The sequence below is a fragment of the Priestia sp. 40 genome (genome assembly GCF_049368575.1).
Lineage (GTDB): Bacteria > Bacillota > Bacilli > Bacillales > Bacillaceae_H > Priestia > Priestia zanthoxyli.
Map to the genome: position 1 here is coordinate 284704 of NZ_JBMPZA010000026.1, position 55212 is coordinate 339915.

The 55212-nt window shown below is 38.4% G+C and carries 65 protein-coding genes and 1 pseudogene; 23 read left to right on the forward strand and 43 right to left on the reverse strand.

Translation table 11 applies throughout. The annotated features are described in order from the left end of the window. Positions 1-208 precede the first annotated feature (208 nt). From ACO1DI_RS27705 to ACO1DI_RS27720, 4 genes are all read right to left on the reverse strand, one after another. Positions 209-625, reverse strand: a complete 417-nt coding sequence (locus tag ACO1DI_RS27705) for a hypothetical protein (protein ID WP_014459388.1) — start codon at positions 623-625, stop codon at positions 209-211. A 161-nt stretch (positions 626-786) separates the two neighbouring features. Beyond that, on the reverse strand, positions 787-951 hold the full coding sequence (locus ACO1DI_RS27710; RefSeq protein ID WP_181903735.1) for a hypothetical protein: 165 nt from the start codon (positions 949-951) through the stop codon (positions 787-789). Positions 952-963: 12 nt separating this feature from the next. Then, on the reverse strand, positions 964-1545 hold the full coding sequence (gene clpP / locus ACO1DI_RS27715) for an ATP-dependent Clp endopeptidase proteolytic subunit ClpP (protein WP_115655170.1): 582 nt from the start codon (positions 1543-1545) through the stop codon (positions 964-966). 427 nt (positions 1546-1972) lie between these two features. After that, positions 1973-2395, reverse strand: a complete 423-nt coding sequence (locus ACO1DI_RS27720; protein WP_243556542.1) for a MerR family transcriptional regulator — start codon at positions 2393-2395, stop codon at positions 1973-1975. A 204-nt stretch (positions 2396-2599) separates the two neighbouring features. Between ACO1DI_RS27720 and ACO1DI_RS27725 the strand changes: the two genes are divergently transcribed. Further along, positions 2600-3043 carry an HIT family protein gene (locus tag ACO1DI_RS27725; RefSeq protein WP_182420939.1) on the forward strand — a complete coding sequence of 148 codons (444 nt, stop codon included), beginning with the start codon at positions 2600-2602 and terminating at the stop codon, positions 3041-3043. A 31-nt stretch (positions 3044-3074) separates the two neighbouring features. Here the strand turns inward: ACO1DI_RS27725 and aspA are convergent, their stop codons facing one another. Both aspA and ACO1DI_RS27735 read right to left on the reverse strand, forming a co-directional pair. Continuing rightward, a complete protein-coding gene (gene aspA / locus ACO1DI_RS27730) occupies positions 3075-4505 on the reverse strand; it encodes an aspartate ammonia-lyase (RefSeq protein WP_014459383.1) in 1431 nt (476 codons plus the stop codon). 20 nt (positions 4506-4525) lie between these two features. Further along, a complete protein-coding gene (locus tag ACO1DI_RS27735; RefSeq protein ID WP_047750529.1) occupies positions 4526-5509 on the reverse strand; it encodes an asparaginase in 984 nt (327 codons plus the stop codon). A gap of 267 nt (positions 5510-5776) precedes the next feature. Here ACO1DI_RS27735 and ACO1DI_RS27740 point away from each other — a divergent pair, with 267 nt between their 5' ends. Continuing rightward, a complete protein-coding gene (locus tag ACO1DI_RS27740; RefSeq protein ID WP_014459381.1) occupies positions 5777-6133 on the forward strand; it encodes a helix-turn-helix domain-containing protein in 357 nt (118 codons plus the stop codon). Positions 6134-6156: 23 nt separating this feature from the next. On the opposite strand, the gene ACO1DI_RS27745 is transcribed toward ACO1DI_RS27740, so the two are convergent. The 3 genes from ACO1DI_RS27745 to ACO1DI_RS27755 all read right to left on the reverse strand — a co-directional run bounded on the left by ACO1DI_RS27745 (position 6157) and on the right by ACO1DI_RS27755 (position 8627). Further along, complete coding sequence (locus ACO1DI_RS27745; protein ID WP_014459380.1) at positions 6157-6549, reverse strand: hypothetical protein; 393 nt, start codon at positions 6547-6549, stop codon at positions 6157-6159. Between the two features lie 130 nt (positions 6550-6679). Continuing rightward, the gene (locus tag ACO1DI_RS27750) at positions 6680-6850 is read right to left on the reverse strand and encodes a hypothetical protein (RefSeq protein WP_013057775.1); all 171 of its coding nucleotides are present in this window, start codon (positions 6848-6850) and stop codon (positions 6680-6682) included. 286 nt (positions 6851-7136) lie between these two features. Continuing rightward, positions 7137-8627, reverse strand: coding sequence for an MFS transporter (locus tag ACO1DI_RS27755; protein WP_047750527.1), 1491 nt, complete (start codon positions 8625-8627; stop codon positions 7137-7139). Between the two features lie 297 nt (positions 8628-8924). Here ACO1DI_RS27755 and ACO1DI_RS27760 point away from each other — a divergent pair, with 297 nt between their 5' ends. From ACO1DI_RS27760 to ACO1DI_RS27780, 5 genes are all read left to right on the forward strand, one after another. Continuing rightward, a complete protein-coding gene (locus ACO1DI_RS27760; protein ID WP_013083854.1) occupies positions 8925-9239 on the forward strand; it encodes an ArsR/SmtB family transcription factor in 315 nt (104 codons plus the stop codon). Between the two features lie 70 nt (positions 9240-9309). Next, complete coding sequence (locus tag ACO1DI_RS27765) at positions 9310-9738, forward strand: DMT family transporter (RefSeq protein WP_014459378.1); 429 nt, start codon at positions 9310-9312, stop codon at positions 9736-9738. 12 nt (positions 9739-9750) lie between these two features. Next, entirely contained in the window at positions 9751-10203 is a 453-nt protein-coding gene (locus ACO1DI_RS27770; protein ID WP_013057779.1) for a DMT family transporter, read from the forward strand. 238 nt (positions 10204-10441) lie between these two features. Next, positions 10442-10897 carry a hypothetical protein gene (locus tag ACO1DI_RS27775; protein WP_014459377.1) on the forward strand — a complete coding sequence of 152 codons (456 nt, stop codon included), beginning with the start codon at positions 10442-10444 and terminating at the stop codon, positions 10895-10897. A 392-nt stretch (positions 10898-11289) separates the two neighbouring features. After that, complete coding sequence (locus ACO1DI_RS27780; protein WP_042992049.1) at positions 11290-12912, forward strand: APC family permease; 1623 nt, start codon at positions 11290-11292, stop codon at positions 12910-12912. A 30-nt stretch (positions 12913-12942) separates the two neighbouring features. On the opposite strand, the gene ACO1DI_RS27785 is transcribed toward ACO1DI_RS27780, so the two are convergent. The 6 genes from ACO1DI_RS27785 to ACO1DI_RS27810 form a co-directional block, all read right to left on the reverse strand. After that, the gene (locus tag ACO1DI_RS27785) at positions 12943-13362 is read right to left on the reverse strand and encodes an Rrf2 family transcriptional regulator (protein ID WP_013057782.1); all 420 of its coding nucleotides are present in this window, start codon (positions 13360-13362) and stop codon (positions 12943-12945) included. A 99-nt stretch (positions 13363-13461) separates the two neighbouring features. Beyond that, on the reverse strand, positions 13462-14106 hold the full coding sequence (locus tag ACO1DI_RS27790; RefSeq protein WP_014459375.1) for a hypothetical protein: 645 nt from the start codon (positions 14104-14106) through the stop codon (positions 13462-13464). 224 nt (positions 14107-14330) lie between these two features. Continuing rightward, complete coding sequence (locus ACO1DI_RS27795; protein WP_243556540.1) at positions 14331-14696, reverse strand: hypothetical protein; 366 nt, start codon at positions 14694-14696, stop codon at positions 14331-14333. Beyond that, entirely contained in the window at positions 14693-14998 is a 306-nt protein-coding gene (locus ACO1DI_RS27800; protein ID WP_013057785.1) for an antibiotic biosynthesis monooxygenase family protein, read from the reverse strand. Before ACO1DI_RS27800 ends, ACO1DI_RS27795 begins: the two co-directional genes overlap by 4 nt. A gap of 164 nt (positions 14999-15162) precedes the next feature. Next, a complete protein-coding gene (locus ACO1DI_RS27805; protein ID WP_014459372.1) occupies positions 15163-16395 on the reverse strand; it encodes an NAD(P)-dependent malic enzyme in 1233 nt (410 codons plus the stop codon). Positions 16396-16665: 270 nt separating this feature from the next. Beyond that, positions 16666-17460, reverse strand: coding sequence for an aminoglycoside N(3)-acetyltransferase (locus tag ACO1DI_RS27810; RefSeq protein WP_243556538.1), 795 nt, complete (start codon positions 17458-17460; stop codon positions 16666-16668). Positions 17461-17777: 317 nt separating this feature from the next. On the opposite strand from ACO1DI_RS27810, the gene ACO1DI_RS27815 reads away from it, so the two are divergent. Continuing rightward, on the forward strand, positions 17778-18782 hold the full coding sequence (locus ACO1DI_RS27815) for a DUF3231 family protein (protein ID WP_195696556.1): 1005 nt from the start codon (positions 17778-17780) through the stop codon (positions 18780-18782). Between the two features lie 236 nt (positions 18783-19018). After that, entirely contained in the window at positions 19019-19549 is a 531-nt protein-coding gene (locus tag ACO1DI_RS27820) for a GNAT family N-acetyltransferase (RefSeq protein WP_374733871.1), read from the forward strand. A gap of 40 nt (positions 19550-19589) precedes the next feature. Here the strand turns inward: ACO1DI_RS27820 and ACO1DI_RS27825 are convergent, their stop codons facing one another. Next, positions 19590-20339, reverse strand: a complete 750-nt coding sequence (locus tag ACO1DI_RS27825) for an SDR family NAD(P)-dependent oxidoreductase (RefSeq protein ID WP_014459368.1) — start codon at positions 20337-20339, stop codon at positions 19590-19592. Positions 20340-20538: 199 nt separating this feature from the next. Here ACO1DI_RS27825 and ACO1DI_RS27830 point away from each other — a divergent pair, with 199 nt between their 5' ends. Beyond that, the gene (locus ACO1DI_RS27830) at positions 20539-20805 is read left to right on the forward strand and encodes a hypothetical protein (RefSeq protein ID WP_098113282.1); all 267 of its coding nucleotides are present in this window, start codon (positions 20539-20541) and stop codon (positions 20803-20805) included. Positions 20806-20853: 48 nt separating this feature from the next. Here the strand turns inward: ACO1DI_RS27830 and cysI are convergent, their stop codons facing one another. Beyond that, positions 20854-22575: an assimilatory sulfite reductase (NADPH) hemoprotein subunit gene (cysI, locus tag ACO1DI_RS27835; protein ID WP_423145783.1), complete on the reverse strand. Its 1722-nt coding sequence runs from the start codon at positions 22573-22575 to the stop codon at positions 20854-20856. Between the two features lie 22 nt (positions 22576-22597). Then, positions 22598-24406: an assimilatory sulfite reductase (NADPH) flavoprotein subunit gene (locus ACO1DI_RS27840; protein ID WP_423145784.1), complete on the reverse strand. Its 1809-nt coding sequence runs from the start codon at positions 24404-24406 to the stop codon at positions 22598-22600. A gap of 617 nt (positions 24407-25023) precedes the next feature. Here ACO1DI_RS27840 and ACO1DI_RS27845 point away from each other — a divergent pair. Beyond that, the gene (locus ACO1DI_RS27845) at positions 25024-25206 is read left to right on the forward strand and encodes a YolD-like family protein (protein WP_013083869.1); all 183 of its coding nucleotides are present in this window, start codon (positions 25024-25026) and stop codon (positions 25204-25206) included. Positions 25207-25231: 25 nt separating this feature from the next. After that, positions 25232-25384 carry a hypothetical protein gene (locus ACO1DI_RS27850; protein WP_013057796.1) on the forward strand — a complete coding sequence of 51 codons (153 nt, stop codon included), beginning with the start codon at positions 25232-25234 and terminating at the stop codon, positions 25382-25384. A gap of 34 nt (positions 25385-25418) precedes the next feature. Here the strand turns inward: ACO1DI_RS27850 and ACO1DI_RS27855 are convergent, their stop codons facing one another. Both ACO1DI_RS27855 and ACO1DI_RS27860 read right to left on the reverse strand, forming a co-directional pair. Beyond that, complete coding sequence (locus tag ACO1DI_RS27855; protein ID WP_098113281.1) at positions 25419-27026, reverse strand: MDR family MFS transporter; 1608 nt, start codon at positions 27024-27026, stop codon at positions 25419-25421. 22 nt (positions 27027-27048) lie between these two features. Beyond that, a complete protein-coding gene (locus ACO1DI_RS27860) occupies positions 27049-27501 on the reverse strand; it encodes a MarR family winged helix-turn-helix transcriptional regulator (protein WP_014459363.1) in 453 nt (150 codons plus the stop codon). Between the two features lie 158 nt (positions 27502-27659). Here ACO1DI_RS27860 and ACO1DI_RS27865 point away from each other — a divergent pair, with 158 nt between their 5' ends. After that, positions 27660-28409: a MerR family transcriptional regulator gene (locus ACO1DI_RS27865; protein WP_014459362.1), complete on the forward strand. Its 750-nt coding sequence runs from the start codon at positions 27660-27662 to the stop codon at positions 28407-28409. 153 nt (positions 28410-28562) lie between these two features. On the opposite strand, the gene ACO1DI_RS27870 is transcribed toward ACO1DI_RS27865, so the two are convergent. From ACO1DI_RS27870 to ACO1DI_RS27885, 4 genes are all read right to left on the reverse strand, one after another. Further along, positions 28563-29096 carry a GNAT family N-acetyltransferase gene (locus ACO1DI_RS27870; RefSeq protein WP_014459361.1) on the reverse strand — a complete coding sequence of 178 codons (534 nt, stop codon included), beginning with the start codon at positions 29094-29096 and terminating at the stop codon, positions 28563-28565. Between the two features lie 44 nt (positions 29097-29140). Further along, complete coding sequence (locus tag ACO1DI_RS27875; RefSeq protein ID WP_014459360.1) at positions 29141-29512, reverse strand: hypothetical protein; 372 nt, start codon at positions 29510-29512, stop codon at positions 29141-29143. A gap of 42 nt (positions 29513-29554) precedes the next feature. Beyond that, positions 29555-29746, reverse strand: coding sequence for a hypothetical protein (locus ACO1DI_RS27880; RefSeq protein ID WP_014459359.1), 192 nt, complete (start codon positions 29744-29746; stop codon positions 29555-29557). A gap of 84 nt (positions 29747-29830) precedes the next feature. Further along, the gene (locus tag ACO1DI_RS27885; RefSeq protein ID WP_243549507.1) at positions 29831-30103 is read right to left on the reverse strand and encodes a hypothetical protein; all 273 of its coding nucleotides are present in this window, start codon (positions 30101-30103) and stop codon (positions 29831-29833) included. A 220-nt stretch (positions 30104-30323) separates the two neighbouring features. Between ACO1DI_RS27885 and ACO1DI_RS27890 the strand changes: the two genes are divergently transcribed. Next, on the forward strand, positions 30324-30557 hold the full coding sequence (locus tag ACO1DI_RS27890) for a hypothetical protein (protein ID WP_014459357.1): 234 nt from the start codon (positions 30324-30326) through the stop codon (positions 30555-30557). 15 nt (positions 30558-30572) lie between these two features. Continuing rightward, positions 30573-31682 carry a GerAB/ArcD/ProY family transporter gene (locus tag ACO1DI_RS27895; protein WP_423145785.1) on the forward strand — a complete coding sequence of 370 codons (1110 nt, stop codon included), beginning with the start codon at positions 30573-30575 and terminating at the stop codon, positions 31680-31682. Between the two features lie 148 nt (positions 31683-31830). Here ACO1DI_RS27895 and ACO1DI_RS27900 read toward each other — a convergent pair whose 3' ends face one another. Then, positions 31831-32547 carry a CPBP family intramembrane glutamic endopeptidase gene (locus ACO1DI_RS27900; protein ID WP_140451389.1) on the reverse strand — a complete coding sequence of 239 codons (717 nt, stop codon included), beginning with the start codon at positions 32545-32547 and terminating at the stop codon, positions 31831-31833. Between the two features lie 219 nt (positions 32548-32766). On the opposite strand from ACO1DI_RS27900, the gene ACO1DI_RS27905 reads away from it, so the two are divergent. Beyond that, positions 32767-33954, forward strand: coding sequence for a macrolide family glycosyltransferase (locus ACO1DI_RS27905; protein ID WP_014459354.1), 1188 nt, complete (start codon positions 32767-32769; stop codon positions 33952-33954). A gap of 295 nt (positions 33955-34249) precedes the next feature. Here the strand turns inward: ACO1DI_RS27905 and ACO1DI_RS27910 are convergent, their stop codons facing one another. Further along, on the reverse strand, positions 34250-34567 hold the full coding sequence (locus ACO1DI_RS27910) for a hypothetical protein (protein WP_014459353.1): 318 nt from the start codon (positions 34565-34567) through the stop codon (positions 34250-34252). A 206-nt stretch (positions 34568-34773) separates the two neighbouring features. Here ACO1DI_RS27910 and ACO1DI_RS27915 point away from each other — a divergent pair, with 206 nt between their 5' ends. Both ACO1DI_RS27915 and ACO1DI_RS27920 read left to right on the forward strand, forming a co-directional pair. Beyond that, positions 34774-34893, forward strand: coding sequence for a DUF4023 domain-containing protein (locus ACO1DI_RS27915; RefSeq protein WP_014459352.1), 120 nt, complete (start codon positions 34774-34776; stop codon positions 34891-34893). A gap of 173 nt (positions 34894-35066) precedes the next feature. Beyond that, a pseudogene (locus ACO1DI_RS27920) lies at positions 35067-36107 on the forward strand (alkene reductase); the annotation flags it as partial. Between the two features lie 135 nt (positions 36108-36242). Here ACO1DI_RS27920 and ACO1DI_RS27925 read toward each other — a convergent pair. The 4 genes from ACO1DI_RS27925 to ACO1DI_RS27940 all read right to left on the reverse strand — a co-directional run bounded on the left by ACO1DI_RS27925 (position 36243) and on the right by ACO1DI_RS27940 (position 41430). Next, entirely contained in the window at positions 36243-36965 is a 723-nt protein-coding gene (locus ACO1DI_RS27925; protein ID WP_423145786.1) for a GDSL-type esterase/lipase family protein, read from the reverse strand. A 245-nt stretch (positions 36966-37210) separates the two neighbouring features. Then, on the reverse strand, positions 37211-40249 hold the full coding sequence (locus tag ACO1DI_RS27930) for an efflux RND transporter permease subunit (RefSeq protein WP_014459349.1): 3039 nt from the start codon (positions 40247-40249) through the stop codon (positions 37211-37213). Between the two features lie 122 nt (positions 40250-40371). Further along, positions 40372-40821, reverse strand: a complete 450-nt coding sequence (locus ACO1DI_RS27935) for a DUF6188 family protein (RefSeq protein ID WP_014459347.1) — start codon at positions 40819-40821, stop codon at positions 40372-40374. 33 nt (positions 40822-40854) lie between these two features. After that, a complete protein-coding gene (locus tag ACO1DI_RS27940; protein ID WP_014459346.1) occupies positions 40855-41430 on the reverse strand; it encodes a TetR/AcrR family transcriptional regulator in 576 nt (191 codons plus the stop codon). A 259-nt stretch (positions 41431-41689) separates the two neighbouring features. On the opposite strand from ACO1DI_RS27940, the gene ACO1DI_RS27945 reads away from it, so the two are divergent. After that, positions 41690-41983: a DUF3817 domain-containing protein gene (locus ACO1DI_RS27945; RefSeq protein WP_013083888.1), complete on the forward strand. Its 294-nt coding sequence runs from the start codon at positions 41690-41692 to the stop codon at positions 41981-41983. A 47-nt stretch (positions 41984-42030) separates the two neighbouring features. On the opposite strand, the gene ACO1DI_RS27950 is transcribed toward ACO1DI_RS27945, so the two are convergent. Further along, positions 42031-42405 carry a DUF7674 family protein gene (locus tag ACO1DI_RS27950; RefSeq protein WP_014459345.1) on the reverse strand — a complete coding sequence of 125 codons (375 nt, stop codon included), beginning with the start codon at positions 42403-42405 and terminating at the stop codon, positions 42031-42033. Between the two features lie 75 nt (positions 42406-42480). Further along, the gene (hutI, locus tag ACO1DI_RS27955; protein ID WP_423145787.1) at positions 42481-43758 is read right to left on the reverse strand and encodes an imidazolonepropionase; all 1278 of its coding nucleotides are present in this window, start codon (positions 43756-43758) and stop codon (positions 42481-42483) included. 413 nt (positions 43759-44171) lie between these two features. Here hutI and ACO1DI_RS27960 point away from each other — a divergent pair, with 413 nt between their 5' ends. Further along, positions 44172-44435 (forward strand): hypothetical protein, encoded by a 264-nt coding sequence (locus ACO1DI_RS27960; RefSeq protein WP_013057818.1) that lies wholly within the window; start codon positions 44172-44174, stop codon positions 44433-44435. A gap of 34 nt (positions 44436-44469) precedes the next feature. Here ACO1DI_RS27960 and ACO1DI_RS27965 read toward each other — a convergent pair whose 3' ends face one another. From ACO1DI_RS27965 to ACO1DI_RS27975, 3 genes are all read right to left on the reverse strand, one after another. Beyond that, positions 44470-45297 (reverse strand): LCP family protein, encoded by an 828-nt coding sequence (locus ACO1DI_RS27965; protein ID WP_182420947.1) that lies wholly within the window; start codon positions 45295-45297, stop codon positions 44470-44472. Positions 45298-45430: 133 nt separating this feature from the next. Beyond that, positions 45431-45973: a GNAT family N-acetyltransferase gene (locus tag ACO1DI_RS27970; protein ID WP_029714405.1), complete on the reverse strand. Its 543-nt coding sequence runs from the start codon at positions 45971-45973 to the stop codon at positions 45431-45433. A gap of 101 nt (positions 45974-46074) precedes the next feature. After that, complete coding sequence (locus ACO1DI_RS27975) at positions 46075-46488, reverse strand: hypothetical protein (protein ID WP_115654318.1); 414 nt, start codon at positions 46486-46488, stop codon at positions 46075-46077. Positions 46489-46669: 181 nt separating this feature from the next. Here ACO1DI_RS27975 and ACO1DI_RS27980 point away from each other — a divergent pair, with 181 nt between their 5' ends. Together ACO1DI_RS27980 and ACO1DI_RS27985 are read left to right on the forward strand one after the other, a co-directional pair. Beyond that, complete coding sequence (locus tag ACO1DI_RS27980; RefSeq protein WP_182420949.1) at positions 46670-47449, forward strand: undecaprenyl-diphosphate phosphatase; 780 nt, start codon at positions 46670-46672, stop codon at positions 47447-47449. A 1-nt stretch (position 47450) separates the two neighbouring features. After that, a complete protein-coding gene (locus ACO1DI_RS27985) occupies positions 47451-47795 on the forward strand; it encodes a hypothetical protein (protein WP_226701359.1) in 345 nt (114 codons plus the stop codon). 29 nt (positions 47796-47824) lie between these two features. On the opposite strand, the gene qoxD is transcribed toward ACO1DI_RS27985, so the two are convergent. The 8 genes from qoxD to ACO1DI_RS28025 form a co-directional block, all read right to left on the reverse strand. After that, positions 47825-48133, reverse strand: coding sequence for a cytochrome aa3 quinol oxidase subunit IV (gene qoxD / locus ACO1DI_RS27990; RefSeq protein ID WP_013057824.1), 309 nt, complete (start codon positions 48131-48133; stop codon positions 47825-47827). A gap of 3 nt (positions 48134-48136) precedes the next feature. Next, entirely contained in the window at positions 48137-48745 is a 609-nt protein-coding gene (gene qoxC / locus ACO1DI_RS27995; protein ID WP_013057825.1) for a cytochrome aa3 quinol oxidase subunit III, read from the reverse strand. Then, positions 48745-50688, reverse strand: coding sequence for a cytochrome aa3 quinol oxidase subunit I (gene qoxB / locus ACO1DI_RS28000; RefSeq protein ID WP_013057826.1), 1944 nt, complete (start codon positions 50686-50688; stop codon positions 48745-48747). The genes qoxC and qoxB overlap by 1 nt, the downstream gene beginning before the upstream one ends. Positions 50689-50734: 46 nt before the next feature. Then, positions 50735-51688, reverse strand: a complete 954-nt coding sequence (gene qoxA / locus ACO1DI_RS28005) for a cytochrome aa3 quinol oxidase subunit II (RefSeq protein WP_014459338.1) — start codon at positions 51686-51688, stop codon at positions 50735-50737. Between the two features lie 566 nt (positions 51689-52254). Beyond that, on the reverse strand, positions 52255-52833 hold the full coding sequence (locus ACO1DI_RS28010; protein WP_013057828.1) for a hypothetical protein: 579 nt from the start codon (positions 52831-52833) through the stop codon (positions 52255-52257). 307 nt (positions 52834-53140) lie between these two features. After that, the gene (locus tag ACO1DI_RS28015) at positions 53141-53488 is read right to left on the reverse strand and encodes a rhodanese-like domain-containing protein (protein ID WP_423145788.1); all 348 of its coding nucleotides are present in this window, start codon (positions 53486-53488) and stop codon (positions 53141-53143) included. 478 nt (positions 53489-53966) lie between these two features. Further along, positions 53967-54119 carry a hypothetical protein gene (locus ACO1DI_RS28020; protein WP_181903736.1) on the reverse strand — a complete coding sequence of 51 codons (153 nt, stop codon included), beginning with the start codon at positions 54117-54119 and terminating at the stop codon, positions 53967-53969. Positions 54120-54199: 80 nt separating this feature from the next. Next, positions 54200-54439, reverse strand: coding sequence for a hypothetical protein (locus ACO1DI_RS28025; protein WP_014459335.1), 240 nt, complete (start codon positions 54437-54439; stop codon positions 54200-54202). A gap of 175 nt (positions 54440-54614) precedes the next feature. On the opposite strand from ACO1DI_RS28025, the gene ACO1DI_RS28030 reads away from it, so the two are divergent. Then, the gene (locus ACO1DI_RS28030) at positions 54615-55043 is read left to right on the forward strand and encodes a PAS domain-containing protein (RefSeq protein ID WP_226555275.1); all 429 of its coding nucleotides are present in this window, start codon (positions 54615-54617) and stop codon (positions 55041-55043) included. The last annotated feature ends 169 nt before the right edge of the window (positions 55044-55212 follow it).

The following is a 55212-nucleotide window of genomic DNA, read 5'->3' on the forward strand; positions in this document are numbered from 1 at the left end:
ACGTACCTGTAAGTGTAATTCTTTATTGCTACATTTAAAAATTGCTGCTTGTCACCTCTCACATTTAATGCTTCTACACCTTCATATCAAGCGCGTTAATAATGAGCAGCTTTGTGCCTTCGAGATCCTCAAGCATATCGGTGAAGATAGCTTCAATATGAACGGGTGCAGTTTTAGCTTTTATTGGACATTGTTTTATAGCTGCTTTCTATTTCGGCTCTACTAATTCAATAAATGATCTTGCTTGTTTGCCCTTTAACTGTGCGTAGTGTGTATCTGTAGCTAATTCAACGGTTTCGTTTCCAACGTTTACCCACATCCGATAAGATTGTACCTTTATATCCTTTTTTGTTTCTACCGGTTCAAAGTGAAGAATGTAGTTAGGTTTTCGAATCATTTCAGCTTTTTCTTCTCTCCATGATACATCTTTTAACCACTGCTGCACTTTCTGCACTTGACTTTGGTCTTTCATTTTAACTGCATGGCCATATTGATTATCGGCTATGTATTTTTCGATTACGAGCTTTTGTTCAACAGTACCGCTTGAAGCACTGCTTTGCTGACATCCTGTTATCACCCAACAAATAGCAATGAGAACAACTAATCCAGACCACACTTTTTTCATTTACATCTACCTTTCTTTTTGTAATTGAAATGAGATGTTCTTGCTGAATGATGCTACCAGCTGCTCGTTTTTAAATCTCTTTTTGCATTCTCTTTTCTTCATATAAATCCCTGCTTCATTTACCTAAAAAAACTGAATCCCCGAAAGGATCCAGTTTTTCGTTACGATTCGACATCTTCTATGACATGAACAGCGCGAATAGCAGCGTTTACTTTTGTATGTTGAATGCGCTCTTTTGCTCCCTGTATAGTCATTGCTTCTACTTCTTGATAAAAAATCACGTTTCCCCATTCATATTCTACTGAATAACGATTTGACTTTTCCATACGGTATCCTCCTTATTGATGAACTAAAATTTGGTCAATCAAGCCATATTTTTTTGCTTCATCCGCTGTAAAGAATGTATCTCGATCAGTGTCTTTTTTAATCGTTGAAAGCGATTGTCCCGTTCGTTCAGCCAGCAGTTCATCCAGGTGGTCTTTTAACCGCAAAATACGCTTTGCTCGAATTTCAATTTCAGCTGCTTGTCCTTTTGCTCCACCTAGCGGCTGATGAATCATTACTTCACTATTAGGAAGAGCAAAGCGTTTCCCTTTTTTTCCTCCCGCTAGTAGAACCGAACCCATGGATGCCGCTAGCCCTATACACAATGTGCTTACATCTGCACGTATAAGCTGCATCGTATCAAAAATAGCCATGCCCGCTGTAATGGATCCTCCCGGTGAATTAATATAAATGCTAATATCTTTTTCTGGGTTTTCTGCATCTAAAAATAAAAGCTGAGCGATAATGCTAGTAGCTACTTCATCCGTAACTTCACCTGTGAGCATAATCACTCGGTCGAGTAACAGCCTTGAATAAATATCATAGGAACGCTCTCCCTTGCTTGTTTGTTCCACTACATATGGAATTAAGTTCATATGACCGCCTCTTTCCCCTGAATTAGCACGAGCAAATTTTTTCACTTTTGCACTGATTTCATGATTTAAAAATGAATCCCCTATCAAATCTTCATCCGTAAATTTAATCATTAGAGAATGCCTTTCTTGCCGCATATGCAAGCTTTCATCGCGATAAGTCACAGCAACTGCAATCTCCGCCTGTGGATATAAAACGGTCTCTTCCGTGTAGAGCTCTATTAATAGAGGTTCATCGTCAATATGCTTTACTTCAATTTGCCCTTGTTTGTTTTCCCGGTATCCATTTAAGTTTGTCATTTTAAACAGACCTTCGGGCAGCTGAATATCAAATGTGATGTTTGTTACTTGTACTTGGAGATGTTCAAATGTAATACAAAGGTGATTCATTCCTTCTTCTTTTTCCATCACTGATTTTGCCAAGGCCAATTTAATCATGCGATGAATGATCCTTTAAAATTTGAGTAACGGACTCAATTACTTTTTGCCGTACGTCCGCTGATAAATTTCGGTTCATAGCTACAAACACATCTTCATTGACTTGATGCATCTCTTGGTTTTGAATTTGTTTGCTTTGATAAAGAGGAAGCTGCGCACCGATGTTTTTTACTTCTTCATCACTCATTGAATGCAGCATTTCTTGAATGGAAGCTAATGACTCCCCTGCTTTTGATAATGTTAAAACGGCTCGAAAGTAGTGAACATGCTGATCTGTATAGACGCGTTTATTCCCCACTAGCACTAGCGGAGGAACGATTTCTATTTGCGTGTAATACCGGACCGTACGCAGGTTCAAGTCCGCACCTTCACTATTTAATAACTCCGTAATTTGCTTGCCTGTATACGTGTTCAAACAACCCCTCCTTATTAGTTACAGTTAACTGTTACAATGTCATTATACTGTAAATATCTTGTTTTTACAATTAAAACCATGGTAAATTTTAGATAAAACAACGAAATATATATAAAGAACGAAACAAAGAGCCCAGGTCATATATCCGGGCTCTCTTCACTAACCGAAAAAACAACTGTGTATACTTAAAAAAGGAGAGAACATATGATGGGGAATCCAAGTGTAGATTGCTTAGGATGTCGATTAGCAAATAACCAGGAGAAATCGCATGTGATATTTGAAGATTCGTTTGTGACGTGCCTATTAGACCACAAGCCGTTTAACGAAGGACATCTTTTAATTCTTCCCAAAGCACATATAGTGGAAATCGACGAATTCGATACTGAACACATACTCGCCGTAATGAATGCAGCGAAGCTAATGACAAAAGCAGTGAAGACACTCTTTGTTCCAAACGGAATTACTCTCTCTCAAAACGGGGGAATGTTTAACGAGCTAACTCATTTTCACATGCACATCGTTCCACGCTACCAAGAGGAGTGTTTCGGAGATTTTTATACGCAAATTCCCGAATCGGCTGAAAAAGATGACGCCTTGGCTGCAACAGCGCAGAAAATGCGCCGCGTCATTCAGCAAATGTCTTTATAAAAAAACGGCTTCCTTATGGAAGCCGCTCTATTTACTGACGATCAAACAATGAACTTCCTGCAATACCAGGGTTCGTCATTTCAAATGGATTTAAAATGAGATCTAATTCCTCTTCTGTTAACACATCGTATTGAAGGCAAAGCTCACGAATTGGTTTTCCTGTTAAAATCGCTTCACGCGCAATACGCGATACGACTTCATAGCCTAAGTGAGGGTTAACAGCTGTAATAATTCCTACGCTTTTTTCTACATATTCTTTCATGCGCGTTTCGTTTGCTTCAATTCCTGCTAAACAGTGATCTGTAAAGCTTCTGAAACCGTTGTTCATGATGCTGATTGATTGAAGCAAGTTAAATACAAGCACAGGTTCCATGACGTTAAGCTCCATCTGACCTGCTTCTGAAGCAAGAGAGATCGTTTGGTCATTTCCCATTACTTGGAACGCAATTTGGTTGATTAATTCAGCCATAACCGGGTTTACTTTTCCTGGCATGATTGAAGAACCAGGCTGACGAGCAGGAAGGCTAATTTCTCCTAGGCCTGCACGAGGTCCAGAGGCCATTAAACGCAGGTCATTTGCAATTTTGGACATATTTGTCATACAGATTTTAAGCGCTGCAGATACTTCTGTATAAGCATCTGTATTTTGAGTAGCGTCCACTAAATGCTCTGCATGCACAAGCGGCAGACCGCTGATATCGGCTAAGTGTTTGACTACATTTTCAATATAGCGAGGATCTGCATTTAAGCCTGTTCCAACAGCTGTCGCCCCCATATTTACTTCATGCAAGTGGTCACGCGTTGCGCTGATACGCTTAATGTCGCGCGCTAGCACGCGGCTGTATGCTTCAAACTCTTGACCAAGACGAACGGGTACAGCATCTTGAAGATGCGTACGGCCCATTTTAATTACATGATCAAATTCTTGCGCTTTTCGCTTAAACACATCATGCATATCGTTCATTGTAACAAGAAGTTTATTTAATAAGTTGAGCGTTGAAATATGAATAGCCGTTGGAAATACATCATTTGTTGACTGAGACATATTAACATGGCTGTTAGGACTTAATTTACCGTATTCGCCTTTATTGTCTCCCATAATTTCAAGGGCACGGTTTGCAATAACTTCATTAGCATTCATATTCATTGACGTTCCTGCTCCCCCTTGGATAGGGTCCACAATAAAGTATTCATGCCACTGACCTGCTAAGATTTCATCAGCTGCTTGCACAATCGCATTTCCAATACCTTCATACAAGCGTTTTGTATCCATATTTGCAAGCGCTGCCGCTTTTTTTACAATAGCAAGCGCTTTAATCATTTCTTCATGTACTTTATAACCCGTAATCGGGAAATTTTCTACGGCACGTGCGGTTTGTACACCGTAGTATACGTCTGCTGGGATTTGTTTTTCTCCTAGAAAATCAGCTTCTGTACGATATCCTGCTGTTTCTTGTTTCATAGCTGTACCTGCTTTCTTTTTTAATTAATATCTTCTGCAATTGACGTTTCCATCATCTTTTTCACTTGGTGAGGATCTTTGGTTTGTCCGAGTACCCACATTAATTTAGGAACAATGGCTTCTGTGTTCATATTTTTTGAGCGAACGACGCTGTCATGATTAATCATTCGGCCTACTTCGTAAATGCCCATGTCTTCTCCTTCTTCAAGACACTGAGTCGTAATGACAACGGATACACCGTGGTGTGTTAACTCAACAAGCTTGGCTAAAATATTGCGAACTTGAAATGGAATACCTCCACTTCCATAGCTTTCAACAACGACGCCTTGATATACATCCTTTAATCCGTCGAAAAATTCGGGTTTAATTCCCGGAAACAGTTTAACAACTGCTACATCCGTACAAAGAGATGTATTAACCGTTAATTCTTCTTTACTAGAATGAATAGGTTTTGTGTATTCCACCGCATTATCATGGATAGACGCAACATATGGATAGTTAATGCTTTCAAATGCATCGTAGCTTTTTGTACGAAGTTTAATAGCTCTTGTTCCTTGAATCACACGGCCGTCAAAGACCACATAGACTCCGCCTGTATCTTCACATGCAAAGCGAATTGCATCTGCAATATTGCGCTTCGCGTCCGTTTTACTAAATGAAATAGGAATTTGAGATCCTGTAATCGCAATTGGCTTTTTAGAATGCTGAAGCATGTAAGAAAGAGCTGCCGATGTGTAAGCCATTGTATCTGTTCCGTGAGTAATAACAAAACCATCGTATTCATTATAATGCTCTTCAATCGCTTTTGCCATCTCTATCCAACATTCAGGCTGCATATTTGTACTATCAAGGTTCATAAGAGATTTGCTGTCAATTTGACAATGTTCATTTAAATCAGGTATGTAGCTTAATAATTGATCTGGCTCCATTCCAGGAACAAGTCCATTTTCACCTTCAAGTGAAGCGACCGTTCCGCCAGTTGATAACAATAATAGTTTTTTCAAAACCGACATCCCCTTTGCTTAATTTCTGTAAAAAGACCTGACAATCTATCAAATAAATTATATTCATTTCGCGTACTTCACCTGTAATTATAGTAACCCAAATTCAATAAATCAAGAGAAAAATTATTCGTTTCGCGTACACTTTTCTCTGCAGCAATGATATAATGAATAAAAATGTAAATTAGCTCACGGTTTGATTGTAGAGATCTGCGCGTGAGCTGAATGCCTCGGTTTTTTACATACTATACATATAAAGGAGCGTCACGAATGTTAAGCAGATTAGCTCAACTCAGGAAAGAAAAAAAATGGTCTCTTCAATATACAGCCGACCAGCTTGAAATTGCTAAAAGCACCTACGCAGGATATGAATCTGGCTATCGTCGTCCTTCTCTTGAAGCGCTTGTTACAATCGCGGAACTATTTAATACATCAACAGACTATTTACTTGGTAAAGAAAAGGAACCCCGTTCTCCTTCAGATGCCCCCATCGAATTAACATCGCCTCAAACTCATAGAATTACGGTCGACGGTGCGGAACTGTCTCAAGAAGAAATTCAGCAGCTGACGGCTTTTATTCGTGCTAAAAGGCAAATTGAAAAAGAAACGACACTTTCTTCAAATTAAAGAAGATTAGAAGCAGGGTGCTTCTAATCTTCTAGCTGCTGTTTTAAATAGGCTACTACTTCTTTTTTAATTTCTTCCTCCGTTTCTTCCATCAGCTCTCCGGTTATCTTGCTGCCTGGGAGCCTCCTCGAAGAACGAATACCCAAAAACGTGCGTACACAATGCCAGATAGGAATAAAAAGAACATCTAAAAACTCATCTTTTTCCAAAATACCTACTTGAATAGTGGCATGATAACCAGGTTGAAAAGGATTTTCCCCTTCACGGATCACACTTATAGAAAGCTGCAAGCCTTTCTTTTCAAAAGCTTGTTTATATTGTTCATATATGGATATGAGAAGTTCTTTTATAGAGCTTTCAACTGTATGTATATGTTTTTCTAACTGCGGCGTAAACTGTTTTGCTGTGTATTCCATCTATCTCCCTCTTCCTACGGTTCCCTTTATGTTTGTGGCTTTCATTTTATTGTATCATAAGAAAACCGCCCGTCTGTCTAGCAGAAAACCCCGCTTTTCTATAAAAAAGCGGGGTTCGATGTATAATAGCTTACATTGCTTTATCTTGCTTAGAAGATGATTTTAATTTTTTATTTTTAGTTGGATCTGGCTCATTAGAAGACATGATAATATTTCCTTCGCCGTTGCACACTTTGCACTTTATAAATCCAAATTTCTTACCAGCTCCTTGGCATTGTGGACAAACATATCGAATTGGCATAAACTGTACCTTCCTTTTTTCTAATTTATACCTGCGCCTTGAAAGCGCCTGTGGCTAGTTTATAGTTTCATTATAAATTGTACAATCCACCCTATCAAGACGTGCCAAATTGCACATCTTTAGTGGTAATAAATCCTTTCTTTCTAAAATTCACCTAAAAAATGAGTCGATAGACAGGAGAATTTCTTTTCTTATCAAAAGGCAATACGTCAGAGGAAGTTTCTTATTGGATATAATTAGCGAATATTCACGCTGAAAATTTTACACTTTTTCGTGAAGTTCGAGGTTAAACAACCGTTTTATCTCGAATTTCTTTTGGAATGGTCACGTCTTTCCAAAGCTGTTCGTATTTATAACCCGTTAAACTTTCACAAACCGCTTTTGCTTCAGGAGCAACGTCCTTCGCCTGACCTCCTTGTTTTCTTCTTTGAATTTCAGCTAACAAAATTTTGTGATTTTTCGGGCTTATTTTAAACCATATGGTTGCTGTAATGCCAAGTAAAATCAAAATAGCAGGTACAATCATGAATAGCTTTTGTAAACCGGCTAGTGTAGACGCTGACTGCTCGGCGTTTGGCACATAGCCAATATTCTTTAATGCAACGCCTACGAGAAAGATAGCAAGCGCTTGAGACGATTTTCGAATAAATGACATCAGCCCTGCATACACGCCTTCTCTTCTTTTTGTCGTAATCATCTCATCTACATCTGATACAAACGGCAGTACATTCCATGGAATCATAATCGCTCCCGAGTGACCGCTTCCTAAGAAAAACGCCGCTAAGTAAATAAGAATTAAAGAACTATCCGTGGTTAGAAAACTGAATAAAATAATGCCTGTTCCCCAGATAATCATACTGAAGTTATAGGTTAATTTATTACCTAACTTAATAGCTATGTACGTAACAAGAGGAATAAATAGCACTTGTGTAATTTGCACAAAGCTCAAGGTATCTGCATAGATAGCTTCGCGTAGCATGTAATAAGCAATAAAATAAAAGAAAAGAGCATTAAATACATCCATGGCAATGTAAGATGCTAAATACATGGCAAGATACACGTTAAACGACTTGTTTTTAAAGGCACTTCCAAAACTGATAAAAAGCTGCTTAAATTCTAACCAAAATCCGTTTTTCTTTTTTCGCTCCACTATTTCTCCGCTATCCCATGTTCCTTTATAGACAAAGATCCATGGAAGAGCAAAAAGAAGACCAAAGATAATTCCCATGATTAAATACCCTTGTCCACCTGGAAACGCGTCAATGATTCGTTTTGGGAAGAAAGCGCCTAAAAATGAAGCGCCTTGTGAAAAGACCATGCGTATTCCCGTCATTTTCGAACGAATACTATAATCTGTAGTCATTTCTGCTGCTAGCGTATTGTAAGGAACCATGACCATACCAAACGCCGTATTAAATAAAAGATAGGCTAAGATAAAATAGGTGTATTTGAACATATGCGAGCCTTCAATAGGAATCCACAGCATACTGAATGTGATGGCAACTGGAATGATTCCAAAGAGAAAAAAGACTCTTCTTCGTCCTTTTTTTGTCTGAAGATGATCAGATATGTACCCAATGGTTGGATCTAACAAAGCATCCCACACTTTTCCAAGGGCTACAATCGTTCCTGCTTCTACAGGAGAAAGCCCGACTACATCCGTTAAAAACACCATAAATAATGTGCCGATAATAAAAAAGGATCCTCCCCCAAACAAATCTCCAAATCCATACGCTACCATATTACGAAAGCGCACTTGTTTTGTTTTCCCTTGCATATGCAGCCCTCCCCCCTTAAGTAAATGAACTAGCTTCTTTTGTTATTCACTTTTTTCTATTTTACTAAACTATCTCTTGAAAAATAAGGAATATGTCATCTGTTCTACTCACAAAAATAAGTTGCTTTCTACTTATATAAATAGAAAAGCATCTGGATAAAACGTTTTTTTTTATACGGTATTATAAGTTGACTTTTTGTTCACAGCTGTTATAATTCAACCCATTGCTAGTTATTTAGCTATAAAATGCAAACTTGAACATTTGACATCTGAGCTGTGACGAATAAAATAATAAGTATGAAACCTATTGATATCTTTAAAGCATTATCTAATGAAACTCGATTAAATATATTAGAGTGGTTAAAAGAACCTGAAAAGCATTTTAAAGACAAACAAGCACATTTGCCTAAGGAGGTCAGCAGCAGAGGCGGTGTTTGCGTGGGAGATATTCAAGAAAAAGCTCAGCTGTCTCAGTCAACAGTATCCAGCTATCTTTCCATGATGCAAAAAGCAGGTTTGTTAGAGTCAATTCGGCACGGTCAGTGGACATACTATCGCCGAAATGAAGAAACGCTTCAAGAGCTTTCTTCATTCTTACGAAAAAAACTTTAACGAGTTTTTTTCACTTATTATATCTATTTTTCTAGATATACAAATATAAAGAAATGTTGGAGTGATAAACGTGAAGTTTTTGGTTTATTTGGTTGCGGTTCTAGGCGGCGCTGCCTTAAGTATGGAAGGCGCTATTGCCGGAGAACTTGGAAAAACAGTTGGAAAGCTTGAAAGCAGTTATTATATTTTTATCATGGGAACACTCATTTTAGGCCTGACAACTTTGTTTGCTGGAAAGGGTGACTTACCTTACGTCTTAAAAGCGCCTAAGTGGAATTTAACCGGGGGATTATTAGGTACGGTTTATTTAACGATTCTAGTGATTAGTATCCCCTTTATCGGCATTGGTATTTCAATGGTGGCTGTTATTGTGGGCCAAATGATTACAAGTATGATTATTGAGCATTTTGGTTGGCTTGGCAGCAGCAAAATTAAAATCAACAAAGAACGCGTAATGGCTATTGTATGTATGGGAATTGCGCTTGTACTTATTTTCTAGGAGGATTTTACGATGAGTTTATTAATGGTGATACTTACGTTAATAGGAGGATTAACGCTAAGCGCTCAGTCTTCTATTAACGGTACACTAAGTAAAAAAACAGGTACGTTTGAAACAGCTTTTTTAACCTTTGCGACAGGTGCCATGATCTTAACAATTGTCGTTGTTTTCTTTGGTCAAGGAAACATTCTTTCTGTTTTTGATGTCCCGAAATGGCAGCTTACTTGTGCGTTATTCGGAGCATCTTATTTATTTCTAACCGTGTTAGCAGTTCCTAAAATTGGCGTAACAGCAGCTAACATCTCAACTGTTATCGGTCAGTTATTTGCAAGTATGATTATCGACCATTTTGGCTGGTTTGGAAGCAAGGAAGTCCCCTTTGATCTATCCCGCTGGATTGGTGTAGCATTTATGCTGTTAGCTCTTTATTTTATCTTTAAAGGCAATAAGAAAACAGCAGCATAAGATGTTCATGAAAATAGCCAAGTGTCCTTATGTAAAGGCGCACTTGGCTATTTTTTGTCCATAAACGCGTTCGAATTTTCAATCAATTATTTAGAACATATTTTATTTAAACTAAATTGATTTTTAATAAGGTAAATTCCACAAAAAATTGTGCATACCTTCCTGCTTTTGTTCAAAAGATAAAGAGGCAGATCTAGAAAATCAGCTACATAAACGAACAGGTAAGGTGGGTTTTTTCGTGGGAAAATTTTTATTTTTAGCAGCCTTTGTCTTTTTTTGTTTTACGCTTTCCATTTCCGCAGAAGAAAATATACCAGAAGAAAATATAGAATCACATGTAAGTCAGCCTGTTGTAAAAGATTTTATTTATCAATCTCTTGAACCTTGGGTACATCAAGATATTACTTCTCATTATGAGAAGGTTTACGGTAAACAGCATAAAAAAGTAAAAGTTCGTCCGATTAAAAAAGATGATATCGGGATACAAATGGGTGAAATACAGCCCGGTAAAGGCGGTAAGTTCACTCATATTGTGCGGGTGAAAATCTTAAACTTAAAAGTAAAGCCCGAGGGAGAAGATGAATTTTTTGCAACGGATACGCTTATTTATAAAGTGAATATCAACGAACTTTCTGCTGAAAATGATGTAGAAAACGTCGTAAAACTACTCGAGTATAAACATCAAGAAAGATAAAATTCCAACTCTCCCCCTTTTGAAGGTATTTATTCCTCTATTCAAAGGGGGCTTTATTATGAAGCGTGTTTTCTCTTCACAATTTCAGGGAATATAATTACCACTTATCCCCTAATTTTTTCATATTGCTAGTGCATAAGGTATGAAGTTGATAACTTTTTGTCGGATTGTATCTATTTCTGTAGGGTTTCCTGTAGGATAAAAAAGAAAGTAAAGCGCTTTAATTACCTTGGCAGAAAGGTTGAGGATAGCTGTTCTATATAAATGGAAATCAATAGGTATCAAGAACTTCATGTAACGACAAAAGTTGACAACCAAAGATTTCAGAATAATAATAATAAAGCAACAACATTTAATTGAAAGACTTATTTTATATGAAAGGTGTTAGTCAGATGAACAATTTACATCGAAGAATGGGAACATTCGCGTTAACCATGACGGGACTTGGATCGATTATTGGTTCCGGCTGGTTATTTGGAGCGTGGCGAGCAGCTCAAATTGCAGGTCCAGCTGCTATTTTATCATGGGTCATTGGAATGGTCGTTATTTTATTTATTGCACTTTCTTACAGTGAATTAGGATCCATGTTTCCCGAAGCTGGCGGGATGGTCAAGTATACGCAGTACTCGCACGGTTCGTTTATTGGTTTTATTGCTGCTTGGGCAAACTGGATTGCGATTGTATCCGTTATTCCAGTCGAAGCAGTAGCTTCTGTACAATATATGAGTTCGTGGCCTTGGGAATGGGCTAAGTGGACAAGTGATCTCGTAGAAAAAGGAACGCTAACTGGCGAAGGATTAGCTATCGCTACTGTGCTATTAGTTGTTTACTTTTTACTGAATTATTGGACAGTTGGATTATTTTCTAAAGCCAACTCATTAATTACCATTTTTAAAATTGTTATACCTGGATTAACCATTGGTGCACTTTTATTTGTAGGCTTTCACGGCGAGAATTTCACTTCTGGAAGCAGCATTGCACCAAACGGCTGGGCAAGTGTGCTAACAGCTGTTGCTACGTCCGGGATTGTATTCGCTTTTAACGGTTTTCAAAGCCCCATTAATATGGCCGGGGAAGCAAAGAATCCTGGTAGATCTATTCCAATTGCAGTTGTAGGCTCCATTTTAGTGGCTACAGTCATCTATTTGCTTCTTCAAATTGCTTTTATCGGAGCAGTAAATCCTTCTGATATTGCAAAGGGATGGAGTCATTTAAACTTTAACTCTCCATTTGCTGATTTAGCGATTGCGCTTAACATTAACTGGCTTGTAATTGTATTGTATGCAGATGCGTTTGTTTCACCATCTGGAACAGGTATTACGTATACAGCTACTACTGCTCGAATGATTTATGGTATGGAACAAAACAAATATTTGCCGAGCGTTTTAGGACGCCTTCATCCGATTTATGGTGTTCCGCGTCAAGCCATGTTTTTTAACTTAGCTGTTGCTCTTATCTTTTTGTTTTTATTTCGGGGCTGGGGCGTACTTGCTGAAATTATTTCAGTCGCTACGCTTATCTCTTACATTACAGGTCCTGTTACGGTTATGACGCTAAGAAGGACTGGCAGCGATTTATATCGTCCCCTTCGTTTAAAAGGATTAAGCATCATTGCGCCGCTCGGATTTATTTTTGCATCCTTAACGCTGTATTGGGCGCGCTGGCCGCTAACTGGACAAGTTTTGTTTATTATTTTAATCGGCCTGCCTATTTATTTTTATTATCAAGCAAAAGCTAAATGGAAAGGTTTTGGCCGGAACTTCAAAGGCGGCGTATGGATGGTTGTATACTTACTTTGTATGATGACTATTTCCTGGCTTGGAAGCGAAAAGTTTGGCGGTCTTAATGTCATTAAATATGGATGGGATATGGGAATTATTGTTGTTGTTTCTCTTCTCTTCTACGCATGGGCTTTAAAAAGCGGCTTCAAAACGGAGTATTTAGAAAATGGAAGAAAAGTAAATGACGGTTTAAAAGCAGCAGTGAATGAAACAGCAGCTTCTAAAGAGTCATAACAAAAGCACCTTGCTCATGCAAGGTGCTTTTTAGTGAGCAGTTCTAACTTTTTTCAGCACGTCTTCGATCGTAATTTGATCTAAATGCCTGATTACGCTTTGCTCACTCTCTGTAAAAATGTCGTCCATCACTGTTTGAATGTTTGATTTCACAATACAGTCAGCGTCAGGGTCACCGCTGCACCAGTGAGGCTTCAGCGTTCCTGTCGATATAACTCGGTAAATCAATCCAAGACTTATTTCAGCAGGACTGCAGCCTAAAGTATAACCGCCGCCTAGCCCTTCTTTTGTCCGAACCAAGTTGTTTTTTCTGAGTGTACTCATTATTTTCCGAACCCGTGCAGGATTGGTACAGATGTTATAAGCAATCGATTCACTGCTTGCTCGGTGATCTGGTAAATTTGCTAGGAACACTAAGCTGTGCACGGCAATGGTAAATTCACTGTTCATCTTCCATAAACCACCTTTTTTCTTTCTCTACTGTAACGTTAAGTGACACAGTTGGAAAAGTCAAGAGAGCAAGGAGGGAAAGAAGAACTGTAGCTTTATTTATTCACGGTCTTCTTTTTCTATACTTTCTACTTCATTAGCTGAGTTGATTTCAAGGTATACGATCTTTTCTTTTAAACTACCTTTTTCTTCTTTTTCAAAGTCTGTGCTTTTTTGATACGTTTTTTTGCCGTTTGGAACTTTTACCGTTATATGTTTGTTACTTTCTTCTATAAAAACACCTACAATTTTACGTTCGTCTCCATCTTTTTCATACACGCCATTTTTATCTGCTTTTGCTTTTGGAGTTAATTCAATACTAGTTGCTTCTTGTTTAGCTGCGTCAATTTCAGCTTCTACTTCTTTATTAATCATATCTTTTAGCTGTGAGCCTTCCACTTCCATCCCAGAGCTTTTTGGTACTTTAACGAGTTGATCATCGATATTCAGCGTCATTTCTTTTTCAGCGTCTTTTTTTAACGTACCGATCAAGTCAAAATCTTCATCTTTCCCCTTTTTAATGTTTGGGTCGCTCGAATACTGCTGTAGCTTGGTCAATTCTTGACGGTCTTCAATTGGCTTTTCTTCTGCACTATGATTATCGGATTTTGTCTTATTCGCCGGTTCACCTGAACAAGCTGCCGCACTTCCAATCATACACATCGTAATTAAGGACAGCATTCCCTTTAAGAGCTGTTTTTGCATATGTATTCTCCTTTTTCTTTTTTATTTCCACCTTTATACATATGTAAAACAAAAAAAGTGAGACATGACTACATCAATCTAATCCAAAGCCAACAAATTGGATACATGAAACAAACCTACGTTCACTCTCTCAATAAAAAATCCGAACGAGTTTGATTCTTAATCAAGAATCAAACTCGTTCGGATTTCCCTTCCACTAGACTACTTTTGTCTCAGCCTCTTTTTTAAAGATGCTGTTGCTTCAGTATATGATTTGCTTCTTCTAAATAAGTGACATACGCTTGTACTTGTTTATCACCATAATTATCTAGTTCAAACAGCGCTTCTTGTATAAAATTAAAATTATCAATAATATGCTGTGTTTTCATGCCTCGGCTTGTGAGTAAATTGTTTAACCATAAGGCATAGTCCGTAAAAATTTGCAGGTTGTCTAACTTATATGTTGTCTCAAGATACTTCATATGGTAGTGATTATCTTCATGACATCTTTCTTTGCCGCGCTCTCCGAATTTTTCGAGCAAAGAAGGTTCTAACTCGTAGATTTTCTCCGTTACTCTTTCGACGATCTCATTAACGGGAAGTGAGCTCATCGTGCCACCACTTTGTACTGAGAAACTTTTGGGATGACGGCTGCCAGTTCTTGATCAGGGTACTTTTTCTCTAAATCATGAATACGCTTGAAATCTTCGCTTCGTACCCAGCTTAAATAATTCTCTTTTGTATCAAATGTAAGCTGAACGGTGAGCTCCCCTGCTCGCTTATCGTTTTGAAGAAGTAGAAAATCTACAAATCCTGGAGCCTCGTCGACTGATTTTGAACGATTTTTATAAATTCCAATCACTTCTTCAGCTTTTTCATCCGGTACATTAAATGTTGAAAATACGGTGTACATCTTTGTTCCTCCCTTTATGATACAAAACCTGGGTTCTTTTCTCTTTATTGTACATCATATAGGAGATGAAATGGTGTTACGTTTAGATTTCACTGCGGTTACAGCAAGTCTTTAACATAAAAAGCCCTTTGAAACAGCATTTCAAAGGGCTTTTTTATTCGTTATTAGTTTTCGATTTTTGTTAATTGTTCTGTATGTGTTTTTACACGTGCTGGATCAATTGTAATACGGGCAACGCCTGAATCCATTGCCGCTTTTGCTACAGACTCTGCTACAGCTGGCGCTACGCGAGGATCAAATGGTCCAGGAATAACGTAGTCTGCGTTTAGCTCTTCTTCTGTAATAAGCGCTGCAATTGCTTCAACAGCAGCTTTTTTCATTTCTTCATTGATATGAGTAGCGCGAACGTCTAACGCACCGCGGAAAATTCCAGGGAATGCAAGAACATTATTTACTTGGTTAGGGAAGTCTGAACGACCTGTTCCAATAACAGCAGCTCCTGCTTCTTTTGCAGCGTCCGGCTTGATTTCTGGATTAGGGTTTGCCATCGCAAAGATAATTGCATCTTCATTCATTGATTTAACCATCTCTTGAGATAATGCATCTGCTGCAGATACGCCGATAAATACATCTGCGCCTTTAATTACATCGCTTAGCGTACCGCTTTCTTTGTTTACATTCGTATAAGAAGCCACTTCCGCTTTTACTTTATTCATACCTTGAGGGCGTCCTTCATAAATAGCACCTCTTGTATCACACATAATCATGTCACGTACGCCGTAAGAATAAAGAAGCTTTGTAATGGCAATGCCGGCAGCTCCTGCTCCGTTTAAGACGATTTTTAAGTCTTCCATTGATTTGTTAACAATTTTCAGTGCATTTACAAGTCCTGCTACCGTTACGATTGCTGTACCGTGCTGATCATCATGGAATACAGGAATATCTACTTCTTTTTTCAAGCGCTCTTCAATTTCAAAGCACTGTGGAGCTGCGATATCTTCTAAGTTAATGCCTCCGAATGTGTGAGCCATTAATTTCACAGTTTCAACAATTTTATCTGTATCTGTTGTATCAAGTGCAATTGGGAATGCGTCTACGCCTGCAAAGCTTTTAAATAAAATTGCTTTTCCTTCCATAACAGGAAGTGAAGCTGCAGGTCCGATGTTTCCAAGGCCAAGGACAGCCGTACCATTTGTCACAACGCCGACCATGTTTCCTTTCATTGTGTAATCATACACCGTTTCTGGATGTTCATGAATTTCTTTACAAGGTTCTGCTACTCCTGGAGAGTAAGCTAAGCTTAAATCTTGAGCGTTTTGAACTTCAACTTTTGATTTAACTTCTAACTTACCTTGTTTTTCTTGATGCATATGTAGTGCTTGATCACGTAGTGACATAATTGTATTCTCTCCTTTTTTTCTATACATTTAAATTTTTTAATGAATTTATTTAACACTTGCTTTTCATCTTCATAATTGTAAGACAACCTGACCGGATAAATTCACTGACAAGTGCCATTATGAAACAAGGAATATAAAAAGTAAACTATCTTGCTTAAACCACTGCTGCGCTTTGTTAATATAAAGTCTAGACGCGGCGGCGCCTCATGTTTGTCTCACTTTAAGTTGTCTGATATACAGACAACTTAGAAAACATACAACCGCTTACTATAGCGCTTTCAAATACGTTTCAGCAAAATCGACGGCTTTAGGCATTGAAAAGAAGTATGTACGTGCTGAACCGATTTTTTCAGCTTTTATTCCTTTTGCTTCAATAAACGCTTCACCTATCTCTTTAAACAGCTCTTCTCGAAACTCTAATTCTTTATACGTCCTCCATACTCGCTTTCCTGAATCCATAACTGGAGATCCTTTTTGAATCACGTTTCGATATGGAATCCGATATTCTGCTAGATGAAAAGAAGTATTATTCTCAAACCCGACACCTAATAATAAAACAAAGGCATGTTTTTTGTAAAGCCTTTCAAGAGGAGAATTTTCGCCTAAACTAAATTCAAGGGGATGATCTCTTAAGATGTCTTCGCTGTCCTTTCCCCAAGCGACGAATGAATACATTGGATGGCTGCTTCTTCTTACGTCAGGGTATGTTCGAAACGTTTCTACGATTTGTCCCATACCGCTTGTCGGTGTATGCACTGGATCATATGCAGGCATCGTTTCCCGAATATTTTCCCACCACTCTTTTGGCACAGCCGGATTGCCCCATTCTGATGGATCCGAAAGATCGACCGACTGTGATGGCATAACAATAGTTCCTTCCTCTGTCACTGTCTCCATTAAAGCTTGAACAACGGCTACTGAACTTCCGTTTACCCACCCTAATGAAGATAGCGAAGAATGCACCATGATAGTCATCCCTTTTGTTATGCCTAACCTCCGTAAATCTTCTTTTAATGTATCTTTTGTTCTAGGATGATCTGTTGCTTGAACAATGTGCTTCATCGTAAGCTCCTTACTTATAGTGCTGCTAGAATGTGTTGCTGAACTCTAGCAATATATGTAAAACTTATGTTTCCATAATAGTAAGAATAACATCAATTGTCAAATTATTTAAAGTAATAGAAAAAATTAGTTTTATTCATATCAGTTATCATACAACTGACTTGTTGGTAAGTTTTATTTCCTTCAACTATCTTACTATAATAACGGTTAATGAAGCTTTTCAATAAATTAAAAAGAAGAATATTCCTATAAATAAAAGAAATACTAATGAAGCTATACATATTTACTTATCACTATTTTCAGGAGGAATGTGTACAATGAGCACATCAAAACTTCCGCCGCTCACGTCCTCGGAGCTTGCTAACTTATGGATGACTTATCAAGAAAAAACGATGATTTTGAGGTTTCTAGAATATTTTCTGGAAGATAAACAAGATTACAAAGAACTTTTTGAGCTATATTATAGCCGATCTTTAAAAAGTGTAGCTCGAATTAAAGAAATATTTGAGAACGAAGGCGCTGTTATCCCAATTGGTTTTACGAAAGATGACGTGAACGTAGGAGTTCCTAAACTATATGACCACATGTTCGAAGTCATGTATATACGCTTAATGTCTCAAATTGAAACAGGACTGTTTGCTTTGCATTCGACCATGTCTTACCGAGAAGATGTCCGAAATTTCTTCGTAGAGGCAACAGCAGAAGCACAGGACATATACAATCAATCCACACAAGTATTGTTAGAAACGGGTGTCATCGCAAAACCCCCATACGTTTCTATGCCTAAGGAAGTCCATTTTGTCCATGAACAAAACTATATAGGCGGATTGAGCTGGTTTAGCGAAAAACGATCGCTGAATACCATTGAAGTGTCACTTATTCAACATGCTGTTGATACAAATCTTGTAGGAATGCAGCTGATGATTGGTTTTGCTCAAGTGGCCAACAACAAAGAGGCACAGCAGCATTTTGTCAGGGGTATGAAGCTTTCGAAGAAAATTGAAACAGAACTAGGTGATATTTTACGCCATAGCTACATAGAACCCCCGGCTACTCATGCCGGAAAAGCGACGAATTCAACCGTTCCTCCTTTTTCAGATAAGCTGATGATGTACAATACGAGTCTTTTGAGTACGTTCGGTCTGGGGAGTAATGCTTTAGGAGGAGCCTTTAGTTTAAGAAGTGATTTGCCATTAAAGATGCTCCAGCTTGCAAAAGACATTTACAGTTTGGCGAAAGAAGGCGGCAAAATTATGATTCAAAACGGATGGCTTGAAGAGCCTCCTCAAATTGAGGATCGCAATCAGTTAACTAAAAAATAGGTTCTTTCCTACAGAAAAGCTAGCTGCTCTACGTACAGCTAGCTCTTTTTGTTTTTTTAGTATACTGTTTTTAGTGCTAGTACGTAACGAATGTTTGCGTTATTTAGAAGCTGTTCCTGTCTTTTTCTTAGTCGTTTAGCTCATAGTTCTACTTAATTTATAACAGAAAAATAAAATAAAAGGTATTTTCTCTGAGCTGACGAAATCTTTCTATATAAAATAGAAAGGAGAAAAATATGTTTCCTATTCTTCGTACACCTCGCACTACACTGCGTGAAATAACAGAAGCGGATGCAGATACTATTTTTGACTGCTTCTCTCAGAAAGAAGTTATTAGATATTACGGGCAAGAAAAATTCACAACTATTCAAGAAGCTCTGATTCTGATTGATATTTTTGCTGAAAATTACAGAAATCAAAAAGGCATGCGCTGGGGAATTGAACGGCTCGATACGGGGGAATTAATTGGGACAGTTGGATTTAATCAGTGGAACCAAAAGCATAAGCGTGCGGAAATTGGCTATGAGCTACACCCTCAGCACTGGAGTCACGGCTATGCTTCGGAAGCTGCTTCGGCTGTTATGGCTTATGGATTTGATACCCTTGAGCTAGTGCGGATTGGAGCTGTTGTGTTTCTTGAAAACAAAGCATCACAGCACGTGCTTGAAAAGCTCGGGTTTCAAAAAGAAGGAGTGTTAAAAAACTATATGTATCAAAACGGAAAAGCTCACGATACGTTTGTTTATAGTTCCCTACCTACTACATAATAAAAAAGGATTCTTTTCTTAAAAAGAATCCTTTTTCCTTTTATTTAAATGCCGCATACCCATCATCAGCCATGATGACGCTGCCGTTTACAGCTCCCGCTTCTTCTAAGGAAAGCAAATAAACCATATCTGCAATTTGTTTTGGTGTAGTGAGCTCCCTGCTCATCGTTTTAGCTTTCATTCCTTCAATCATACCGTTGTCTTTATAGCCTTGAATAATGGGCGTATCAACAAATCCTGGCGCAACGGCGACGACGCGAATACCGTATTTAGCGAGATCTAGCGCAGCTGATTTCGTCATCATGACAACAGCTCCTTTCGTTGCGTGATAGGCATAGGTACCGGGTGAGGCTAAGAAGCTAAAAATAGATGCCGTATTGATAATAACGCCTTTTATACCTAGCTCTCTCATTTTCCTGCCCGCTGCCATAATGCCATATGTAACGCCGTGCTGATTGACATTAATAATACGGTGATATTCTTCTAAGTCTTGATCTAAAACAGATGTAGGGCGTCCGATACCTGCATTGTTAAACATCACATCAATTCGTCCAAATTTGTTCACCGTTTTCTCAATCAGTGCTTCTACTTCTTCGAACTTTGTGACGTCCGTTTTCACAAACAAAGCGCTGCCTCCAGCTTCTTCAATTTGTTGAAGCGTCTCTTTTCCTTTTTCTTCATCGTAATCAGCAATGACCACCGCGTCTCCTTTTTGCGCAAACTTTAACGCAGTCTCTTTACCGATTCCACTTGCTCCCCCTGTAATAACCGCTACTCGTTTTTGCTGCATGTTTCTCCCTCCTTGATGAAAATTCCTTTCTTTTACATTATAGCATTCTTTTTTTCTACCAGCCGTTTCTATTAATCACCTCATTGCTATGAAATTAGTCAAGTTAGGCATAGTTGAATGCCTTTTTTACTAAAAATCAGCATGTGTACAAGCAGTCTGTCATTTTTTGCATTTACTATAGGGTAAGGAGGTGATGGCTATGCATGAACACACAGGCAATGTATCTATTCCCCGTCCTCCGGATGTGGTAACAATTCTTTGGGAGCGAAATCCTTTGGATAGACAAGCTCCTCGTACTATCGTAGAAGCAACAGTGATTGGCAGCGCAAATCCTTGTGGACGCTTATTAGCTCCAGATCAGCGCTATCGTACTGCAGCACATTGTTTACTTGATAACGGCTTTGAACAAATTACCGCGGAAAGATTAGGGGTATTTGGAGTAGCTGTATTTGTTAGAGAGTACTAAAATAAAAAAGGGACTTTTCTGTAAGTTAGAAAAGTCCCTTCATACGTATTATGCGTGGAAATTTGTACCGTCTGTTACAGCTTCGATTACTCCGGCGCGGATGACAAAGTCACCAAAGTGCTCGCCTTCTTCTCTTTCTTTTGCATAGCGAGGAAGCAAGACGCGCAGTTCATTTAAAATTTCTTCTTCACTGATATTTTCACGATACATTTTGCTTAAGCGGCTGCCATCAAATGCTGCTCCAAGATACATATTGTATTTACCCGGTGCTTTACCAATAAAAGCAATTTCACCTAAAGCAGGACGTGCACAGCCGTTAGGACAGCCCGTCATACGAATCGTGATTTCTTTATCACGAAGACCGTTTTCATCTACAATTGCTTCAATTTTCTCAAGAAGAACTGGAAGATAACGCTCAGCTTCTGCCATCGCAAGCCCGCAAGTTGGAAGCGATACGCAAGCTAATGAGCTGCGGCGAAGAGCCGAATAATGCTTGCCGTCAGTTAATCCGTATTGTTCAATCAAGTCACTAATTTGCTTTTTCTTTTGAGTTGATACGTTCGCGATAATTAAATTTTGATTGGCCGTTAAACGGAAATCACCGCTATGAACTTTTGCAATTTCACGAAGACCCGTCATAAGCTTATAGTCTTCAAAGTCAGCAATACGTCCACCTTGAACAAAAAGAGTAAAGTGCCATTTTCCTTTTACACCTTTTTCCCAGCCGTAGCGGTCTCCGTTATGATCAAAGTGATAAGATTTTGCTTCGTCTAAGCTCCAGCCCAGACGGTTTGCAAGCTCTTCTTTTACCGTTTCTAATCCAAGACGATCAACCGTGTATTTAAAACGCGCGTTTTTACGCACAGAGCGGTTTCCGTAATCACGTTGAATCGTAATGACTTTTTCCGCTACTTCTAGAATTTGATCAGGTCTACAGAACCCAATCACTTTTGCAAGCTGAGGGTACGTTGCTTTATCTCCGTGCGTCATACCCATACCGCCGCCGATTGCTACGTTAAATCCAACAAGTTTCTCGTCTTCTAAAATGGCAATGAAGCCAAGGTCTTGTGAATACACGTCAATATCGTTAGACGGTGGAACAGCTACGCCAATTTTGAACTTTCTTGGCAAATAGAGCGGACCATACATTGGTTCCACTTCTTCTTCCACTTCCGGTGTGCTGATCACTCTCTCTTCATCTAGCCATAGTTCGTGGTACGCTCTTGTACGAGGCAATAAGTAATCACTTAATTTTTTTGACCATTCGAATACTTCAGCGTGTACTTCTGACTGATATGGATTCGGATTGCACATTACGTTACGGTTTACATCTCCGCAAGCTGCAATTGTGTCCAATAAAGATGCATGAATTTCTTGAATCGTTTTCTTCATGTTCCACTTTAAAATCCCGTGCATTTGGAATGCCTGACGAGTTGTCAGCTTTAACGTTCCATTTCCGTATTTTTGCGCTAAATCATCCATCACTAGCCACTGTTCTGGTGTGGAAACACCGCCTGGCGTACGAACGCGAAGCATGAATTGGTAAGCTGGCTCTAGCTTTTGTTTTTGACGTTCATTACGAAGATCTCGATCATCTTGTAAGTAGCTTCCGTGGAACTTCATCAAACGATTATCGTCTTCGGAAATACCTGAGCTGATGCGGTCTAGCATTGTTTCTCCTAATGTACCGCGTAAATAATTACTTTCTTCTTTTATGCGCTCAACGTCACTTGGAGGACCTTCGGGCGCTTTTAAAGTTTTGTTTACCATGTTGAAAATCTCCTTTCAATCCTCAGTATACATCACGCTGATAACGTTTTTGTTTCTTCATTTCCGCAAGGTAACCTTCCGCTTGTTCACGGCTCATCTTGCCTTCTGTTTCAACAATTTCAACTAGCGTGTTGTGCACGTCGCGTGCCATATTTGTCTTATCTCCGCACACATAAAAAGATGCGCCTTCTTCTAACCATTGGAATAACTCTTTACTATGTTCGAGCATACGGTTTTGTACGTATACTTTTTCTTCAGTATCGCGTGAAAACGCCACGTCCATTTTTGTCAGTACGCCATCTTTTAACCACTTTTGCCATTCTGTTTGGTAAAGGAAGTCTGTTACGAAGTGCTGATCACCAAAGAACATCCATGACTTGCCTTTTGCTCCTGTTTCTTCACGCTCTTGCATAAATGAGCGGAACGGAGCCACACCTGTACCAGGTCCTACCATAATAATAGGAGTTTCTTGATCTTGAGGAAGCTTAAAGTTTTTATTGCTTTGAAGGTATACAGGAATCGTATCGCCTGGCTGCAAGCGTTCTGAACATAGGACTGAACAAACACCTTTACGCTCGCGTCCGTGCGCTTCGTAGCGTACCGCTCCGATTGTTAGATGAACTTCATCAGGGTTTGCTGATAAGCTGCTTGCAATCGAGTAAAGGCGCGCTGGCATTTTACGTAAAATGGCTACAAACTCTTGTGCCGATACGTTCCATGGGCCGAAGTCACGAACTAAGTCAATCACATCACGGCCTTGTGTGTATGCTTTTAATTCCTCGCGATTTTCTACAAGCGCTTTTAACTTATCGTTTCCAGTGAGCTCAGCTGCTTGCTTTAAAAGCGGTTTTGTTAACACGGTAATTTCAAAATTAGAGATTAGCGCTTCTCTAAGAGGACGCGTTTCTCCTTCTTTATTAACCGTTACACTTTCACTTGCATCCCACTTGAATTCGTTAAGAAGAAGATCAACAAGCTCCGGGTCATTTTCAGGATAAATACCTAAACTGTCTCCTGGTTCAAATGTCAAACCTGAACCTTCTAAAGATAGTTCTAAGTGTCGCGTTTCTTTATTTGATCCGCGGCCATTTAAGTTTAAGTTCTCAAGCACTTCTGCTTTAAAAGGATTTGTTCTTGAATATGGTGAAGTTCCTGCAGGAGCTTCCGCTGGAACAGCTGCTGAAGCGCTGTGTCCTTTCGCTTCGCTCAATCCGTCAATAACACCTTTAAGCCATTTATTTGCGGGCTCTTCAAAATCTAAATCACAGTCAACGCGCGGATACAGTCTTTCACCGCCAAGTTCTGCTAAGCGCACATCAAATTCTTTTCCTGTTTGACAGAAAAATTCGTATGAGCTGTCTCCAAGCGACAAGACAGAAAAACGGAAATTCTCAAGCTTTGGCGCTCGACGGCCGTGAAGAAATTCATGGAAAGATAGCGCATTATCAGGCGGCTCTCCTTCTCCATGTGTACTTACGACAATCAATAAATTTTCAAGTTTCTTCAAATTATTTGGTTTGAAATCATTCATAGAAGATACAGTTACATTAAAACCTTTTGCTTCAAGCGTTTTGCCTGTATTTTCAGCAAGTCCTTGAGCATTTCCTGTTTGTGATCCGTAAAGAATCGTTACGTCTTTTGAAATCGTCTGCTCCGCTTGAGCAGGCGCTGCTGCAGAAACGTCTGGCGTTCCTTCGGCAGACGTAGATTGAGCTGCTGTTAAATAACCGCTCAACCACATTTTTTGTGCTTCTGTTAATGTCGGCAGAAGGCGATTAAGCAAATCTGCTTGTTCTTGATTAAAAGGGCTGTTTACTACCTTAAGTTGCAACACTGTCCACCTCACCAAAATATATAATTTAAATATGTATGCTTTTACGAATCATCTTCAACAACATTTAATACCTGTGTCTAATTAATCAATGATGTTTCCCTTCATACATTATTATTCCTATAGATTATATCAAATTTAATTATATAAATCATTAGAAAATTCTTATCAAATTCGTCTACCTGCATTTTATCGAAGAAGAATAAATTAGTAAAATACATATAATTGATAACTAGTATTAAGATAATTAATAATTGAATCTGTATTTACGTTTTTTATAAACGAAGTTCCTTCCATATTTGTTCATTCTACATCCTTCACACGAATATGAATATTTTGTAATTTTTAGAGAAGTTTTGTAGAAACGGTTTTCTTTCTCATCAGAATGTTACATAATAAATGTAACATTAATCCTTTTAAAAAACACTATATGTAAAAGACAGTATATTCTGAAATTTAGGACAGTTTATAGGTGAGCTAGCAACCTTTTATTCGATTGATTCATACACATTGAAGAATATAAAGGGAAGCTTGCAGTACATACAATTCCCTTTTGCTCATCTCAAATGAAAGGACTGGCTTTTAAATCAGGTAATCTTTTTAAGGAGGCTTCTTGAATGTTTTTACGAGAATTAACGAAAAGTGGGACGATAACTGTTTCTTACTATAAAGATGGAACGTTGCAAACGTGCAAAGGCCGCGTGCACAACTTAAATCTCCATCAGCAAATTCTATCCGTAAAAGACGAAAATGAAGCCGTTGTTTCCCTTTTGCTTTCTGATATTAAATCTATTCATTAGTATGTAAAATTAAGGAGGAATTACTATGTGGAAAGATAATAAGCAAGCGCTTACAGATTTTGTGTCGGAAGATAGGTTTGAACTGAACTTATATTTAACGTATTTGCTTGATCAAATTTCGTATGACACGTCTAAACAATCCCCTTTTCTTCGTAAGCCTAATGAAACAACTAGTTGATATAGAAAAAAGCGCACAAATTTGTGCGCTTTTTTTAATGTGATGGCTCTACTTCAACAATGCCTTCTTCTGGTTTTTCTTCGGCTTTTTTATTTGAAAGCTTGATCTGCCTTAAGAACAATGTACATACCGCTCCTAAAATAATAAAAGCTAAGCCCATGAAAAAGACGCTGTGCAATGCGCTCATTAGCGAGGTCTTCAAAATTGGCACAATGCTGTCTGAAAGCGCAGCTGGAATACTCTTTAGCGCCTCAGGGCTAAACAGCATCTGCAGCACACTTTCAGGATTCGTATCAATCGCTTTTTTAAACCCGTCCGCAAAAGCACTTGCTTGAGCAGGCAATGTGTTTAAATATGGAACGAGTTTGTCAGTAAGAAGCGTACCTGATTTTGCATTCATTACTGCTCCTAAAATCGTAATACCGAACGTTCCTCCAATTGAACGGAAAAATTGACTTGATGATGTAACCACACCGAGCTCTTCTTTTGAAAAGCTTTCTTGAAGAGCAAGTGTTAAAATTGGCATCACAAGACCCATTCCTAAGCCGATTATGGCCATATAAGAAGTGGCAACAAGCTTGCTAGTATGAAGGTCTAATGTTGTTAACAAGAAGAACCCTCCTGCCATAATGAGCATACCCGTTACAATTTGAGGCTTAATTCCGACTTTATAGACGAGCTGTCCTCCAATAATACTTGTTACAATCATTGAAATCATCATCGGTGTCATAATCGTACCTGATTCCGAGGCGCTGACTCCAACGATTCCTTGCATAAAGAACGGAACAAACGTAATGGCTCCGAACATGCCAATGCTCATAAAAAAGCCAATGATATTTAAAAGCGTAAACGTTCGGTTCTTAAATAAATACATCGGAAGAATCGGCTCTTTCGCTTTCGTTTCCACAATAATAAAGCTGATGATCCCAACAACAGCAAGTGTAAATAGACTAACAATTTGCCAAGAGTTCCAGTCGTAGTCTTTCCCTCCAAAGCTCAGGGCCAGAAGCAAGCTCACTACTCCGATAACCATTGTGAACATACCGGCTACATCGAATTTTACAGGTCCCGTATGTTTCTTTCCTTGAAGTCCCAGTGCAATAAAAACGGTAGCGAGTATCCCTACCGGCAAGTTGATGTAAAATACCCATTTCCAGTTCAGTGAATCAACAATCCATCCGCCAATTTGTGGACCGATGACAGAAGCAAGACCATAAATTCCTCCAAATACTCCTTGAAACTTTGCTCGTGCTTTTCCGGTAAATAAATCACCAATTACAATCATTGCCATTGGCATCATAACGCCGCCGCCAATTCCTTGTAATGCACGGAATAAAATAAGCTCTGTCATGTTATTTGCCATTCCACATAAAGCAGAAGCAACCATAAAAATAATAAGTCCTGTCACATAAATTACTCTGCGTCCTACTAAATCAGCGAGCTTCCCTGCAATCGGAACAACCGTTGTGGACGTTAATAAATAGGCTGTTGTCAGCCATGTCATCATGCTTAACCCGCCAAGGTCTCCTACGATTCTTGGCATAGCCGTTCCGACAATGGTTCCATCAAGTGCAGAAAAGAACATCGCAATAATTAAGCCAATTAATAAAAGCGTGCGCTTTGAATTTTTTTGATTTTCCATCGTGTGTCTCTCCTCTTTTTTGTTACTGCTGCTTATCTTTATAAGAAGCAGCTGATGTTGCAAGCTTTTTCGTAATAGAAGCCATCATGGAAAGCTCTTCTTCTGTTAAATGCAAAAGGTAGCGGTCCATAATGGCTTTTCGACCATTCAGCACATCTTCAAGCTTGAGATGCCCAAATTCTGTTAAGGTAATATCAACGACTCGTCTGTCCTCTTTATTATGTTCTCTTACAACAAAATTGTGCTGTTCAAGACGATCCACTAAAAGAGTAACGGCGCTCGGTTTTACATCCATTAGCTCTGCAATTTGAGAAACCTTACTGCTCCCTACTTTCTTTAAATAAGAAAGAACAAATAGTTGCGTAGGAGTCATCTCATGCTCATTTAGGCTCTCCATCATTTCGGGCTGCATTTTTTCAAATAGCACTTGAAGCGATGAACGAATCTCTCCAAGATACTGATTGCTTTTTGTCACATCTATTCCTCCAGGCTTGCTTATTTATTTCACGTTATAAATAGTTAATGCTAATTAAATATAAATGCATATAAACTAAAAGTCAATTATTTCTTTTTTAGTATTGACCCTTACGCTGCGTTATATTTTATAGTAGATTTCAGAAGGGAGATGAAAGAATGAACAGAAAAGTAAAAGAAGTGGCTGACTTAGTAGGAATCAGCGTCCGCACGCTGCATCACTATGATGAAATCGGGCTATTAAAACCTGATGCCGTTAGCGAATCCGGCTACCGGCTTTATTCACCGGCTAATCTCGATATGCTTCAGCAAATATTATTTTTTAAAGAACTTGGCTTCCCTTTAAAACAAATTCACGAGATTATAACAGACCCGACGTTTAATCGCACAGAAGCATTGATACTGCAAAAAAACATGTTGATTGAAAAACGCAGTCGGCTCGATCAAATGATTGTAACCATTAATAAAACGATTCAATATGAAAAAGGAGCGATTGAAATGAACGAAAAAGAGCGGTTTAACGGACTGGATTTTTCGCATAACCCGTACGAAGAAGAAGCACGGAAGCGCTGGGGAAACCAGCGGGTAGATGAAGCGAATGAAAAAGTACAAAGGTTTTCACAAGAAGAGCAGCAGCACATGTCAAACGAATGGGAAAGTATCTACACTCACTTAGCTTCGCTTCGTGATCTGTCACCATCCTCTACAGAAGCTCAAAAAGCCATTGAGCAATGGTATCAATTTTTAAATGAGAACTTTGGAACGTATTCATTAGAGGCTTTTAAAGGTCTTGGAGAAATGTATGTGCAAGATGAGCGGTTTACAACCAACATTGACCGCTATGGAAAAGGGTTAGCGAAATTCATGAGCGAGGCGATGAGTGTATTTGCTGATGCTAACAAACAATAAGCAAAAAAGATTTAGGCATAGCTAAACCATTCCAATCAACTTCTAGAAGGAATTAAATGGATTAAGCCCCTGTTCACCATACCAATAAAAAGATCCGAACGCTTCATCGTTCGGATCTTCCTTTAACGAAACTACTTTTGTTCCAGCCTCTTTTTATAAATGAAGCCCCATAAGCATTGTATTATAGTACACGCCATTTATATAGGTGTCTTTTTCTTTTAATCCTTCTGTTTGAAAACCTAGCTGCTTGTATAAAGCAACAGCTCTTTGATTATCTTCCCGCGTCACCAGTTCGATTTTTTTTGTTTGTTTATTCGTACGTGCCCATTCAATCAGCTCAATCATGAGCTGCCTTCCTAGCCCTAGCCCGCTATAAGCGTTCTCTACCACGATACCAAGGGTGCCCACATGCTTATTACGCGGGTTTTGAGACGAGGTGATGGATGCAATACTAATGATTTCCTCTTCTTTTTCAGCCACAACTATAAGAGAATTGTGCTCTCGTTTTACAGAAGCTAAAAATACTTCATACTCTGAAACAGGTCTAAGAAACTCCCCTTCTCCAAATGAAAGAAAATCACTTTCTCCGCCTACCCGGTTGTAAAAAGCAATCATTTTCTTTGCGTCTTTTGGCTCTGCTCCTCGAATAGTGACGCCTATTCCGTTCTTTAATATACGTAAACTCATATATCTATCTTCCTTTTAGTTAATCTGGTTTGCCTAGCTTAATTCTAGCGCTGTTTTTCTCTCCACTGATCTAACCACATGCGATTTCCTAAAGCCGTAAAATCATTTTCGTCGGCGTAGCGTTCGATGACGGAAAGCGCGTTGTCCTCAAGCATTGGTGAATAGCTCATAATTTCTAAAATATGATGTGCAGCCCATAGGTCGATTCGATAAGTAGGATTTGTCAGCAGTGTTGAAAATTCAAATAGCATGCCTGGATAATATAAATGAATGAGCTGCGCAATTTTTTTCATATCTTCTGCAGCTCGATTGCCTTTTTTTACAGACTTTTTATTTCGATAATCGATTTCATAATGAAGTTTGGCGCTTTTTTGATAAAGATCAACTAGCGTTTCATACGTACGGTGTTTCCGCATTTCTCATCTTCCTTTGCTTCTAGATTTCCTCGTTTGAAGATGCTATAGTTCATTTTTAGGTTTCATATATTCAAATAAATGCAGCAAAAATATAATACTTCCGCCAATACACATCACAAAACTTAACGTAGCAGGATACTGAATAAAGAAACCGACAACACCAAAAATCAGCATAGCAAGCGCTCCTATCATCATAAACAGATGATAAGCCGGTGTATTTTCTTCATTATTCATACATAACTCCTTTTCACTATTTTTTAAGTTATTAAAAAGATATGACACTTCTTTTGGACTATGATCTTTTATTTTGCTGCAGCTTTATTTCTTTAGCTTAGCACGAAGTAACGTGAGAAGGCCTCCTCCAAACATGACGCCGCCCACAATTTGATACAGGTGTATGTAGCTCTTTACCGTTTCAAGATACAGATCTGTGTCTACATTCCCTTTACTTTCTAGCCATTTTTGGCCCATGGTCTGACCCGTTGCGACGCTTTTTAACAAAACGACCAGGCCTCCGAGCATGACAACAGCGGCGATAATAAGCTGCACCTTTTCTTTATCATCTAGCATTTTTTTGAGCTCATCTGCCATATATATCTCTCCCATCCTTACCTTGTTATGTATCTACTTGTTTGTAATCATGCTGTTTTTTCTATTATAACGCTCAACTTGGTCATTATAACACGGTTTTGCCCTGCCTTTAGTCTCACTTTTCATAAATGAAGCCTTTTTGGTTCATACTATCTTTGAAACACAAACGTCTTTAACATCCCTTCATTATTTTTGAAGGGTTACTAATTGAGGTTGATACATGCTTATATTTTTAGGGATTTTTTTACTTTGTGCATCTGTTTGTTTAGTAGAAATACCTTATTTAAAAAAAGTGAACAATAAAAAAGAAAAGCGAATTTTTTGGAGTTTGTTCACAGTAAGTATTTTGATTGTTAGTTTAAAATACGGCGGTGTGGAGATCCCCAACCCCGGAGACGGCATTGCTTTTTTATTAAAACCTTTTAGTGATTTTTTGTTCAGTCTGCTGAAGTAAAAGGAAGTGAACAACGTGCATAGTCAGATGAAATTATCCGCAGCACAGTTTCGAATACTCGTTATTTTTTATAGCTTAGGCGACACTATTTTAGTCGTGCCTGGAAGCTTAACGGCTGATTCTAAACAAGAGGCATGGATTCCAGCTATTTTAGGCGTAGTTGTAGGTGTTTTACTTGTATGGATGTATATCAAACTCTCTAGCCTTTATCCGAATAAAACCCTTATAGAACTAAACGAAGCCATTTTAGGCAAGTGGCTAGGAAAGTTTGTCTCTCTTTTATTTGTCGCTTCTACTCTTCTTTTTTGCAGTCAAGTTTTGTTTTACGTGGGCTCATTTCTAACAACTCGAATTATTATTCAAACGCCTATGCTTGCTGTTCATATTTTGTTTATGGGAATTGTGATTGTCGGTGTTCGGCTTGGCATTGAAACGATTGCCCGCTGTGCTGAAATTCTCTTTCCTTGGTTTGTTATTCCGTTTTTAATCTTAGTTTTTTCGATCTTCCCTCAAATTCATTATGAGAATTTGCAGCCTTTGTTAGAGGTGGGCATTAAGCCTATTATCAGATCTATTCTGGTCTTTACAAGTATTACTTCTCTCACCTTTATTGTATTGCTAACCGTTTTCCCTGCTCACGTAGCGGAACCTGATCAGCGAAACCGCGCTTTTTTTACAGGAAGCTTAATCGGCGGAGGCACTATGATTATTATTTTATTACTTGGCATTCTTGTACTTGGAAATACGTATACACGTATCGCTTTATATCCAAGCTATGAGCTTGCAAGGCGGATCGAAGTTGCGGATTTTCTAAAAAACATTGAAGTAATCATGGCCATTATGTGGTTTTTATCTCTTTATTTCAAAACGTCTCTCTACTATTATGCGACCGTTTCCGGACTCGCTCAAATTCTTGAATTAAAAAACTACCGAATTTTAACTCTTCCACTAGGCATTATTGCCGTTACATTTTCACTTATCGTGTATCCAAGCATTCCCTATGAACAAACGTGGGACAGAGATACGTGGATTCCGTACAGTCTGTTATTTGGACTATTTTACCCTCTTGGATTATTAATAGTCGGGAAAATCCGCGTAAAGCATTCGGCGTCTTTATCGAAATAAAAAGAAATTGAGACATAACAAAATCCATCCAATCAACAGCTAGAAAAAGCTACATACACGAAACTTAGGTACATCCTATCAATAAAAAAATCCGAACGATTCATCGTTCGGATCTTCCCTCAACGAAACTACTTTGTTTCAGCCTCTTTTAAAAGAACACGGTTATACTCACTAATCCATTCCACAGCATATGCAGGATCATAGATGGGAAAATAGATTTTGTTCGATAATAAATAATGGCAAAGACAAGTCCCATGACGGTAGCTGTAATCGGAAAGCCAATATGTAAAAGACCGAATACAAGAGCGGAAACGAAAATGCCCACAAGCACGTGGTGGCGTTTGGTTAAGAAACCACATAAAACACCTCTATAAAGCAGTTCTTCTTTAATAGGCGTGATAACTGCTACACTTATAAAAAATATCCAGCTTGAAAGCAGCGTTTCATTAAAACTGCCTTGATTTAAATCTTTTTGCTGCTGATCTGCGCTTTCTACGTTTAAAAATGAAAGCATCACGTACTGCACCGCGGCTACAATTAAAAAGCCTGCCACAATATATACATACGTTTTTCTTTCTTTTAATACTGAGAAGTTCCACATAGGCTTTAAAAATCTGCGCACAGGTCTATAAAGCACCGCAACTCCTAGAAAAAACGCTGCGTCTACGAGCAGAGCATAGGGTCCTTCTAATAAAATCCCTGTCATATTCGAACCTATAACTTCATCGTAAATAGCTACTCCAATTCCGGCTATGATTTGCAGTCCAAAGCCCAACACGATAAATAGAAGCAATGTGAAGTAAGTAAACTCTTTTTTCTTTTTAGGCTTTAAAACTGGTTCTGAATTTGTTGATAACGTACTCAAAATAGCAACCTCCAAAAATGATTCTTTCTCTCTAGTGCTCTCAAAATTCTATCATAAACTCAGTTTAATTATGTTATTTTTTAGGAAAAAAGTTATATTTTTTCACATTTTATACACAAAGGTAGGGCTTCAAAAAATAAATGCGCTAACCAAATTAGTTGTCAACTTCCTTATATTTGATTACGCTTGAAGAAATCTTACCGAAAGTGAAGTGAAAAAATGGCAAACATTTTAATGATCAACTTTCCCGCTGAAGGTCACGTAAACCCAACACTTGGAATGGTAAAAGCTTTTTCAGACCGAGGTGATACCGTTCATTACATTACGGCCGAGCGATTTAAAGAGCGCCTTGAAAACGCCGGGGCTATCGTACACATTCACCCAGACTTATTAAGCGGTGTATCCATCAAGCCTGAAACTCCTCAAGGAATCAACGCTTTTCTAAACATCCACATCCAAACTTCTTTAGATACGCTGAAGCTTGTTCATACATTATCAAAAAAAATTGAATTTGATTTTGTGTTCTACGACAAGTTTGGAGCAGGCGAATTGGTGCGTGATTATTTGCGGATTCCCGGCATTGTCTCATCTGCTTCTTTTTTAATGCCAAAAGAACGCTTAGCAATGATGCCTCTTCATCCTGATTCAGGCGTTCCATTTAAGCCGGATGAACAAGCTCAGTACGGGCTCAGCTTGCTTAAAAATCAGTTTGGCGTAGAACCTAAAAATCTGCTTCAATTTATGAACAATGAAGGCGAATTAACGGTCGTGTACACAAGCCGCTTCTTCCAGCCTCTTCATGAACATTTTGATGACTCATGTTTATTTATTGGGCCAAGCTTTCCAAAGCGTCACAGCTCTGATGATTTTCCGTTAGAAAAACTAAAAGACGAAAAAGTTCTTTATATTTCAATGGGAACGGTACTTCATGATGTAGAAGGCTTTTTCAACCTGTGCATCGACGCATTTAGCGACTTTAATGGAAAAGTTGTGATTGCCGCGGGCGATCGAGCTGATTTTAAAAAAATTAAAAAAGCCCCGGAGCATTTTATTATTTCGTCTTATGTTCCCCAGCTTGACGTGTTAAAAGAAGCTGATGTTTTTGTCACGCACGGAGGCATGAACAGCGTAAATGAAGCTATTCATTTTAACGTACCGCTGGTCGTTTTACCTCATGGCAAAGACCAGCCTCTCGTTGCTCAAAGGCTCGTGGAACTAAACGCCGGATATCGCTTAGCAAAAGAAACGGTAAATGCTTCTCTTTTAAGAAATGCCGTTGACGAAGTTGTCAGTGAAGATTCCTATAAAAAAGGAATTAAAGAAATTAACGCAAGTTTCCAAGAGGCATCTGGCCCGGCTGCAGCAGCCGAGCAAATTATCAATCACGTAGTGAAGCAGCATTCATAAAGAAAAGGTGCACTGATGTGCACCTTTTTCTCATAAAAAAACCCATGTACAAACGGTATATACGCCAATGATTAGTATACTCATTTTACTAAGCGTACAATGAACGATAGTTAATTTTTGAAAGAGCATGGTCATGAACAAAGACCTCCTACTCCTTTAAAAGAGAAAAAGCTGAAGAATAGAGGCGTTTCTTAAGCTTTATATACAATATACCCTGCTTTTTCATCTTCTTGTATGTTCAAAAGTAAGAAACCTATAGTTTGCGAAAGCATGTTAACAAAGCTATTCAAAAAAATTATGAATACAAATCCATATGACTGAAATAATCAAAAATATGACGTAAATCTGTAATCTTTATGCTATGAGTGCTATAAGCAACGATTATTTCAGCCAGCATAAGAACGAATAAAATGGCCAATAGCACTTTAACAAGCGGAAATTGTCGAAACTGAGGAGAAAAAAGCAGCTTACTGACTGTATACAAAAACAGCAGGATAAAGTAAATCATCATGGCATTTGTTGCCTGAAGGGGAACATTCCACACAAATATGTACACGCTGAATGTCAAAATTAAAATAAACGACATTTCTTTCCCGCTAAAAAAATCACTCATTGCGTAACACCTTTTCTTGTTCATGAATGAATAAGAAGTTATAAACTCACGAAACATTAACGTTATTTTTACAACAGTATACACGATTTTCTTATTAATTTCTATATACGGATGCATATACGGAGTGGCTTTTAGCGGATTGGGGTCATGTTTTTGAGTGCAATGGGTTATAGTAACAGGGAAAGCTCATAAAGGAGGTTTGAATAATGGAAAAAACAAATGAATTTGTTCAAAAGCTGAACGATAATCAAGAAAAGCAGCTTAAAAATAAGCAGGGTCAAGCTACTGGCCACCCTGAGAAAAAACTTCCTAACAAACAGCATTAATGTTGTAAAAGTTGGCTGTAAAGACAGCCGGCTTTTTTTGTGGACATTTTTCGGAAGTCGAAATGTTTGAAGATAAAACAAATCCCCTGTTACAATAAACTGAACCCGCTGCAAAAACGTTCGCAGCTACACTTTCCTCTTAAGGAGCTGAATATAAAATGAGTAAATTTGAAAAATTATTCGAACCAACAAACATTGAAGCATTTGATTTACAAACTCGTACAGCAATGGCACCGATGACAAGATGCTTTGCTGATCCAGAGACAGGCGTAGTCGGTCAGGACGTTGTAGACTACTACCGCCGCCGCGCAAAGGATGGTATTGGCTTAATTATTAGTGAAGGAATTGTTATCAGCGAACGCGCAAAAGGAAATCCTGGCGTTCCGGGTATCTATACACAGGAACAAATTGATTCATGGAAGCCTGTAACAGAAGCTGTTCATAAAGAAGGCGGCACGATTATTGCTCAAATTTGGCACGTTGGCCGCTTGAGCCATCCTGAGTTAATCAATGGACATAAACCTCAGGCCCCTTCTGCTATTGCAGCACAAGGTCAAGTGCCTCGTTTCCGCAAGCCCTACGAAGAGCCTGAAGAAATGTCAAAAGAAGATATTAAAGAAGTTGTAGGACAGTACGCTCAAGCAGCTAAAAATGCCATTGAAGCAGGCTTTGACGGCGTTGAAATTCACGGTGCTCACGGATATTTAATCGATCAGTTTAATTCAGACTGGTCTAACAAACGCACGGATGAATACGGAGGCGACCTTTCACAGCGATTAACGTTTATGAAAGAAGTGATTTCTGCTGTTATTGACGCCATTGGAAAAGAGCGCGTTGTGATTCGCTTCTCTCCTCATAAGCTTGATAAACCAGACTATCGCTGGGATGATACTGAAAAAGCCATTCAAACGTATACAGAAGCATTTAAAGAAACAGGAATTGAGATTATTCACCCGTCTATGCTGGATTTTTATGAAGATGTGCAGAACGGTCAAAACCTTTATGAAATTACGCGTAAATACTGGGACGGACCGATTATCGGAGTGGGTGATTTAACGCCTGAATCAGCTGAAAAAGCGCTGCAAGCAGGCTGGATCGACGTAGCTGCTATTGGCCGCCCGCTTATTTCAAATCCTGATTATTTACAGCGTATTAAAAACGATGATGCTCTTGTCGAATACGATGCTAAAAAACATTTACCAGAGCTTATCTAAAAAAAGCTGAAACAAAAATATTTTAGCTCAAATGAAAAACGAACCACTGATCAGCATGTTTAATCAGTGGTTCGTTTTTTTGTTATGGTGAATGTAGTTTCATCTGTTTCGTTACGCTACGTCTCAACCTCTTTTTTATTCATTAACGTATGACTGAACTTCTTGTTTCCAAATAGCATAGCCTTGGCCTTTTAAATGAAGACCATCCACCGTGAAATTACTTTTTAACTGATTGTTTTTGGATACTTTCGAATACAGGTCAATGTAAGAATCATTCTGTTTCTTAGCGAGACGCTCTAAATAGTTATTTAACGCTATCACATCTTTATTGTCCACCGCGTCGCCGCATTTTTTATTGTTCACCGGCAATACGCTTTGAATATAGACCTTCGTATCCGGTGATTCTTTATGAATACGCTCAAGAATTTCAGCATAATTTGCTTTGGTTTGCCTTACAGATTTTTTCTCATTTAAATCGTTAATGCCAATCATTAAGAAAATCTTTTTTGGCTTAGCATCGGTAATACTTTTTAGTCGATGCAATACCCCTTCTGTTGTGTCATCGGCTACGCCTCGATTGACAATCTGCTTATTATGAAAAAGTTCGCTCCATTCAGAGCGCTGGGTAATGCTATCACCGAGAAATACGATGGACTCTTTAGGAATACTTAATTGCTTGAACAAAGTTGTTCGTTCAATGTAATAAGGGTTATCCCTGTAGCTTTGCTTAGACGAATGTTTAGAAGACAGCGGATTTTTCATCGCGCTGCTGCTTGTCGCATAAAAAGCAAAAACACCTATGAAAAGGACATTTAAAATAATGGAACTGATAAAAACAACTTTCTTTACTGAACTCACGACAATGACACTCCTGTACTTTGTATGTTTTTTAGATAACTTTACGAGCATACAGTAAAGCTTCCTGTTAACACTCTTTCCCTCCATACAAGACATTTAATCATTTTTTGTAAATAATGATTTTACATAAAAAAGAAGCGGCGCTCGAAAGCGCCGCTTCTTTTTCTATAATATAAGGGGTTAAAACGTACTTTTATTATAACATATAGTACATGGTCATATTTTCCTCTATTAGAAAATAGTTCTTATGTCGTTTCTTTTTCCAGCTGTTTTTCCCTTTTTACTTGTCTTGCGAAGAAGAGTTCGTATACAACTGGAATAATAATTAAAGTAAGAAGAGTAGATGACGTAAGTCCGCCAATTACCGTGATTGCTAAGCCTTTTGAAATCAGCGTTCCGCTTGATGTAGTAAGCGCCAGCGGGATCAATGCAGCAATGGTAGCAAACGCCGTCATTAAAATTGGACGCAATCGCGTTTTCCCAGCTTCAATAAGGGCTTCACGGATCGTCATGCCTTTTTGTTCACGATTTTGGGTAATTCGATCTACAAGCACAATCGCGTTTGTTGTAACAATTCCAATCAGCATTAAGAATCCAATCATGACGCTGACAGACAGCGGTTCTTTTGCAAGTACTAGACCAACTAACGAACCGATTGGCACAAAAATGAGTGACGATAAAATGATAAATGGAATACGCGCTTTTCCAAACGTAACGAGCATTGTTAAATACACAAGGCCGATTGCTGTTAAAATGGCTAGACCTAGAGATTGGAAGACTTCTACTGTCTCGTCGCTTCCTCCTCCTCCGTCCAAGCTCACATCTTTGGGCAAGTCTAACTTTTTCACTCCATCTACAACATCTTTGGTCACAGCTTGAACATCATCGCCTTTGATGTCTGCTTCTACTCGCGCAAATACTTTGCCGTCAAGCTTTTGAATAGAAGTGAACGTATCAATTGTACGAACGTCAGCGATATCTTTTACTAACACAGGTCCTCGCTCTGTAAATACTTGAAGATCTTTAATTTCTTTTACTGAGGCAAGGTCTTTATCGTACGAAAGCTGAACCGCTCGTTTTGTATTATCTAATTTTAAATCTCCAACGGATACCGGTTTGGTTTGATCAGAGATTGTACCAAGCAGCTGAAATCCAGATACTCCATACTCTGCGGCTTTATCAGGATCTACTTCTACTACAAGCTGCTTTTGCTTATCTGAGAAGTTATTTGTTACATATTTAAGACGTTTGTCTTTGTTTAAGTGGTTTTCCACTTGCTTAGCTGCTTTTTGCAAGTCATCTAAATTAGAAGAATATAAATCAACCGTCACGTTATTATTTGTAGGCGGCCCTCCTGTTGATGCTTCTTGCACATTAACCGTTGCTTTCGGTGATTCTTCTTTCGTGATGCTTTCCATTTTCTTTTGAACTTTATCAATAAACGTATCAACATTGACGCCTTCTTTTACATTCAAGAAATAGCCAACTTGGTTCGGACGTTTTACACCTGTTGAAAAGTCACGTGATCCAACTTCCGTTGTCACGTCTGAAATTTCGTTTTGGTCCGCAAACATCTTTTCAATTTTTAAGGATACATCGTTTGTTTTTTCAAGGGACGTAGATGCCGGTAATTGAACGTTGGCTTGAAGCATTTTTTGTTCTTCATTTGGAATAAACGTAAAGCCAAGTGAAGGAACAAGCGCAAATGACCCAAACAGTAAAATAAAGGATAAAATTAAAATTTTGATTTTATGATTAAGCGACCATGCAATCGCTTTTGCATACCCGCGCTGCAGCTTTCCTTCTTTTTCTTCAGGCGGTACTTTTTTAAATGCAAATTTCGCTAGAATCGGCACGATTGTAATCGCTACAAGAAGAGATGCTAACAGTGAAAAAACAACTGTTAAAGCAAACGGCAAGAAGAACTCTCCTGTAATTCCTCCTACAAAGCCGATTGGCAAGAATACAACAACCGTTGTGATCGTAGACGAGGTAATCGCTTTTAAAATCTCTTTTGTTGACGACTCGACAAGCTCATTGCTCATGCCTTCTTCTGAACGGCGAACGCGTCTAAAAATGTTTTCAATCACAACAATACTGTCATCCACTACGCGCCCAACGGCTACGGCCATTCCGCCTAGTGTCATAATGTTAAGCGAAATATCAAGCTGATTTAAGAAAATAGCTGATACTAACAGCGATAATGGAATCGATATAATCGCAATGATCGTTGCACGGAAGTTACGTAAGAAAATCAGCACAGCGAGCGATGCAAATAATGCTCCAAGCAGTCCTTCGCGTACCAATGTCTCAACAGATTTTTCAATGCCGTCAGCTGAGTCAAAGCCGATTGCATAGTCTAACTGGTCATCATATTTCTTCAAGATTTTCATCGTTTCATTGGCCACTTCAACCGTGTTAGCATCTTGCTTTTTCGTGATGGCCATCGACAGTGCATCTTTGCCGTCATAGCGCGTATATTCGCCTTGTTCTGTTACGGCTTCGACTTTGGCAATATCGCCAAGCTTAACAGGCTTTGCTTCAGGGTTCATCGTAGATTTCAGCTGGATTTTTTTTAATGCATCGATTGTCGCGACTTTTTCTTCTACTCGCACTGGAATTTGAAGCTCTTTGCCGTTTAATGTTCCTGCTGGGAACGAAACAGCTTTTTGATTAATTTGTTTTTTCATCTCATCAAGCGTTAAGCCTGCTTGAGCTGCTTTTTCTTTATCGACCGTAATTTGTAAAAGGTCCTCTTTCACGCCGCCAACTGAGACGGAGTTAATACCTTGAATTTTATTTAATTCAGGAATCACTTCATCGTTTAATACTTTTTCAAGATTTGCATCATCTTTGGCAAACAGTGAAATGTTGAAAATCGGGAAGGAACCAAACGAAAAACGGTTTACGTCTACATTTGATGATTCTGGTAAATCTAACTCTTTTATCGACGAGTTAATTTGCTGTTCAACTTTATCTAAATCCGTATTGAACGGGAATTCTAAATTAATGATGCCGACGTTTTCATACGATACGCTTTGTACGCTTTTAACGCCTTCAATTCCTTTCACTTGGTCTTCGATTTTCGACGTGACGCTTTCATTTACATCATCAGGGGAAGCCCCAGGATATGTTGCTTCAATGGACAGCTGCGGAAATTCAATATTCGGCAGTAAATCAATTTTTAGTTTTGAAAATGAATATAGCCCCGCTAAAATAAGTAAAAATGAAACGATAAACACAGCTACCGCATTTTTTAAACTAAATCTCGTCAAAAAATTCATCTTTTTCCTCCGTTACGTAACTAAGTTATTTGAGAAGCCTTCATCCTTTAATAGCTGCAGACCCGTTTTATTTTTTAAAACAATTTTAGAGTACCCATGGGTCAGTTTTTCGTAAAAAAAACTCACCTCCTTTCATATGCTGATGAACTGTCTATACAAATTGAAATTTGATGGTCGCACGCTCCCCCTGGCAGCGAGATAAAGGAAAAGCCGTCTTGACCATATAAATCCCAACCTTCAAAAAAAGAGCTGTCGTGAAACATATCTAGCGCATACCCATTAGAAAATGTAATTCGAAGTATACCGATATCTTCATACCACTGTATAGAGATAATGTGCTGGCCAAGCAGCAGCGCTTCGACTTGCTGACGCTGCTCGGCAGAATGTGCTGACTTCCAGTCCGCTTGACCAAGCAAGATGCTGCGTTTGTTTTTTAGTCTCCATGGACATTCTGCAACGAGACCACCTTTACTAAATACAAGCGAAAACGGCAGGGTATTATCTGTGTTCACTTTGGTAACGGTTTGCTCTTGAAAATATGAAAAATTAATTACTGTGCTGCTGTTGTTCATCAAATCCCTCCATTATCAAGCAGTACCGACGAGTCATTTTTGGGTTTCAAAATAGCAGCCTTCAATGTATAACTTCACAATGAACTCCGCATAGTTCATGATATCTTCCTCTGTTATATCATCATCGGAAACGATATCCATCCTATACCCATTTAACATGCTGCAAAACGCTTTTGAATGTAAAAAAGCATCTTTTATTTTTTCCTCTTCAATCAATTTCGCAACAAGCCCGTGATAATCCTCAAAAAATTGATGAAGACGATCCATCATTTCTGGCATTTGGTGCGGGGCTTGCCAAAAAGAGTCCGGATATTTTTTAGTTTCGTAAAAAAAGAGCAGGTGATGCTTCGCAACTGAATACAGCTTTTCATGAAACGTTTGGCACTCATCCGTTCTTCGCTTTGCATGATACAAAAACTCATCAAACGAACGATTATTCACAGCGATATAAAGCGACTCTTTGGACGAAAAGTACAAGTAAAGCGTTCCTTTAGATACGCCAGCTAGCTTGGCAATATCAATCATTTTTGCTTCATAATAACCTTTGGATCCGAATACTTCAAAAGCAGCATCTAAAATTTTCTCTCGCTGCTGTTTTCGGTTTGTCATGATAAAAATCCTCTCATACGTTTTCGATACTATACATATAAAATAATTAAAATAACTTGTCAACACGTAGTGTGCTCTTTTATCCATTGCATCATAAGAGTGTGTCAGTTTTTCAAACAAAATACTTCTATAAAGCAAATTAAAGCGTTTTCGACTTTTTTGTGACAGATACAAATGATGCTTGTATATGAAGAGCTCGCTATGGTACATTTTTGTCATCGATACAGAAATTTATTCCGTCGTTACGGGAGGAGAAAACATGGTTCTTACATCACCAATTGGTCGCCTGCGTTTAGTAGGAATTTTAGAAGGAATTTCATTTTTACTGCTGCTTGGCATTGCTATGCCGCTAAAATATGCAGCAGGCATACCCGAAGCTGTATCAGTTGTAGGCGCAGCACATGGTGCACTTTTTGTGCTGTATGCTCTTGCAGTCGTTCATGTAAAATTCGCGCATAAATGGTCAATCGGCCGCTCTTTATTTGCATTTCTTATGTCGGTTATTCCGTTTGGTCCTTTTATTTTAGAGCGCCAGCTGAAAAAAGAACAGTAAAAGAAAAGAACGTCACGGACATCATGTTTCCATGACGTTCTTTTTCCTTACTGTTCACCACTGTTTTCGCTAAAATGGTCAATCGTTTTCCACCACTTCAGTGAGTGAGGTTTTAATAACATTCCAATTTCTTCTGGACTAATTTGCTGATCTACAATCATTTCATGCATTGCTTGAAAGAGTCCCGTTGTAACAGCTTCTTTCACATCAGCTTCACCTTCTATATACAGCTGTTCAATCGCTTCAAACACGTCCGGTTCACGTTCGAGCTGGCCGTTATATTCAAGAGAGATCAAATGACCCGCTACTCGGCTTAATTCATGCTGCAGCTCGTCTTTATCGTTGAGGTCCACTTCTTCGCTTGGCTCAAAAGATGGGCAAGCTTCTTTTAGTAATGGAATAACATTTTGTTTTGTAATCATGTCTAAATTCCCTGCCTTTGCATATGTGACAAATTCTCTATTCTTTACCCTTTTCTCTTTTTCTATAAACTGGTTTTACAAAACTTTACCGTTTTCTACAACTACTTCTCCTTTTTTCACTACGCTATCAATATGATTTAAGCCATACTGATACTGAAGGGTACGATAACCAGAGACATTAAAAATTGCTAAGTCAGCTTGTTTTCCGGCTTCAATACTCCCAATCTTATCTCCTTGATTAATAGCATGAGCTGCGTTAATAGTTGTGGCTACAAGCACTTCTTCAGGACTCATGTTCATATTCATACATGCCAGGTTCATCACAAACTGCTGTGAAGTCGTTGGAGATGAACCTGGATTGCAGTCTGTAGAAAGAGTAACCGGAACGCCTAAATCGATCATTTTTCTAGCATCTGGCCATTTCATTCCAACAAATAAGGAATTCCCCGGTAAAAGTGTGGCTACGATCCGTTTTTCAGCCAGTTTCTTTAATCCTTCATCAGAAGCATACAAAAGATAATCGGCTGATATCGCTCCTACCTCTGCTGCGAGCTCCGCTCCTCTGCAGTATTCAAAGGGGTCGGCATGTATTTTAGGAAGCATGCCATGGCTTTTCCCGGCTTCGAGTATTTCTTGACATTGTTTGAATGAAAAAGCATTTGGAAGACATACAGCATCATTAAATGCTGCAAGCTTATAAGAAGAAATTTGAGGAATCATTTCGTGAATAAGTAAATTGACGTATTTCTGCGTATCTTTTTTATATATAAGAGGTACGACGTGTGCTCCTAAAAAGGTACTTACTACATCAACTGCGTGCGTATCATTCAGCATTTTAGCAATTTGCAGCTGCTTTAGTTCTGTTTCTAGTTCTAAGCCATACCCGCTTTTCACTTCTATAGTTGTGACTCCATGAGCTAGAAAAGATGTAAGACGCTCATAGCTCTGCTGATAAATCCGGTATGCATACTCTTCCTGTGTTTGAACGACAGTGGAGTGAATACCTCCACCTTCTTCTAATAAATCCAAGTAAGAAGTTGGCCTTTCAAACCGCCTATAAAATTCTTCTTCACGCGAGCCAGCGTACACAGCGTGTGTATGGGGATCAATCAGACCCGGAGTCACAATTTTATGAGAAGCATCGATAATCATTGCATCATTTCTTTCCCTTTCATATTTTTGTTCTAGCTCTTTTGTTGTACCTACGGTCACAATTTGATCTCCTTCTATCCAGACTGAGCCATTTTCAATCACCGTCAAGTTTCTCATTTCTTTTCCAGCTAAAGGACCTTTACTTTCTTTGGCCGTTACAACTTGCGAAGCATTTTTAATCCATAGCGCTTTTTTTGACATCGTTGAATTTCCCCCTTTTCTAGCGTGTACAACGTTTTGGGGCCTCATATTTACCGTAAACTCATTTAGATTCACCTACACATTTCGCATCTCTGCCTTCTTTCTTGTAGGTAGAAATTTGAAAAAGCATGTCCATGGTCTGAAAAGCGTGTTTTTAAGTCTTTAAAGCTAGATAACTTATATTTTTTTCAATTATATACGCTTTTAGACCCTTCTTTTCTCCGTTTTCTTACTTATTGACTCTTGTTTTATACAGATATATCCTTATATACTAAATCTTTTATCACATGTATTTTATAAACATTACAGCGAGTTCCCCTCAACAGGATAAATAATAGATTTCTAGGAAGAGAACGTTTATAATATTCTTTGAAGTTTTACTTTTAGAAAGATTCACTAATGGAGGAAGAAATATGATTGTCAACTATAAAAACCAAGCAACCGGCCATCGCATGAATAACGGCTGGAATCTTTTCTATGCGTCAAACTTAACGATGTGGCGCAAAGACGAAAAGTATTTGCTTTTAGATGAAAACCAAGATGTAGTGATGATCTTTGGCTTTAAAAAAGACGAAATCATTCTAGATAAATTGCAAACATGGGGCTATACATTTGGTGTCCATCCAGAGAAAAAACAAATTTCCTGCTTGCAGCGTCAAGAAGAAATTGGTGAATAAAAAGAGGGCTGAATTTCTTCAGCCCTCTTTTTTATTAACGGGTTTGTTGAAACATAGCGCTCAGCTGCTTTTTTTCAGATGGTTTAACAACATAATACCATGTACCATCTACTATTTGTCCTTCTCCTTTTACCGTTACTGTTTCGAAATCAGGCCGTCCATTCTTAATGACGTTATACATCGTAAATGCATCGCTGACATCAATATTCGTTTGGATATGCTTTTTTGCGAGCGTGAGAAGGCTTGGAATATTTTTCACTGTTGACATGTTCATTCCTTTATCTAATAGAGCTTCCACCACTTGACGCTGGCGATTGTTTCTTCCTAAATCACCTTTTGGGTCTTCATGTCTCATCCGTACATAGGCAAGAGCTTTTTCCCCGTTCAACGCATTTTCTCCTTCAGGAAAGATAAATGAATCAAATACAAAAGGAAACGGGTTCTTAACGTTCACGCCGCCAAGTTCATCTACTACATCTTTAAAGCCTTCCATATTTACTTTCACATAATAATCGACATCGATATTTAAGAAGTTCTCAACCGTGCGTACGGTTAAAGGAATGCCTCCGTATCGGTAAGCATGGTTAATTTTCTCATCGGTCCCTTTTCCATCAATGCGTACGCGCGTATCTCTAGGGATTGGCATAACCTTTGCTTTATTATGGCTTTTATCTAAATTGACCACCATTAATACGTCTGAGCGACCCGTATCGCCTGGCCTTTCATCTACGCCCATAACGAGTACATTAAACGAATGAGGCTGCTCTTTAGCAGATGTTTGATGCTGATAGACAATTCCAAATCCAGCGGTTCCTAAAAGCAAAATACATGCCGCTAAGATGCCTACTTTGTATTTTTTCATTCATACGGCCTCCTTTACACATCACTTACTCTCTATATGCCTTAATGAATGAAAATTTATACCTTCTTGAGGAAATTTACGCACACGTCAAAAAAGCCCGCTTGTTGGGAAGCTGGCTTTTCACTAGTAGATGTTAGCTTGATTTTTGATGCACATCACGCTGTACCCATTCACTTTCTAACATACTCATTTCAATTAAGCTCCAGTACTGTCCATCTACAAGCCGGACATCGCGAAGAAGGCCTTCGCGCGTAAAGCCAATTCGTTCATAAGACTGAATCGCCCGCTCGTTAAAATCAAAGACGCCGAGCGAAATTCGGTGAAGACCCAGTTCTTCAAAACCGAAAGCTAACACTTTTTCAAACATGTGCGAGCAAAGCCCTTTTCCTCTATACTTTTCACCAAGCAGCACTCGGCCAATTCTTCCTGTTTTATGATAATAATCAATATGAGCCAGAGAAATATGCCCAATAAGCTGTTCATTTTCATCTATGACAGAAAAAGCATAGGTAGAAGCACCATCCTCATTTGCATATCGAATGTAGTGTTTTAACTGTCTAGGAGTAAGCGGAAAAGAAAAGCTAGAGCCGCTCCATTGCACCATAAATGACTCGGAGGGAATCCAATCCATTAGCTGTTTAAAGTCTTTTTTGGAGAACGGTCGTAGAGCTATCACATAATTTTCCCCCTTATTATTTCTGACTTTTCTAAATATATTACATTTATCATAATAAACTGTCAACTGCCTATGTAAAAAAAAGCCATCATTTCGATGACTTATAGCTGTAATGCTTTTCTAAGAAGAGTTAAATCATGAGTAAATTCAAAAAAGTAGGTTCTATTTTCATTGTCAAATACCATCATGATTGGCTTTTGATTCGGCTCAAGAACAAAAATAACTTCACTTGCCAGCGTGTTGACCGCACTATTTTCAATTTTTACGGCTGGATCAAGAGGTACTTTAACAAGATAGCCTTTTTTAGGAAGCGGACTTGCCTTTTTATATAAACCAGTAATGGACTCAATACTTTTTTCAGCTTCTTTTTGAACATTTGGAGGTTTGAGCGTTGAACGAACGACTTTGCCCGTTTCAATTTGAAATACCTCTACTTTTGGCTGTTCGGCGCTTATTGCCTGCGGAAAAATAAAAGCAGCAAATAAAACGCATACAGCAACCCATTTTCGTATCATTTTCAGCACCTCTTTCCATTGTGGATGAGATGGAGATAAGAATGGTCGTCTCTTCTTATACTATGACCTATTTATGTATATTTATTTCATCAAATGACTGCCTGCACTGCCATGTTTTTGTCATGTTCTCAGAACTTCCTCTATACACTACTAATAAGGACACGCTGTATGAGGTGATAAGATGTCGTGGTTTGAAGCATTTATTTTGGGAATCATTCAAGGGCTTACAGAGTTTTTACCGATAAGCAGCACGGGGCATTTGTATTTAGGGCGTCACTTATTTGGCTTAGACGATGCAGGATTGTATTTAGATACGATGCTGCATATAGGCACTCTGCTTGCTGTGTTTGTCTTTTATAAGCGTGAGCTATGGCATATTATTCGTCATCCGTTTAGCAAGCTTACAGGGCTTTTAGTGATAGGAACGATCCCTGCAGTTGCAATTGGTCTTTTGTTCAAAGACTATTTTGACAGCATTTCTAAATCTGGCTTAACGATTGGCTGGGAATTTCTTGCGACGGGACTGCTGTTATGGTTTGGTGATTCCGTAAAAAATGGCTATAAAAAAATGGATCATATTTCATATGGAGATGCCTTTTTTATCGGCTCGTTTCAAGCAGCTGCGATATTCCCTGCTGTATCCAGGTCAGGCTTAACGATGGTAGCTGCGCTAATGCGAAAATTAGATCGTGAAACAGCCGCTTATTTTTCATTTTTATTGTCGACTCCCGCCATTTGCGGAGCGGTGTTACTTCAGTTAAAAGATGTAGTCACAGGTGAAGTCGAGCAGCTTTCCGTTTTCTTTTTATTCGTCGCCACCCTTTCATCTGCTTTATTTGGTTATGTAGCAGTAAAATGGATGATCAATTATTTAAAACATCATTCATTAAAAACGTTTGCGATTTACGTTTGGGTATTAGGTACAGTCGTGCTGGTTTGTCAGTTTACGGGGGTGTTTTAAGATGAAGATGAAGATGAAAGTCCGGACTCTTTTTTTAGTATTGTTTTTTGCTGGTATTTTAGTCGTAACCAGCTATGTTGATAACAATTCCCAGCAGTCGTTTGACAGCTTATCTCACCTTTCCCTTGATGGAGGCGCTGTTGAAACCTCTGCTGATGAAGACGAGGCGGAACAATTAAATATGTCGGTCAAAGAAGTTCATGTTAAAACAGAAAAAAGAGGCGGATACCGAATTGAAGTGTACGAACAAGTGAATGTTTATAGAGATGATAAAGGAAAAGTAGTAAAAAAAGTTCCCACGGGAGAATATCAAACGTTGAAATATAAGCTGAATGAAAAAAAATAAACCACTTACCGAAGTAAGTGGTTTTATTTTTAATGGTTAAAGTGAGCTGCAAGAATCCACAGTGTACCAACCACGATACAAAGTGCAATAAAGAAACTGTAAAGAATATTTGCAACCTGTACTTTACCATTTTCACTTTCAGTCATGTGCATGAACATTACTAGCTGCATTGCTGCTTGTAATAACGCTAAGATCATGATAAGAGTCATCGTAATGCTTCTTGATAGATCAGCTAGCACTACTAAACCAAGCGCTGCGAATGTTAAGGCTAGTGAAAGGATAAGCCCAAATACATGACTAAGCGGAAAACCTGCTTTTTGGCCTTGTTTATTTTCCATGTCTTATCCCACCAATCCGTTCAAGTATACAAGCGTGAAGATGAAGATCCATACAACATCAAGGAAATGCCAGTATAAACCGATAATAAATACTTTACGAGCAGTAACTGGTGTTAATCCTCGTCTTACTAATTGAATAATAATACTGATTGCCCAGAATACACCGACTGTTACGTGAAGACCGTGCGTTCCAAGTAGTGTAAAGAACCCTGATAAGAAGGCACTTGTTTGCATTGTTGCACCTTCGTGAACTGCGTACATGTAAAACTCACGAATTTCGTAGAAAAGGAATCCTCCACCAAGAACAAGTGTAATAACAAACCAAACTAAAAGTCCTTTTAAATCATTATTACGCATTTTAAAGATGGCAATTCCCATCGTGAAACTACTGAATAGTAGTAGCAATGTTTCGATCATAAAATCTTTAACAACGAACAGTTCTTCTGCAGTAGGGCCACCCGCTGTACGCGTATGGTACGTTAAGTACGTTACGAACAGCGTAGAGAACAACGCGATCTCGGCACCTAAGAAAATCCAGAATCCAAGGATATTCAGGCGACTTTGTTCTTCTTGGTATTCTAACGGCAATGATTTATCTAAATGCCCTGCCATTATTTGTCACCCCCTGTAATTCCTTCAACCTTCTTAATTTCATCTACTTTTACATAGAAGCCCGGATCATAATCAAATGAACGAGCAAGCATACAAGCAAAAATACCTGCTAAGCCGAAGATTGCCATTGGCATCCACTCAAATACTAAGCCAAATCCACCGATGAACCAGAAAATACCTGAGATAAACGGTACACCAGAGTTGCTTGGTAAGTGAATTGGTTTTAAGTCTTCTGCTTTAATTTCTGTTTCATTACGTTTTTTCATGTGCCAGAATGCATCCATTTCTTTCACATGAGGAATTACTGCAAAGTTGTAAGCTTGAACTGGTGATTTAGTCCACCACTCAAGTGTACGACCATCCCAAGGATCGTTTGCAGTGTCGCGTTTGTTTTTCCATGCACTGTATAATAAGTTGATTACTAGTACAAAGAAACCAAGACCCATTAAGAATGCACCGATTGTTGAAACTAAGTTTAGTCCATTCCAGCCAAGGTTGTCTGCATAAGTTTGCATACGACGAGTCATACCGTCTAAACCTAGGAAGAATTGTGGGAAGAAACATACGTTAAATCCAACAACAAAAATCCAGAATGAAATTTTTCCTAATTTTTCGTTCAGCGTGTGACCGAAAATTTTCGGATACCAGAAGTATAAACCTGCGAAACAGCCAAACACTGTACCAGAGATTAATACATAGTGGAAGTGAGCGATTAGGAAGTAACTGTTATGATATTGATAATCGGCTGATGCCATCGCAAGCATAACCCCTGTTACCCCACCGATTACGAAGTTTGGAATAAATGCTAATGACCAAAGCATCGCAGTCGTAAATTTGATACGGCCTTTGTACATTGTAAAGAGCCAGTTAAAGATTTTAACTCCGGTTGGTACGGCGATTAACATCGTTGTGATTGAGAAGAACGAGTTAACTGACGGTGAGTTACCCATTGTAAAGAAGTGATGCACCCATACAAGGTAACTTAAGAACGCGATACCGACCATTGATACTACCATTGCTTTATAACCGAATAAGTTCTTACGAGAATGTGTACTGATAACTTCTGAGAAGACACCGAATACCGGTAAAATAACGATATATACTTCAGGGTGACCCCAAATCCAGAATAAGTTAGCCCACATCATTGGAAGACCGCCGTTAGCCATTGTAAAGAAGGCTGTTCCGAATACACGGTCAAGTGTCATAAGTGCAAGCGCTACTGTTAATACAGGGAACGCGAAAATGATAATAATTGATGTGATGAAGATTGACCAAGTAAACATTGGCATTTTCATCATTGTCATGCCAGGGGCACGCATTTTTAAGATTGTTACAAAGAAGTTGATACCAGTCATTAATGTACCAGCACCAGCAATCTGTAGTGAAACGGCATAGAAGTTATTTCCGATACCTTCACTGAATTCTTTACCTGCAAGCGGGAAGTAACTTGTCCAACCTGCATCAGGAGCTCCTCCGATTACGAAAGAAAGGTTAAATAGCATTGCTCCCATAAAGAATGTCCAGAAACTAATTGCGTTTAAGAACGGATATGCTACGTCACGCGCACCAATTTGTAATGGAACGATTACGTTCATTAGTCCGATAATAAATGGCATTGCCATGAATAAGATCATGATAACACCGTGAGCCGTGAAGACTCCGTTGTAGTGATGTTCATCTAAAATGTTCATACCCGGGAATGCAAGCTGCATACGCATCATGATTCCATCGATTCCGCCGCGGAAAAGCATTAATACAGCTGAAAGGATGTACATGACACCGAGTCTTTTATGGTCAACTGTTGTTAACCATTCTGTCCATAACCATTTCCATTTCTTGAAATATGTTAAGACAAAAACGATACCGATGACCGTCATAGCGATTGCTGCATCAGCAGCGTAAATCATAGGTTCGCCAGTGACGAAAAATTCATCTAGCTTCATTATGTCTTCCCCCAATCATTACGTTATTTAGTGTAATAAATGAATGTTATTCATGATTTGAGTGATCCATGTTTTCCATTTCTTCATTACTCATTTTTTCGTCTTCTTTCATCTTGCTGTGATCATGTCCAGTACCACGTTCTAGCTCTTTACCAGGAATGTATACATCTTTTGCATGGTCAACCCATTTTAAATGTGTACCGTTGTAAGTTTGACGACCAACAACGCCTGGGCTTAGGATTTGATCATATTTCTTTTCAGTCAATTTACCAGCTGTGCCTTTTACATCACTAACCCACTCTTTGAAGTCTTTGTCTGTTTGAGCTTGAACTTCGAACTGCATTTGAGTGAAATGTTCACCAGAGAAGTTAGCACTACGTCCCATATAAGAACCAGGCTTATCAGCTTCTAAGTATAACGGCATTGACATGTTGTTCATCGAATATTTTTGTCCGCCAAGTTCTGGTACCCAGAATGAGTTCATAGGTCCTTGAGCTGTTAACTCAAATTTCACTGGCGTATCTGCTGGAATGTTTACGTAGTTAACCGTCTCAATATTTTGTTCCGGATAACTGAAAATCCATTTCCAGTTTGCAGATGTAACGTGAATCACGATTGGATCTTTATCCTTTGATTCTGCCGGTACTTCTTCTGCAGAATAGATCGCTTTAACAGTTGGCACTGCTAATAGAATTAAGATGATGATTGGGAACGCTGTCCAAATAACCTCCATCTTTAAGTTACCTTCTTGCTCAGGTGGCTCATAGTCCATGTTTTCAGGTTTTTCACGATATTTGACAAGAACAAATATAAAAATAGCAAATACGACAACAACCACGATCAACATCATCCACATAGACCAAATGATTAAATCAGATTGCGTTTTTGCAACAGGACCTTGCGGGTTCAATACAGCAAGCTTTGAACAACCGCTCAAAAATACTAGTGAAAGCGCAGATAGTAAACCTACTAGCTTCCAAAATCCTTTTTTTGGTTTCACTTAAAACTCTCCTTTCTAACAACACATGATGCGAAGCCTATATTGATGAACATTCAAAACGCGCTATCTTTCGCTAGATAACGACATTTTTATACAGACTCTCTTCCCCCTTATTTGTAGGCCACTACTATTGTAATACAAAATGACATTTTTTTCGTCCCTTTTGCTTTATTTTTTTATATTAAAAATATTCTAATATAGTGACTGTACCAATGGGGTTAGAGTGCTTCAACCTTGCGATATTCTATCACATAATTTGGCATGAATAAATGTAAATAAAAGGATTCAACTCCCATTTCTTAACTATTTCTCTAGGAATAACTGCAAAATCAGCTTTGCATGTTTGCTTCAACATTGATATATCAATACACATCGACATAATTGAATATTTTGTGACAAATTTTCAAAGAAAATGTGACGTCCTGTATGAAGCTTATTTTGCCCGTTAATTTCCCTTTACTTTGTAGCAAATATTTGATTTTTTTGCTTAAAATTCTTTCTTTCAAAAATATGAACAAAACGTGAATTTTTTAAGAAAGCGTTTTACAATAGAAAAGAGCTGCGTGTTACTCACGCAGCTCTTGATCCATAAATTCTTTAACCGTAATGTCATCTCCCGCTTTATCTAACAGCGTAGTCGTTGCTGGAAACGGGTGTTTAATATGACTCGGTATTTTTTCATACAGCACAAAATAATCACTTTTTGGGACCGCAGCATCAATTGTATACGTATCGTGCACTAAAGCCGCCTTTACTCGCTCAATTTGCTTACTTCGATTGGTTCCTGTAAACAGCGCGTATGTTCCTTTATTTGTATGGATATCATCATAATCCACTAAATTGCTCATTTTAGTACTGACTTCAATACGCAGGCGTTTGTTCCATCCTTGCTTCAATACGGCCATTCCTTCTTTATCACCAGGTATGGAGAATAAGGCTATGTATGTATTAGAGTGATCAACCCTTTTAAAATCTTGCAGTGTAATCCTTGCAGAGCCATCAATACTTTCTTTATGCTCCCAATTTCGCAAATGCTGCTGCACGCTTGCAGCATTGTTTTCAATCGGATATCGAATCATCTCATACGCAACAATTACAACCGCTATGCAAATGAACAGAAATAGCAACCGCTTTATCTTTCGCACATCTATTCACCTTCCTTAGCTTACTCCCCTTTTATGTAATTGCCTAAATTATAACTTCCTATTAAACCGCTGTCTATGCACTAGGAGAACTACGTTTTTTTTTACCACAAAAGGGATTTTTCAAACCTTTTGTCATAAAAATACGCTAAAAGACTCAGTAGCTGTTGAACCAAAAGAAACCGATCCCTGCTTCCCTTCTTATCTTCATAACAAAAAAAGATACCCGTTTTAACACAGGTATCTTTTAGCTTATATATTACAGCTTTCTAAATGAAGGCTATTTAAGGATTATTTGCCATTCTTTTTATTATACACAACGTTCCGCACACATGTATCCTTTGACCTGATACCCATGTTTTTTGAGCTGCCGAATGCTTAAATTTCGGGAAATGCTGTCAGGAACAATTACCACCACTTCTTTATATGGAATTTCTTCATGTTGTCTTTTTAAATAAGGAAGCGGAATATGAATTGCTTTTTGACAGGGGTTTTGCTTCATTTCATGAAAATGACGAACATCTACATACGAAACCGTTGTAGAAGCACAGTCCACGGTTGTCACTTTCTTTATCCCTTGCACCGGCACATAGCGTTTATAAAAACTGTAACAAATTAATAAAAATAAAATACCTATGCTCATATATAATATCGCCATGTTTTCCTCCCAATTAATTTCTATACCCCTGTATGTATACTATATTCAAAAGAAAGAATCAACACAGAAGTACTCTATCTCATTTCTCTCTAAAGAAAAATGGTCTTTTTACACTTTATTATGAAACCACAATAAAGTGACGAAATCAATCATTATTTATTTTGACTTTTCGAAAGATTTAAATACTAGTAAACAGATCGTTTTTTCTTATTATAATGAAGAAACGCAGAATTTTTATTTTCATTTCCCCTTTTCTTTCCCGTTAAAACTGAGGTTCGCTTATGAATAATATAGTAGAACCAATGTTGCACAAACGTTAGAAAAATGATCCTAAAAATGAAGGATGGGAGATAGAATAGTATGAACACGTGAAGCAAGAGACTATATTGTGATTGGCTCAGAAAAATACGGGTTAACTTAAAAATGCGATATACACAAAAAAGGAAAGCTTCGGAAACGAAAGCTTTCCTTTTTTAGATTAATCTCCATCAAGGTTTGCCCGACAATTATTATGAGACAAAGAGGTACTTTGTGCTTCATGCCGTTTTTTCTCACCCTGCATTGTCATATCATCTTTTTCCGTTCTCCCTTTAGCGATGTGTTTAGTTTTATTTCCTTGGTTTAATGTCATGTTCATTCCCCTTTCTGGTGGATATAGTGTATGAAAATAACTCACACGCCATAAGAGGAAATGATATGAAAAAGCCACTCTTAAATTGAGTGAGCTTTCTGCCTAAAACTGCTTTTCCTTTTATTGCTGAATCCGCATGAAAGGATATTCTCTATTTTAAACGTTCGTTTTTCGTTCCTTAGTAAGCACCAAGCTTTTACGCTCTGAGGATAAATTTTATACACAATAATAAATCGCTGTGTCAAACATCCTTTATCGTCCATATAAATAATTTCAACAGGTCGTTTTGAAGAGTAGCTTTCTTGAAGTAGCTGTTGCATAGAATTCGCTCCTTTAATTTTTAGTTTATCGAACGTATGTTCTTTTTTCAACTGTTTTAAACTGAATAATTCTCTAGCTTTTACAGTTTAAAACGGGGAAAATAATAAAAATCATACAAATATTAGGTAATTGTGATATGGTAAAAGAGATTACTTAAGTTGGGAGAGGTGCATGATGGAAAGTAACATACTTAAATGGATCCCCGTTCCTTACTTTCAATTAAATCAAGAAGGTGAAATCCTTCATTTTTCTAGTCAAGCACATTCTTATTTTTCTTCAGTCTCCAGTCTGTGGAGCATTATTCATAAAGACGACCGGAAACAGGCAATGTGGATGCTGTCACAGCACTCCTCATCTAACCCCATCATCAGGCATTTGCGTTTGAGAACGAGCGATGATACATTTGTAAATTTTAAATGCACGATTCATTGGAAAAATGGTGTAGGGCATTTAGTATGTACCGAAAAGAAGAATGTCAAGGATCCGTTAGATGTTGTATTATCTGCTCAATCCTATTTAGAAAACTCAGACAAACGATTAAAAGAATCGGACAAGGTGTTAAATAATGCAGCAGATTTATTATTTAATCGATTAAAACGCTAATTAAGTGAACAAAGTCTAAGCTATATTCCTTTATTTCTATCATTTTTAAAGTCATTAAAAGGCTACCTACAAGGGTGGCTTTTTATTTTTGGTCTGCACGTAAACTCATTCTCTTTTCGCCCGCACCATTTAGTCCAGCGTACATACACTAATAGGCATACTTTCCATA

Excerpts from the sequence above, each read along its gene's own strand:
- ACO1DI_RS27705 (WP_014459388.1), bottom strand. The coding sequence starts at position 625 with ATGAAAAAAGTGTGGTCTGGATTAGTTGTTCTCATTGCTATTTGTTGG.
- ACO1DI_RS27710 (WP_181903735.1), bottom strand. The coding sequence starts at position 951 with ATGGAAAAGTCAAATCGTTATTCAGTAGAATATGAATGGGGAAACGTG.
- clpP (WP_115655170.1), bottom strand. The coding sequence starts at position 1,545 with ATGAACTTAATTCCATATGTAGTGGAACAAACAAGCAAGGGAGAGCGT.
- ACO1DI_RS27725 (WP_182420939.1), top strand. The coding sequence starts at position 2,600 with ATGATGGGGAATCCAAGTGTAGATTGCTTAGGATGTCGATTAGCAAAT.
- aspA (WP_014459383.1), bottom strand. The coding sequence starts at position 4,505 with ATGAAACAAGAAACAGCAGGATATCGTACAGAAGCTGATTTTCTAGGA.
- ACO1DI_RS27740 (WP_014459381.1), top strand. The coding sequence starts at position 5,777 with ATGTTAAGCAGATTAGCTCAACTCAGGAAAGAAAAAAAATGGTCTCTT.
- ACO1DI_RS27745 (WP_014459380.1), bottom strand. The coding sequence starts at position 6,549 with ATGGAATACACAGCAAAACAGTTTACGCCGCAGTTAGAAAAACATATA.
- ACO1DI_RS27750 (WP_013057775.1), bottom strand. The coding sequence starts at position 6,850 with ATGCCAATTCGATATGTTTGTCCACAATGCCAAGGAGCTGGTAAGAAA.
- ACO1DI_RS27755 (WP_047750527.1), bottom strand. The coding sequence starts at position 8,627 with ATGCAAGGGAAAACAAAACAAGTGCGCTTTCGTAATATGGTAGCGTAT.
- ACO1DI_RS27760 (WP_013083854.1), top strand. The coding sequence starts at position 8,925 with ATGAAACCTATTGATATCTTTAAAGCATTATCTAATGAAACTCGATTA.
- ACO1DI_RS27770 (WP_013057779.1), top strand. The coding sequence starts at position 9,751 with ATGAGTTTATTAATGGTGATACTTACGTTAATAGGAGGATTAACGCTA.
- ACO1DI_RS27780 (WP_042992049.1), top strand. The coding sequence starts at position 11,290 with ATGAACAATTTACATCGAAGAATGGGAACATTCGCGTTAACCATGACG.
- ACO1DI_RS27785 (WP_013057782.1), bottom strand. The coding sequence starts at position 13,362 with ATGAACAGTGAATTTACCATTGCCGTGCACAGCTTAGTGTTCCTAGCA.
- ACO1DI_RS27790 (WP_014459375.1), bottom strand. The coding sequence starts at position 14,106 with ATGCAAAAACAGCTCTTAAAGGGAATGCTGTCCTTAATTACGATGTGT.
- ACO1DI_RS27795 (WP_243556540.1), bottom strand. The coding sequence starts at position 14,696 with ATGAGCTCACTTCCCGTTAATGAGATCGTCGAAAGAGTAACGGAGAAA.
- ACO1DI_RS27800 (WP_013057785.1), bottom strand. The coding sequence starts at position 14,998 with ATGTACACCGTATTTTCAACATTTAATGTACCGGATGAAAAAGCTGAA.
- ACO1DI_RS27805 (WP_014459372.1), bottom strand. The coding sequence starts at position 16,395 with ATGTCACTACGTGATCAAGCACTACATATGCATCAAGAAAAACAAGGT.
- ACO1DI_RS27810 (WP_243556538.1), bottom strand. The coding sequence starts at position 17,460 with ATGAAGCACATTGTTCAAGCAACAGATCATCCTAGAACAAAAGATACA.
- ACO1DI_RS27815 (WP_195696556.1), top strand. The coding sequence starts at position 17,778 with ATGAGCACATCAAAACTTCCGCCGCTCACGTCCTCGGAGCTTGCTAAC.
- ACO1DI_RS27820 (WP_374733871.1), top strand. The coding sequence starts at position 19,019 with ATGTTTCCTATTCTTCGTACACCTCGCACTACACTGCGTGAAATAACA.
- ACO1DI_RS27825 (WP_014459368.1), bottom strand. The coding sequence starts at position 20,339 with ATGCAGCAAAAACGAGTAGCGGTTATTACAGGGGGAGCAAGTGGAATC.
- ACO1DI_RS27830 (WP_098113282.1), top strand. The coding sequence starts at position 20,539 with ATGCATGAACACACAGGCAATGTATCTATTCCCCGTCCTCCGGATGTG.
- cysI (WP_423145783.1), bottom strand. The coding sequence starts at position 22,575 with ATGGTAAACAAAACTTTAAAAGCGCCCGAAGGTCCTCCAAGTGACGTT.
- ACO1DI_RS27845 (WP_013083869.1), top strand. The coding sequence starts at position 25,024 with ATGTTTTTACGAGAATTAACGAAAAGTGGGACGATAACTGTTTCTTAC.
- ACO1DI_RS27850 (WP_013057796.1), top strand. The coding sequence starts at position 25,232 with ATGTGGAAAGATAATAAGCAAGCGCTTACAGATTTTGTGTCGGAAGAT.
- ACO1DI_RS27855 (WP_098113281.1), bottom strand. The coding sequence starts at position 27,026 with ATGGAAAATCAAAAAAATTCAAAGCGCACGCTTTTATTAATTGGCTTA.
- ACO1DI_RS27865 (WP_014459362.1), top strand. The coding sequence starts at position 27,660 with ATGAACAGAAAAGTAAAAGAAGTGGCTGACTTAGTAGGAATCAGCGTC.
- ACO1DI_RS27870 (WP_014459361.1), bottom strand. The coding sequence starts at position 29,096 with ATGAGTTTACGTATATTAAAGAACGGAATAGGCGTCACTATTCGAGGA.
- ACO1DI_RS27875 (WP_014459360.1), bottom strand. The coding sequence starts at position 29,512 with ATGCGGAAACACCGTACGTATGAAACGCTAGTTGATCTTTATCAAAAA.
- ACO1DI_RS27880 (WP_014459359.1), bottom strand. The coding sequence starts at position 29,746 with ATGAATAATGAAGAAAATACACCGGCTTATCATCTGTTTATGATGATA.
- ACO1DI_RS27885 (WP_243549507.1), bottom strand. The coding sequence starts at position 30,103 with ATGGCAGATGAGCTCAAAAAAATGCTAGATGATAAAGAAAAGGTGCAG.
- ACO1DI_RS27890 (WP_014459357.1), top strand. The coding sequence starts at position 30,324 with ATGCTTATATTTTTAGGGATTTTTTTACTTTGTGCATCTGTTTGTTTA.
- ACO1DI_RS27905 (WP_014459354.1), top strand. The coding sequence starts at position 32,767 with ATGGCAAACATTTTAATGATCAACTTTCCCGCTGAAGGTCACGTAAAC.
- ACO1DI_RS27910 (WP_014459353.1), bottom strand. The coding sequence starts at position 34,567 with ATGAGTGATTTTTTTAGCGGGAAAGAAATGTCGTTTATTTTAATTTTG.
- ACO1DI_RS27915 (WP_014459352.1), top strand. The coding sequence starts at position 34,774 with ATGGAAAAAACAAATGAATTTGTTCAAAAGCTGAACGATAATCAAGAA.
- ACO1DI_RS27930 (WP_014459349.1), bottom strand. The coding sequence starts at position 40,249 with ATGAATTTTTTGACGAGATTTAGTTTAAAAAATGCGGTAGCTGTGTTT.
- ACO1DI_RS27935 (WP_014459347.1), bottom strand. The coding sequence starts at position 40,821 with ATGAACAACAGCAGCACAGTAATTAATTTTTCATATTTTCAAGAGCAA.
- ACO1DI_RS27940 (WP_014459346.1), bottom strand. The coding sequence starts at position 41,430 with ATGACAAACCGAAAACAGCAGCGAGAGAAAATTTTAGATGCTGCTTTT.
- ACO1DI_RS27945 (WP_013083888.1), top strand. The coding sequence starts at position 41,690 with ATGGTTCTTACATCACCAATTGGTCGCCTGCGTTTAGTAGGAATTTTA.
- ACO1DI_RS27950 (WP_014459345.1), bottom strand. The coding sequence starts at position 42,405 with ATGATTACAAAACAAAATGTTATTCCATTACTAAAAGAAGCTTGCCCA.
- hutI (WP_423145787.1), bottom strand. The coding sequence starts at position 43,758 with ATGTCAAAAAAAGCGCTATGGATTAAAAATGCTTCGCAAGTTGTAACG.
- ACO1DI_RS27960 (WP_013057818.1), top strand. The coding sequence starts at position 44,172 with ATGATTGTCAACTATAAAAACCAAGCAACCGGCCATCGCATGAATAAC.
- ACO1DI_RS27965 (WP_182420947.1), bottom strand. The coding sequence starts at position 45,297 with ATGAAAAAATACAAAGTAGGCATCTTAGCGGCATGTATTTTGCTTTTA.
- ACO1DI_RS27975 (WP_115654318.1), bottom strand. The coding sequence starts at position 46,488 with ATGATACGAAAATGGGTTGCTGTATGCGTTTTATTTGCTGCTTTTATT.
- ACO1DI_RS27980 (WP_182420949.1), top strand. The coding sequence starts at position 46,670 with ATGTCGTGGTTTGAAGCATTTATTTTGGGAATCATTCAAGGGCTTACA.
- ACO1DI_RS27985 (WP_226701359.1), top strand. The coding sequence starts at position 47,451 with ATGAAGATGAAGATGAAAGTCCGGACTCTTTTTTTAGTATTGTTTTTT.
- qoxD (WP_013057824.1), bottom strand. The coding sequence starts at position 48,133 with ATGGAAAATAAACAAGGCCAAAAAGCAGGTTTTCCGCTTAGTCATGTA.
- qoxC (WP_013057825.1), bottom strand. The coding sequence starts at position 48,745 with ATGGCAGGGCATTTAGATAAATCATTGCCGTTAGAATACCAAGAAGAA.
- qoxB (WP_013057826.1), bottom strand. The coding sequence starts at position 50,688 with ATGAAGCTAGATGAATTTTTCGTCACTGGCGAACCTATGATTTACGCT.
- ACO1DI_RS28015 (WP_423145788.1), bottom strand. The coding sequence starts at position 53,488 with ATGGCGATATTATATATGAGCATAGGTATTTTATTTTTATTAATTTGT.
- ACO1DI_RS28020 (WP_181903736.1), bottom strand. The coding sequence starts at position 54,119 with ATGACATTAAACCAAGGAAATAAAACTAAACACATCGCTAAAGGGAGA.
- ACO1DI_RS28025 (WP_014459335.1), bottom strand. The coding sequence starts at position 54,439 with ATGCAACAGCTACTTCAAGAAAGCTACTCTTCAAAACGACCTGTTGAA.
- ACO1DI_RS28030 (WP_226555275.1), top strand. The coding sequence starts at position 54,615 with ATGGAAAGTAACATACTTAAATGGATCCCCGTTCCTTACTTTCAATTA.